Below are 57671 nucleotides of genomic sequence, written 5' to 3'. Positions count from 1 at the left end.
TCGCGTTAGGTCCTCCGTTACCGGTTACCCTCATTTCTTTTGAAGCGATTAAAAGCGAAAACCAGGCGCTGCTGGACTGGACAACTACCATGGAAAGCAATTCAGCCTATTTCGATATACAGAAAAGTGGGGATGCGCATGCCTGGCAAACAATAGGACGTGTACTGGCGTCCGTTAACAGTGAGCAGCTCAGGTCGTACACTTTTAACGATAACCATGCATTGGATGAGGATTCGCCCGGGGCTGTAAACCTGTACCGCCTCAAAATGGTGGATAGCGACGGCAGTTTTGCTTATAGCAGGATTGTAAGTCTGTCATTGGGTAATGCCCGACGCTCCGTTCTTTACCCTAATCCGGTTTTCTACAAACTATTCTGCAATCCGGCAGATGTGCCGAAAATTGAGTCTGTGACGATAATCAATAGCGTGGGGCAGGTGATGTTGCGGTCTTTTGGAAATTTCAAGGAAGGGATTTCTGTGGATCACCTTAATCCCGGGGCTTACATCGGGCAAATCCGGAACAAGGCCGGTAGCGTGCAGTATCAAAAGATAATTGTAACGCGGTGACTTAAATAATTGGTTGAAGTTTTTAATTTTTAAACTTAACTGATATGAGACCTCCTCTAAAATCCCTATCAAAAATCGTTTTCCTTTACGCCATTTTTCAGACCAGCATGCTGAATGTCTTCGCTCAGAATTGGAACCAGATTAGCAAGGTTACAGCAAAGAACAATGGAGGTTCGTCGGACAGGAGTGCCGAGGACAGCTACGCATATTCAGTAGCGATATCCGGCAGTTATGCTATTGTTGGCGGTATCCGCGAAGATTCGGATGCAAACGGGTTAAATAATCTTTCGGATGCCGGTGCGGCCTATATCCTGTTTAATGATGGGGGTAGTTGGGTTCAGATCAAAAAGATTACGGCCCCTGTCCGGGGCTTCGGAGATGCATTTGGTTTATCCGTAGCCATCGACGGAGACTATGCTGTCGTGGCGGCTTTTCTTGAAGATGAAGACGCTGCCGAGAGCAATTCGGTTCAGGATGCGGGCTCCACTTATATATTTAAAAAAGATCAGGGCGGAACCGATAACTGGGGAATGGTAAAAAAGATAACAGCCCCCGCCCGGAATGTGGCCGACCAGTTTGGGTCTTCGGTATCCGTAAGCGGTGAATACATTATCGTGGGCGCTTTCAATGAAGACGAAGACGCGGATGAGCTCAATTCTTTAAATGACGCGGGTTCTGCGTACATATTTGGAAAGGATCAGGGAGGTACAGAGAACTGGGGACTTGTCAAAAAAATAGTCGCCGGGACCCGCGCGGCTGACGACTGGTTTGGGTATTCGGTATCCATCCACGGTGATTACGCTGTTGTAGGTGCTTACCGGGAAGATGAGGACATGCTTGAAGCGAACACGTTAAGTGCGGCGGGCGCCGCTTATGTTTTCGGGAAGGATCAGGGTGGGGCTGATAATTGGGGACTGGTAAAAAAGCTCACCGCTGCTGTACGAGCTGCCAACGATAATTTTGGCAGTTCGGTGTCCGTCAATGGTGATTATCTTATCGTTGGAGCTCCTTCGGAAAGTGAGGACGCATCGGAGGCCAATTCACTCAGCCTGGCGGGTGCCGCTTATATTTTCAAAAAAGACCAGGGAGGAACCGGCAATTGGGGGCAATTTAAAAAGATCGTTCCGGCCATTCGTGCCGCGGACGACTATTTCGGGTTTTCAGTATCTATTAGCGATTCATATGCAATCGTTGGCGCCCAGGGAGAAAGCGAGGATGCGTCGGAAGCCAATACCTTGAACCGTGCCGGAGGTGCCTATGTATTTCGAAAAGATCAGGGCGGATCGGACAACTGGGGGCAAGAGCAGAAAATCGTTGCAGCCGCACGCGCTGTGAGCGACGATTTTGGTATTTCCGTAGCCACTGACGGTGCGTTCGCGATAGTAGGCGCCTGGCAAGAGGACGAAGACGCGCTCGATGCCAACACGCTATCGAATACGGGATCCGCCTATATTTTTCACACAAACGGTCCGCTGCCCGTCACACTTGCTGACTTCCAAGCCGTCGAAAACGAAAATCAGGCGCTACTAAGCTGGACAACCACCATGGAAACCAACTCAGCCTATTTCGATATTCAAAAAAGTGGGGATGCGCATGCCTGGCAAACGATAGGACGTGTACTGGCGTCCGTTAACAGTGAGCAGCTCAGGTCGTATTCTTTTGTAGATAGCCATCCCTTTGACGGAGATTCGCCCGGAGCCGTAAACCTGTATCGACTTAAAATGGCGGATATCGACGGCAGTTTTTCTTACAGCAGGATTGTTAGCCTGTCATTGGGTAATGCCCGGCGCGCTGTTCTTTACCCTAATCCGGTTTCGTACAAACTATTCTGCAATCCCGCAGATGTGCCGAAAATTGAATCCGTCACGATGATGAATAGCGCGGGACAGATCGTGTCGCAGTCGTCTGAAAATTTGAAAGCGGGTATTTCCGTAGATCGCCTTACGCCCGGGATTTACGTGGGGCAAATCAGGCACAAGGCAGGAACGGTTCAATACCAGAAGATCGTGGTAGTGCGATAACCCGCTATCCGATGATTTTCGCCCGGTGTGCCAAACCCCAGTAATGCAATTCTTCCAGCACCTTTTCGAGCGAGGCTCCATGCTCGGTGATGGAATATTCGACGGTCGGCGGGAAAGTATCGAAAACCCGCCGATTGATCAGCTGGTTCATTATGGTTTTCGGCGTACTTCCCGCGTGGGTAGCGTGGGGGAGGCAGGAGGGGCCTGCCTCCTTTTGCTAATTTTGCTTCCGAAGGAACATTGATTTTCTGCCGATCGGACATTGTTTTCTTTTTTCTAACCTGCTCGTTATCAACTTGTAGTTGCTATCGAAGCAAATGTCCCTTCAAATCAAAACCGGATAAGTCAATGAAAAAACACTACACTATCATCGGGGGCGCGGCAGTAATGGCCGTTCTTGCGATCCTTCTGGTTCTGGCCTCCACAACCCGCAACCGCGAGAAACAAGTGCCTTCCATTGGGTCTGCTATAACGAAGCCGTCATTAACGAATAGTCCGACGACCGGCACGTTAACCAGGATTCAAAACGAAATCGCCAAACGGGAGTACCACATTACCTACGATTCGGCTCATCATGCACTGCAGAGTCCCAACCGAGAGAATAATCTTCGGGCTTATTATCGCCCCGGAAAACTGACCGTTCAGAACCGCATTGATTCGACCGGCCAGGATTTCCGGATGGAACTGGTTAATGAAGGAGTTTATGCCGATGGCATTTTGTTAGTCGAAGCCGAACCTGATGCCGTCACAAACAACAGCGATGATACGCTCAGGATTATACACAGTGGCTTCGCAGAAGAATTCATTAATAACGAGGCAGGTATCCGGCAAAACTTCATCGTTACCCAAGCCCCCGCACATACGGAGCGGTTGTCTGTGCGCCTGTCGGTTCATGGTTTGCATGTACGGCAGCAGGACGACAGCGAATTAGTATTTTATTCCAACAACGGAGGCAAGAAAATCGAGCACCTCACATACAGCGACCTAAAATGCTGGGATGCAGATGGCAAGCCACTTACCGCCGACTTAACAATTTCGGGACAACAAATTGAACTCAACGTCGACGTAGCGAATGCAGCCTATCCCGTAACCATCGACCCGATCATCGCCAACGGCAACCCGGCCAACGCCGACAAAACACTGGAAATCAACCAAAGCTATGCCTGGCTGGGCTTTTCGGTATCTACTGCAGGTGACGTAAATGGTGACGGTTACAGCGATGTCCTGATAGGTGCGCCTAAATACGACAACGGGCAGGCCGACGAGGGAGCGGCTTTCCTCTACCCGGGTACGGCCAGCGGCATCAGCCTGGCGGCGACGGTGCTGGAATGCAATCAGGCCAATTCGCAAATGGGTTACTCGGTGAGCAAGGCCGGGGATATTAACAAAGATGGCTTTTCGGATATTATGGTGGGAGTACCCTATTATGATGTATCCGCGTCGAATGAAGGTGTCGTCATGATTTACAAAGGTTCCGCGGGTGGGTTGGTCACCAACAGCCCTGTTATATTCAAACTCGACCAGGCCGAAGCTAATTTGGGCATTTCCGTTGCTATGGCCGGGGATGTTAACGGCGATGGCTACTCCGATATGCTCGCAGGCGCCCACCAGTTTGATAATGACCAGGCCAATGAAGGTGTTGGTGTAGTCATTCTTGGCGCGCCCAGTGGATTAGGATTGGTGCTCTTTTTGGAATGTAACCAACCAGGCGCTATGATGGGCTTTGCGGTGGCTGGCGCGGGTGATGTGGACGGCGACGGGTTCAGCGACGTGATGGCCGGAGCGCGGCTTTACAGCAACGGGCAAGCGCTGGAAGGCGCTGCATTTGTTTTCAAAGGCTCGCCAGCTTACGGGGTAGTAACAGCTAACCCGACAATCATTGAAAGCAACCAGATCGATGCCCGCCTCGGGCACGCCCTTTCATCGGCAGGTGATGTAAATGGCGACGGTTTCTCGGACATCGCCCTCGGCGCATATCAATATGACAAAGGCAGCAGTAACGAAGGTGCCGTCATGATCCACTATGGTTCTGTCAATGGCATTAATACTGTTCCTTCGCTCACATTGGAAAGCGACCAGACCGAAGCGCAATTCGGTATCTCCGTCGCTTGCGCGGGCGATGTAAATGCGGACGGCTATGCAGACTTGATCGTCGGAGCGCGGTATTTCGACAAAGGGCAGAACAACGAAGGGGCGGCATTCATCTATGAGGGATCGAAAGATGGTTTAAGCGCGACGCCTGTTTCAACGCTGGAAAGCAATCAGGGTGACGCGTGGCTCGGCAGCGCGGTGGCACCAGCCGGTGATGTGAATGGGGATGGGTTTAGTGACGTGCTGGTGGGGAGCTATGCATTTGATCACGGGCAGAAGGATGAGGGGAGTGTGTTTGTTTGGATGGGAGAAGCGTCCGATGTAACCGGGGGATCTCCTACTATAATAAAATACGATACTACGATGCCCGCTTATGGGTATTCAATTTCGTCAGCGGGAGACGTTAACGGCGACGGATTTGATGACATTATTGTAGGAGCACACTCCTATGATAATGGGCAAAATAACGAAGGCGCTGCATTCATTTATTACGGTGGCCCGACGGGTTTAGATTTAAACTCCTTCAAAATAATGGAAAGTAACATTCCCGGGGCAAACTTTGGCATTTCCGTATCCAGCGCTGGCGACGTAAACGGAGACGGATATGCGGACGTCGCTATCGGAGCAACTGGATTCAGCAATGGAGAAACCTTTGAAGGTGGTGTTTTTATTTATCACGGTTCCACTTCAGGACTTACAAACAACCCGACCAAAATACTGGAAAGTAACGTAATAAACGGGTACATGGGATTTACTGTTACCAACGCAGGAGACGTCAATGGCGATGGATACGGAGACATTGCTGTCGGATCCCCCAAATATAGCGATGGGCAGCTAGACGAAGGAAAATTCTATTTGTTTTATGGCTCATTGAACGGACTCAATAATCAGTACTTCACGAGTCATGAAAGCAATCAAACTGACACGCATTTGGGCAGTTCTATTGCGTCAATCGGGGACTTGAATAGTGACGGTTACGATGACATCATCGTAGGAGCAATTTCGTTTGGTGACGATGACAGAGGCGCAGCCACAATATTCTTTGGCGCTTCATCAGGGTTAAACATCAATGCGCCACAAGCGATAACCGGAAAGAACGCACAAGAGGGTTTTGGTTCAGATGTTTCAACTGGGGGTGACATCAATGGTGATGGGTATCAAGATATAGTTGTAGGAGCCCCAGGCTACGACAATGGGGATGGCGCAGTTTATCTGTTTTACGGATCTAGTACCGGCATCAACGTCTCCCAAGCCGTTGTTTTGAAAGGCAATCAATTCAACACCGCCGCAAATATGGGACAATCTGTCGCCTCCGCTGGAGATGTCAACGGTGATGGCTATTCAGACATAGTTGTTGGCGTTCCTTGGTATATTGATCCTATTGCAGCAAGTATGACCGGAGAAACACTAGTTTTTTTGGGAAATGCAAACGGTACAAATTTGCCTTCTCTAACGATCCCAAGCGACAAATCTGACAGTTACGATTTCCTGGGATGGTCTGTATCTGGCGCGGGCGATGTGAACGGTGATGGCTACTCCGACATAATAACTTCAGCACCCAACTTCGATCCAGCTCAAAACGATAAGGACGCTGTGTTTTTGTACTATGGAAACCCGTTGGGTGGTACCCGCAACAACCTCCGCCTCTACAACACCGAGCTCACCACCCCCATCAACCACGCCCAATTCCCGCAAAATAATTTCGGCGCAGGCCTGTTCTCTAAATCCTTCACCGGCCGAAACAAAGGCAAGCTAGTCTGGGAAACCCGGCCAACAGGGCAGGGCTTTTCCAAAGGCAGTAACAACCGCATCACCAACAGCACGCAATCAACGGGCTCGCAAAATGCCTATTCCAACCTGGGGACGGCTGGTTTGGAACTGAAAAATGTGATTGACAAGCAAGGGCCGGGCACGAAGGTGCGGGTGCGGGTTAAGTATGATCCTGTTTTGGCATTGACCGGACAGTCGTACGGGCCATGGCGGTATTTGCCGGCTTACCTGATGGGCAATAGCACGGCACCCGTGCCGGAAGAAGTGGCGAATGATTTGTCCGGGACGATCCAAAAGAAACCGATGCATTTGGATGAGGGGGAGGCATTGGAACTTGCCACGATTTATCCTAATCCCGTTTCCAACCGGTTAAATATCGACTTCAAAGACAAGGGGCAGGTGCAGAATTTAAAAATCCTCACAGCAGCCGGGTCGGTAGTGTATCAATCGAACGGGTTCCAGTCATTTGTAGATGTGACCCAATTCGCCGAAGGTGCTTACTTTCTGATCATCACAAAAGCGGATGGTTCTTTAATTTCTCGTAAGATATTGATAATTAGGTAGTTGTATTGATTTAAAGGCGGTGTGCCAGACTCGTAAACAGGGTTTAGAGATAAGGCAAAAGGCGTTCGCGGGTAGCTCGTGAACGCCTCTTTATTTGCTAACCAATAATCTTCGCCCGGTGTGCCAAACCCCAGTAATGCAATTCTTCCAGCACCTTTTCGAGCGAGGCTCCATGCTCGGTGATGGAATATTCGACGGTCGGCGGGAAAGTATCGAAAACCCGCCGATTGATCAGCTGGTTCATTTCCAATGCTTTCAGTTCTTTGGATAAAACCTTGTCGGTAATGCCGCTGACTTCGGCGGAGAGCTGTTTAAATCGCCTGGGCCCGGATGACAGTGCGAAGAGTATCAGCAATTTCCATCGCCCTTCCAGCGCTTCGAGCGCGTCGCGGATCGATAAGGCAGTTTTGGGGCAGCCGTTTCCTGTCAGCATTTTCAAATATTGGATAAATGTCGGTTTCTCTGTTACTACCCGATTGGATAGTACTGTCCGATCGGGAAAGTACTATCGAACGGATAGCGAAGGTAAATACTTTTGCTTCCTCACAAAATATCATTTTTATGGCAATCAGGAAATTTTCGAGGTGGCTGCATACCGCATTGTGGCTGACGCAGGTACTGTTATCGGTTACGCTCGTTTGGGCTGCGTGGATGAAACTGTTTCAACCTGCAGAAGCACTTTCAGCCACGTGGCCGTGGACGGGGCAGGTACCGCCGCTGCTGGTGAAGCTGACAGGCATTGCCGATTTGCTGGCAGGCATCGGCCTGATACTACCCGCGTGGACTAACATCCGGCCTGGGTTAACCTTTTTCGCGGCAGCGGGCGTGGTCTTGCTCATGGTTTGTGCCATGGTATTTCACCTTTCGAGGGGCGAATCGCCGGTGTTCAACATTGTTTTCGGCGCACTTGCCGCGTGGATAGCGTGGGGGAGGCGGGAGGGGGCCGCCTCCCTTTGTTGATTAGTTAACCGACAACGAAAGCGGCCCGAATTCTTCAAAATGGATATTCGATTGCTCGATGCCGCGGTCGATCAGGTAGCGGTAATGCTGGCGGATGAACGGGCCGGGGCCGCAGATGTAGTATTTGGCGTCGGGACGCAGCGCCTCTGCGGGAAGCTGATCGAGGGATACCCAGCCGAGGTATTCGTTCGCGGCCAGCTTTTCGGCGGAATCGTAGAAGAAATGTTTTTCGACGTTGGCCACGGCTTCGGAAATGGCATGCAAGTCGGCCTTGAAGGCATGAACCTGTTCGTTGCGGCACCCATGTACCCACGTGATGGGCGCGGTCGCGTCGGTGCGTACGAGGGTTTCGAGCATGGAGATTAATGGGGTCTGGCCCACGCCCCCGCTGATAAATACCTGTGGTGTTCCGTCCTCGGCCTGCAACGTGAAATTGCCGGATGGCGCTGAGAGGTCGACGATGTCGCCGGGTTCGACGAAATCGTGCAGGCGGTTGCTGATCATGCCGTCGGGGTGCCGGCTTCCGGCTTCACGTTTCACGGAAATGCGGTAGTACTCGCCATTCGGCGCGCTCGAAAGGCTGTATTGCCGCGGCTGTTGCAGGTTGATTTCGGGCAGGAACAAGCGAATGCTGATGTACTGACCCGGTTTGAAATCTGCCACCGCGCCGCCATCGACGGGGTGGAGGTAAAAGGAAGTGATCTCATCCGACTCCTTTACTTTTTTGCGCACCACAAATGGCCGCCAGCCCGACCAGCCGCCCGGCAGGCTCACTTTTTCGTCGTACAGCTTTTGCTCGTGGCCGCTCATTAATGCCGCCAGTTGATTGTAGGCGACCGTCCAGGCGTCGAGCAGCTCGGGCGTCGCCGCCTCGCCGAGTACTTCGGCAATGGAGGCGATGAGGTGCCGGCCCACGATCGCGTAATGCTCCGGACGTATGTGCAGGCTCGCATGCTTGTGCCCGATCGTGTCGACGACCGGTAGCAGCACCGACGGATCTTCGATATGCTCCGCATAGGCCAATACGGCCATGGCGAGGGCGGTTTGCTGGCGTTTGTTTTGCTGGTTACCCATGTTGAAAAGGTGCTTCAACTCCGGGTTATGCGTGAACATCCGGTTGTAAAAGTGGGTCGTAAGCAGCACGCCGTGTTCTTTCAGGATGGGTACTGTGGCTTTTACGAGTTCTTTTTGTAGTGGGGACATGAATTTGAAGTTTAAAATAAAGGACATTTTTGTCCTTTATTTGGGTAAAAAAATATTACTTGTTCAGGGTAAGCTGCCCGGTGAGGAGCCCTTCGTTGAACTTGCCGATGGAAGTGTTTTGCAGCATGACCACAATCTGGCTCCTGATGTTCTTGAAATCGTTGTGCAGCGGGCACGGATTGGCCTCCGAGCAATAGCTGAGGCCCATTCCGCAGCCGGTGAAAATGCTGTCGCCTTCAATGGCTTGTACAATGTCGGCCAGGGGACGCTGCAAACCTCCGGAATCCACATAAAACCCCCCATTGGGACCTTTCGAGGACAGGATAAGCCCGTCTTTACTCAGCTTTTGCAGGATTTTGGCCAGGAATGGTTCAGGTGAGTTGATATGCACGGCGATTTCGCGGATGCCGACCTTCTGGCCTTCCTCCGACTTTTGAGCAATGTAAAACACCGCCCGCATCGCATACTCGCATGTTTTTGAGAATATTCCCATGGGTTGATTCAGGCATTTCGCCGCTTACCTGGTGCAAAGATAATAGGTGATTGTAAATAAAAGAGTTTTTTATCTTTTATTATTTGTGCGTTTTTTTTACAACTGGAAATTTTACTATTTGATAATGGATATTCCCTAATCAATCAGCTATATTCATACTCCATATTCTCAACGTTAATCATTACTACTCATGAAAACAGCTCTATGCAAGTTTTTGCAGGTTTGCCTGCTCATTTCCCTCGCTTTTTCCGCGCTGAAAGCCCAAACATGCTCCTTTACAGATCTGCGCCTGAACTCCCAAGCGGCGGTTAACTCATTCAGCTCTTCCTGTAAGACGATTAGTGGAGATATTACTGTTTCAGGGACGGACATTACAGATCTCAGCCCTTTGCAGAATATCGAAACAATGAATGGGAAGCTGACCATCCAAAACAATCCGGCTCTTTCCAGCCTCAACGGACTGAGGAACCTGGCTACGGCGCAGCATCTGCTGATATACTATAATGACCTGCTGACCGATCTGACCGGGTTGGAGAAATTGAAGTCGATCTGGGGGACGACTCACATCCGGTACAATAAGGGGCTGGTCAATCTGAAAGGCTTGGATAGCCTGGTCAATGCCAATACATTTTACATTACCAACAACGACTCACTGAAAAGTTTGTCTGGATTGGGCAGCCTGGAAACGGTAAGCGATATTTTGGCGATAGGTTCGAACAAGAGCCTGGCGAGCCTGAATGGACTTACGAAACTAAACGCTGTTAGCCGGATTAATATCGGGGAAAACGATGCATTGACGGATCTCTCGGGATTGGAGAAACTGACGTCAGTCAGCTACCAGATGCATGTCACTTATAACAAAAACCTGACGAGCCTGAATGGCCTGACGAGCCTCAATTATCTAAGTGAGGCGTACATAGGTAACAACGACCGTTTGCCCGACTTATCCGGATTGGAAAACGTGAGGTCTGTTTACTGGCTTGTGATAGGCAGTAACAACAGTCTTACCAGCCTCACGGGATTGCACAACCTCCTTTCGGCAACCAATTTTATCATTCGCGGCAATGCGTTGCTGACCGATTTGTCGGGATTAGATGGCCTTACCAACGTCGGCTGGTTGCAGATCAGCGATAACCCGGCATTGACAAGCCTTTCGGGCCTGGGCACGGGTACGAATGCCGGACGGACGAGCGCCAACGAAAGGGTGGCCGCCCTTACATTAGGCGGGTTGGTGATCAGGGGTAATGCTCTATTGACCAGCTGCTCCATTGCCGCCGTGTGTGATTTTGTGAATACCAACACGGCCACCATTAGTGGAAATGGTGCCGGCTGCGATAGCCAGGCTGCGGTTCAGGTGGGCTGTTCCGCACTGCCGGTGACGCTTTCCCGTTTTACGGCTGATGCGGAGGCTGGAACTGCTATTTTGCGATGGACCACGACCGAGGAACGCGATGCCGCTGTTTTTGAAGTGGAGCATAGCCTCGATGCCCGGGCCTGGTACAAAGCTGGGGAGCAGGACGCGACCGGTGAAAGTAACGCCGTGGTGCATTATCAATGGGTACATCCGACTCCCGCGAATGGGCAGAATTATTATCGCCTTAAAATGAAAGACCTGGATGGTTCCTATTCTTACAGCCAGATTGCGAGTCTCAGATTTGATGGCAAAGCTCCCGCGTCTGTCTATCCAAATCCGGTTTCAGATGTGCTGATTATTGAAAATAGCAAAGAAATTGTCTTGTTCAGGATTATCAATACGGAAGGCAGGAAGGTGTATGAGGCTGCCAGGGTACCCGATGCCGTTCCGGTGAAAGGCTTGGCTGCGGGTAGTTACCAGGTTCAGATTACGAGGAAGAATGGATTGGTGCAAAAACAGCGCATTGCTATTTTGTGATTTAAATAATTGATTGTGAATTGCTTTCTCCGGCTGCGTTAACGGCCGGAGATTTTTTTTAAAATTTTTCCCAATTCCTGTCCAGATCTGAAAACCCGGTTGTCATTAGGTTTTTTAACTCAAAAAAATCTCAAAAAATGGAAACCAGACTTAATTTCTTCGAAAAAGGACAAAATGCAGCGAAACCACTTTTTAACCTGAATGGCTATATCAAAAAATCAACGCTCGGCCGCCAGTTGGTGGAGCTGATCGACTTTCGCGTATCTCAGATCAATGGCTGCGCGTATTGCCTGGATATGCATTCCAAAGAGCTGCGGGCGATGGGCGAAACCGAGCAACGCCTGTACGGCATGAGCGCATGGCGGGAAGCACCCTACTATACCGACCGCGAGCGCGCTGCGTTTACATGGGCCGAAGCTGTGAATGCCCTGCACGTAACCGACGAAGTGTACAGCGTAGTTGCATCGCAATTTACCGAAGAGGAAATTGTGGACCTGACGATGGTGGTTTCGGCGATCAGAAGCTGGAACAGCATCAACATCGCATTCCCCGCGGGAATCGGAACTTACCGTGTCGGCCAGTTCGGTTGATTTTGCCCAAAACTGATTAGCTTTCGCATTCAGACACATCAGACACTTTAAAAAACATTACCGCATTATGGATGAATTCTTGTTGGTATTCCGGGCCGATTTCACGAATAAGGAAAATCAGCCGTCTCCAGAGCAGTTGCAGGCGCATTTCGAGAAGTGGCATGCGTGGTACGATAAAATGAATGCTGAAGGCCGCATCGTCGTCCGCAGGCGGTGGGACAGGGAAGGCCTGGTGGTGAATGCTCAGAAGACGGTGCTTAATGGCCCGTATGCCGAAATCAAGGAGACGATCGGCGGGGCCGTGATCATCCGCGCGACGGATTATGACGAGGCGGCCGAGCTCGCGAAAACGGTACCGATCCTGGAATTTGGTGGGAATGTGGAAATCCGGAAGGCGCTCTGATTGCAGTTTGCGGATCCTTTTTGATATTTGCGAGGTCCGGCTTTCCCGCCGGACCTTACTTTCATGGAGGAAAAAGAGCTGCTGCCACACCTTTTCAGGACCGAATACCGCAAGCTGGTTGCCGTGCTGTGCTACCTTTTCGGGATAGAGCACGTCGAGATTGCAGAGGACATTGCGAGCGACACATTTCTGGCCGCTGCCGAAACCTGGGCCATCAAGGGCGTTCCTGAAAACCCGGCCGCGTGGCTGTACACCGTGGCCAAAAACCGGACGAAAAATCATTTGAAACGCAATTCGCTGTTTGAACAAAAAGTGGCGGCGGAGATTCGCCATGCATCGGACGAAGAGGCGGAAATAGAGATCGATATGTCGCCCAGGAATATCACGGACAGCCAGCTGGCAATGATTTTCGCGGTTTGCAACCCGTTGATCCCGGCCGATTCGCAGGTAGCGCTCGCGCTGAACCTGCTTTGCGGCTTTGGCGTGCAGGAGATCGCGGATGCGTTTTTGCTCAATAAGGAAGTTGTCTACAAGCGCATCCAGCGTGCGAAGGAGAAGCTGAAAGAAGGGAATATCAGCATCGCACAGCCCAACGTGACCGAGATCGGTGCGCGGCTGGAAACCGTATTGACGACCATTTATCTGCTCTATTCCGAAGGCTACTATTCCATTTCCCAGAATACCACATTACGCAAGGAACTTTGCGCGGAGGCGATGCGGCTCAATTTCCTTTTAATGGAAAACGAACTCACCGACCGCCCCGAGGTGAGTGCATTATTGTCGCTGATGTGCTTCCATTCGTCGCGTTTCGAAGCCCGTACGAACCAGAATGGCGAAATGGTATTGTATGAAGACCAGGACGAATCGCTCTGGAACCGGGAGCTGATCGAGCGAGGGACCTATTACCTCAGTCGGGCTTCCACCGGTGAAAAACTCAGCCGCTATCACCTCGAAGCCGGCATTGCATATTGGCATACCTACAAGGAAGATTCGCCGGAAAAGTGGGAGGGTATTCTTGATTTGTACGATCATTTACTGGCCATTGAATATTCGCCCGTTGCCGCGTTGAACCGCATTTATGCCCTCGCCAAAGTGCACGGAAAGGAAGCCGCGATCGCCGAAGCGCTGCATTTGAACCTCACCGGCAACCATTTCTATTATTCGCTGCTCGGGAATCTATACACCGGCATCGACACTGCGCAGGCTGCGGCGCATTATGAAACGGCGATCAAGCTCGCGCATTCGGAATCCGACAAGGCAATCCTGTTCAGGAATATCGCACGTTTGCAGGATAATGTGGGTTGATATCCTATATTAGGCCAATCTAATCTTGCAGACATGTCAAAGCTATTTTCACCTGTTACTATTAAAAGTGTCCAGTTTAAAAACCGGATTGTCGTTTCACCCATGTGCCAGTACTCGTCCGTCGATGGTTTCGCCACCGACTGGCACCTCGTCCACCTGGGCAGTCGCGCTGTGGGTGGAGCGGGGCTGATCATCACAGAAGCGACCGGCGTGTCGCCCGAGGGCCGGATTTCGTCCGAGGATCTGGGTATCTGGAAGGACGAGCATATCGAAAAACTTTCGCAAATCACCGCATTCATCAGCGCGCAGGGATGCGTGCCGGGTGTGCAGCTAGCGCACGCGGGCAGGAAGGCCAGCACGGCAGTTCCCTGGAAAGGTCGCGCCGAAGTGCCTCAAAGCCAGGGAGGATGGCAGACAGTAGCGCCATCGGCTGTTCCATTTTCCGGTACCTACCCAAAACCTGTTGCGTTAGACCTGGCCGGCATCGATAAAGTTGTTTCCGATTTTACCGCAGCGGCCAAACGCGCATTGCAGGCTGGTTTCAAAGTAATCGAAATCCACGCGGCGCACGGTTACCTGGTGCACCAGTTCCTGTCGCCGCTCAGTAACCACCGCACCGACGAATATGGCGGGAGTTTTGAGAACCGCATTCGCCTGCTGCTGCGCATTATCGAGGGTATCCAAACAGTATGGCCAGCAGATCTTCCGCTATTCACCCGCATTTCTGCTACGGACTGGGCCGAAGGCGGTTGGAATGCCGATGAATCGGTGCAACTCGCACATATTCTCAAAGAAAAAGGGATAGACCTGATCGACGTGTCGACCGGTGGATTGGCGGCGCATCAACAAATTCCGGTCGGTCCGGCTTACCAATTGCCATTCGCCTCGCGCATTAAACGCGAAACCGGAATTTTGACGGGTACAGTGGGCATGATCACCAATTCGATCCAGGCGGAGACCATTCTCGTGAATGGCGACGCGGATATGGTGATCATGGCACGGGAGATTTTGCGGAATCCCTACTTCCCGCTGGAAGCGGCGCGGGATTTGAAAGAAAGCATTGCGTGGCCGGTGCAATATGAGCGCGGGAAATGGTGAAAGGTACCTTTGCCGCATTGATCATTTTCCGGCCACTGCCTCACGCGTAAGCCAGCTTGCTCAGGATCGGCGAATTATCGATGATGGGCCTCATCCGAAGATCGGACGCAATTTCGATGTAGGACATTACACGAATATCTTCGTGACCCGGATAAAATTCCCGAAAATCGCTGATCAGCGTCTCTTCGGAGAAAAGTCTTTTTGCTTCGAAACTGTACGAGTTGGTTAAAATTACCCCATCTTTTTTCGCAGACATGGTAAGCATATATTTGGGCATAAGGCTGTTGTTATGAGTGGTTTATCTGAAAATACGTTCTGGTAACCAGCAAAAGGTCTTCCTTTGCTGGTTACTATGCAAAAACCTTGCCGCGTGAATGGCTTTTGTGGATAGGGGGATCGGAGCGAGCAAATTATTCAGGCAAGATCGGAGCTTTGTAAATAGTACTCCCAAACTTGTGTTTTCAGCTATTCTTAGCATAGTGCTTGGTCTGATGCTAATTTGGGAAACATTCTCAGATTGACGGGCCGGGAAGAAGCGGATCATCAGAATTTAGAATCAAAAATGAAAGACCTGAAAAACGAAAAAATACTAGCCGCGAAAGAGGCGGTCAAATACCTTTCCACTGGCCAGATCGTGGGCCTCGGCTCCGGCAGCTCGGCTTATATTGCCATTGCCGAAATCGGGGAATTGGTGAAAAATGGGCTGGATATCAAAGGTGTACCCACTTCCGAAAAGACGCGTGAACTGGCCGAGTCGTTGAATATTCCTTTGCTGAAAATCGAAGACGTGGATTCGATCGATATTACGATCGATGGCGCCGATGAGTTTACTGCCGATTTGCAGCTGATCAAGGGCGGCGGCAGTTTTTTACTGAAAGAGAAGGTAGTCGCTTCGCTCTCGAAGCAGGAAATTATTATCACGGATTCTACCAAAAAAGTCGAGTTCCTGGGCAAGTTTACAGTGCCTGTTGAAGTGATTCCTTACGCGCAGAACTATGTGTTGGCTCAGATTAAGAAGTTAAACGGGACAGGTAAAATCCGGGAGGTGGATGGCAAGCCATTGATTACCGAGCAGGGTAATGTGCTGATCGACGGGGATTTCGGGCTGATACAAGATCCGGCTGGACTGGCTGACCAGCTAACCCGCATTGTCGGCGTCGTGGAGCATGGATTGTTTATCAATATCGCTACACGCGTGATCATGGGTGTGGGTGATAGTACCGAATCATTTACGAAGCTCTGAAAGACATTTAGTGTAAAATACAAAAGCCGTCGGATCGAGTCCAACGGCTTTTTGTGCTTAACTACACTTAACAAAGACGCTAACCATAGTGTATGTAGGTCTGATTGGAATGCTTATTTCCAGCCGCCGCCCAGACTGCGGTAGAGGTCTACGCGCGCTACGAGCGACTGGCTGCGGATAAATGCGAGGTTGAGCTCGGCCTGCAATGCATTGCCTTGCGCCGTGATCACTTCCAGGTAGTTGGCCATATCGCTCTGGTAAAGGAGCTGCGCATTCGAAATGGCCTGAGTAAGGATGTTCACCTGATTGCTGGCGATGGCTTCCTGTTCTTTCAACTTCTGGGTCTGAACCAGTGAGTTGGAAACTTCACCCACCGCATTCAAAACCGACTGGCGGAATTCGAGTACCGATTGTTCCCGTTCGATTTTGGCTACTTCCAGGTTGGTTTTCAACTGGCGTCTGGCGAAAATGGGCCGGGCAATGGTACCTGCCGCGATGCCGAACAACGAACCCGGAATGTTGAACCAGTTGCTCGATTTGAACGATTCGATACCCCCGCTTGCGGAAATAATGAGCGATGGGTACATGCTCGCCTGGGCTACACCTAGTTGGGCGTTCGCTATGAGCACCGACATTTCGGCTGCGCGCACATCCGGGCGACGACTTACCAATGCTGCCGGAACGCCGGTGGCGAGGCTGTCGTTCGCTTTGAAATCCGCGAGTTTTACCTTGCGATCGATCGCATTGGGCATTTGGCCGGTCAGGACTTGCAATGCATTTTCCTGAATGGTAATGTCCTGTTCGAGTTGTGGAATAAGCAACGCAATGGCCTCGCGCTGCGCTTCCGATTGCTGTACCGAGAGCGACGTTACTTCGCCGGCGTCTTTCAGCAGGGTGGTCAATTTTAAGGTATTGTTGCTCAGTTCGAGGTTGTGTTTGGCTACTTCGAGCTGTTTGTCGAGCATAAGCAGGTTGAAGAACCCTCTTGCAATGTCGGCTACCAGGCGCGTTTGTACGGCTTTGGTCGCTTCATAGGTTTGCAGGTACTGGCCCATAGTTGCCTGCTGCTGGCGACGGATCTTGCCCCAGATATCGGCTTCCCATGACAGGTCTACCGCTGCAATGTAGTTTTCGATGTGTTTCGCACCGAGGAAGCTGCTCGCGCTGATCCCGTTCAAACTATTGCTCGAAGGGCGGTTGTACGTGCCTGCAATGCGCAGGTCCAGGCGGGGGAGTTGCAGCATTTTGGCCTGTTTCACCTGCTGCTGCGCAATGTCGATGCGTTTCAGCGCGATTTGCAGGTCATAATTATAGGTAATGCCGCGCTCGATAAGCCGTTGCAGCGTCGTATCGGGGAAGAATTCCTTCCAGCCCATATCCGCAATGGTAGCGGTGTCGCCGAAAGGCACGCTGCGGTATTCGGTGGGCAGTGCCAGTTCCGGGCGCTGGTAATCCTTGCTCACCTTGCAAGAGGCAAGCAGGGTTACCAACGTAATCAGAACGGGTATTTGCGTTAATCTGAATGTATTTTTCATGATGTTAATCTTAAATAAAATAGTCATCGCTTGTTGGGGCCGAAGCAGGCGCCACTATGGGAGTTCTGCTTCAACCAGTTCCGGCTTAGCCGGTTTTTTGACGACTTTTTCCTGCAAATACTGGAAGATCACGTACAATACCGGGATTACGAACACCCCGAAGATTACGCCCGTGAGCATTCCGCCTACCGCACCGGTACCGATCGAACGGTTCCCTAATGCTGAACCACCGGTAGCGCGCATCAGCGGCAAGAGACCGACGATGAATGCGAACGAGGTCATCAGGATCGGGCGCAGACGCAGGCGTGAAGCTTCCAATGCCGATTCGACAATGCTCATGCCGGCCTCGCGTCGCTGCACGGCGTATTCGATGATCAGGATCGCGTTTTTGGCGAGCAAGCCCACGAGCATGATCAAACCGACCTGCACGTAGATATTGTTTTCAATGCCCATCCAGTTGATGAATACCATCGACCCGAATACGCCCAGCGGAATCGTAAGGATCACGGCCAGCGGCAGGATGTAGCTTTCGTACTGTGCGGCGAGCAGGAAGTACACGAACACGAGGCTCAATACGAAGATCAGGATGATCTGCGAGCCGGAGTTAATTTCCTCACGCGTCATACCGGTCCATTCGGTTTTGTAGTTGTTCGGCAGCACCTTTTCAGCGGTTTCCTGCACGGCGCGGATGGCGTCACCGGTACTGTAACCCGGTTTCGGAGTTCCGTTGATCATCACCGCATTGTACAGGTTGTTGCGGGTTACGGTTTCTGGTCCGAATACGCGTTTCAGCCTTACGAGCTGGTTGGCCGGTACCATTTCGCCTTCGGTGTTTTTAACATAAATACCATCCAGCGATTGCGGATCTTTACGGTAGGTCGGATCAGCCTGCGCCATCACGCGGTAGTATTTTCCAAACCGGTTGAAATCCGACACGAAGCTCGAACCATAATAGATTTGCAGCGTTTGCAGCAATTCGTTGACCGGTACATTCAATTGTTTCGCTTTGGCATTATCTACTTCTAACTGGAATTGCGGGTTACCGGTTGCGAACGTGGTGAACGCATAGGCGATCTCCGGACGCTGCATCAATGCGCCGATGAATGCATTGGTTGTATTGCTGAGCTTTTCCAGGGAACCGTTTCCACGGTCTTGGAGCATAAATTCGAAACCACTGACGTTACCGAAACCATCCACGGTAGGGAAGGTGAAGAAGAACGCATTCGCGTCGTTCACCGACCGTACCTGCTGCGACATCATACCCACGATCTGGTTGAAATCCTGCACCTCGCCGCGTTGTTCCTTCGGTTTCATGCGGATAAATCCTACACCGTAAGGCGACGCGTTGGAGTTCGAAATGATGTTCATACCCTCCACAATGTAGCGCTGATCGGCGATAGGCGACTTTTTCACGATGCTGTCCACCTGCGCCATCGCTTTCGACGTACGGTCGAGCGAGCTGCCCGGAGGCGTGTTGAGCGCGTACAGGAGGAAGCCCTGGTCTTCGGTAGGAATAAAACCGGTAGGCGTGGTTTTGGTCAGCCAGAAGGTCGTTCCCGAGATCACGATCAGCCCGATGATGGTTACCCATTTCTGGCGAATCAGGAATTGAAGGCTTTTTACATAACGGCCGGTCATCGATTCAAAACCTGCATTGAATGCGGCAAAGAAGCGTGCACTGAAACCTTTCCGTTTGCCGCCATGGCCTTCTTCGGCATGCGGATTTTTCAGGAAAAGCGCGGTTAGCGCAGGGCTGAGCGTCAACGCGTTCAGCGCGGAAATCAAAATGGCTATGGCTAATGTAAATGCAAACTGTCGGTAGAATACCCCTGCCGGGCCCTGCATGAAACCGACCGGCACGAACACCGCGGCCATCACGAGGGTGATCGAAATGATCGCGCCCGAAATCTCGTTCATTGATTCGATTGTAGCCGGTTTGGCAGCCAGGTTCGTTCGCTCCATCTTCGAGTGCACCGCCTCGACGACCACAATGGCGTCATCCACCACGATACCGATCGCGAGTACCAATGCAAAGAGCGTCAGGAAGTTGATCGTGAAGCCGAAAAGCTGCATGAAGAAGAACGTACCGATGATCGCCACCGGAACAGCGATGGCCGGGATCAAGGTCGAGCGGAAGTCCTGCAAGAAGATGAACACGACGATAAACACGAGGATGAATGCCTCGAAAAGTGTTGAACGTACCTGGTTGATCGACTCGTCGAGGAAGTCCTTCGAGTTGTACATGATGGTCGTTTTCAGGCCTTTTGGCAATGTTTTGGAAAAATCTTCGACCAGTTTCTCCGCCTGGATCAGAATGTCGTTCGCATTGGTACCGGCAGTCTGGAACACAGCCACACCGGACGATGCATTGCCATTCAGTTTACCATTCGAAGAGTAGGTATAAGAACCGAATTCAACCCGCGCTACGTCTTTGAGGCGGATCACCGAGCCATCGCTGTTGGCTTTGATGATAATGTCCTCATATTCTTTGTTTTGCGTGAGTTTTCCTTTGTATTTCAAAACATATTCAAAAACCTCTTTACTCGCTTCACCCAAACGACCCGGGGCCGCTTCAAGGCTTTGCTCACGAATGGCACCTGTTACTTCCTGAGGCGATAATCCATAAGCTGCGAGGCGGTCCGGTTTAAGCCAGATACGCATTGAATAATCGCGCGTACCGAATGGCTGCGCCTGACCGACCCCCGGTATACGTTGCAGCTGAGGTACCAGGTTAATTTTAATATAGTTCAAAAGGAACGTCTCGTCGTAAGTGCTGTCCTCGCTCGAAAGCGCCACGAACATGATGATCGAGTTTTGTTGCTTTTGCGTAGAGATACCGGCTTGAACAACCTCTTGCGGAATCTGGCTTACCGCTTTGGAAACGCGGTTTTGCACGTTTACGGCCGCGATATCCGGGTCGGTGCCCTGTTTGAAATACACGTTGAGCGCCATGGTACCATCGTTGTTGGACGACGACGTCATGTAAGTCATGTTCTCAACCCCGTTCACGGCTTCTTCGATGGGTGTCGCCACTGCGCGGGCAACTACTTCTGCGTTCGCTCCCGGATATACGGCGGTCACCTGGACCGTCGGCGGCGCGATGTCGGGGAATTTCGTTATCGGCAGCGTAGTGAGCGATATGATCCCCAGGAGCAATATCAGGATGGATATTACCGTCGAAAGGACGGGCCTTTCTATAAATTTCTGAAACATATTATTGGAATTTGTCCCCGTTCACGGGGCTCATGATCGAGTGTTTTGGCAAAGCGGGAGCGGTCCACCGCATTTGGTAATGCGATGGTGCTCTGCTCATTGGTGTGGAATTCGTGAACCTTTTACACCCGGCTGGTCAGATCGGATTGGCGTGCAGCAGACTGTCCATCGACATTTTCTGCGGTGCAATGGCCATTCCGTCGCGCAACCTGTCAAGTCCTGAGTATACGATCTTCTCTCCGGGTTTCAAGCCTTTCGAAATCAGGTAGTAGCGTCCGCTGCGATCGGCGACCGTCACAGGGCGGCCTTCCACCTTGTTGCTGTCGAGTACGGTGTAAACCAGCACTTTGTCCTGCAATTCGAAAGTGGCTTCCTGCGGTATCAGCACCGATTTCGCCAGCTGGCGCGGAATGCGGATCCTGCCCGTATTACCCGAGCGAAGCAAGCCGTTGCCATTCGGGAACGTGGCACGGAAGTTGATCGCGCCCATGGTTTTATCGAATTGTCCTTCAACGACTTCCACTTTTCCTTTTTGAGGATAAATGCTGTTGTCGGCCAATACGAGTTCAACCGCCGGTATATGCTTGATCTTCTGCTCGATGGTGTTTCCTTCAAATTCCTGCTTGAAATCCAGGAAGTCGAGCTCGCTCATGGAGAAGTACACGTGGATGTCTTTCGTTTCCGAGAGGACTGTCAAAGCCTCCACGTTGTTCTTGCCCACGAGGCTACCGGTTTTGAAAGGGATAATCCCGATATAACCATCGGCCGGGGCCGTTACCGAAGTATAACCTACGTTGATTTTCGCTGCGTCGACAGCTGCCTGTGCTTGTGCAACATTGGCCTTTGCCGCGTCGTATGCCGCTTTCGCGGTTTTCAGCTGAACATCGGAAACTACTTTGTTGGCTACCAGCGGCGTGAGCTTTTCAACGTTGATCGATGCGCTTTCCAACGCAGCCTTCGCCGATTGCAGACTGGCTTTCGCTGTGTTGAGCTGCTCGGTATATGGGCGGGCGTCGATGTGGAAGAGGACTTGTCCCTTGCGTACGTACGCGCCTTCGTCTACGGAGATGCGGTCGAGGTAGCCATCCACTTGCGGGCGGATCTCGATATCACGGCTGCCCTGGATGGAGGCGGTAAATTCACGGTGCGCGGTTACTTCGTGATCGCTAACGGTGATAACCGGCAACGCCTGAGCGGGCGGTGCCGAAGCGGGTGCATTGGCGGTGGATGAACCACAGCTATATATGGCTGCGGACCCCGCGGCTAGTAGCAGGAATGCGGCTAGCCCTTTTGCTTTTTTTAGTTGAACGGTTTTCATGGATGTGGACTTTTTGCGGTGATAATCAGTTGTTTGTGAATAGGTAGTGAAGTTATTAATACTAACGGTGTTAACCAAAAAGGAAAAAAAATTACAGGTTTTTGATGAAGGCGTTAACAGTGTCGTCCATTACTTTTTTGTTCATTTGAGAGTCGTCGATATCCGAGCAGCGCATCATTACGATCGAAATCAGGCCGTGCAGTACTGACCAGAACGCATAAATTTTGAAGCAAGTTTCCTCATCTGAAGATTTATTATCTTTTACGATTCCCTCAATCGCCTCGGCAATGTGTTCGCGAAAGCTGTTGAATTCCGGCTTCGCTTTGCCCGGGCTTGAACAAGGCATCCCCAAACCGTACATGAGCTGATAGTATTCGGGATTTTTGAAAGCAAAGTTCCAGTAAGTTTCGGCGTGGGCCCTTAGCCGCTCTTCCGGATCCGCATATTTGCGCTTGTCTTTTTCCAGTAATCTATCGAGTAACCGGAAACCGTCCATAGAAAGTTCAAAGAGGATCGCTTCTTTATTTTCGAAGTGATCATAGATTACCGGTACGCTGTATTCGATGGCATCGGCTATCTTCCTGATTGACAGGGATTGCCAGCCTTCTTCTTTGACCAATTGCATGGCTACCGCCAGGATATTGGTCCGCATATTTTCTTTTTGCCGTATTTTTCGTTCGAGGATTCCCATGGTAATACCAAATTTACCTAACGATGTTAGCAAAGGTAAGGCGGCTTTCCCAGAATATCAACCGCCACCCGCTTACCTGCAGGTAACCTCTGCTTTCGGATATTTTGTTGACCAAAACCGTGCCCGGAGCGCGCACTTGCTCCAAAATGTCAGCGAGTTACAGCCTGGGCGACGGGCATTTCGGCGGGGCCGAACAACCGTTCTTCCATCTTGCGGTCGTGTCCGTATACATCCTTGCGGAACTGCAAATTGCCGTGCTGATCCACCCAGGAGGTGAAATAGCCTATAAAAACGGGTACCTCGTTCTTGCCGCGGAGGCGTACATATTTCTCTTTTCCGGCATTCATTGCCTCGGTAATTTTCTCGTTCGTCCAGGTGCTGTCGCGGCGCAGGAGCCATTCCGCCATTTTCTTAGGTTCGGCAAGCCGGATGCATCCATGGCTGAACGCCCGCTGACTTTCCTTGAAGAGACTTTTGCTGGGGGTATCGTGGAAATAAATGCTGTAACTGTTCGGGAACAGGAATTTTACGAGTCCCAGCGAGTTGGATTTGCCCGGTTTCTGCCTCACCGAGCCACCATTCCACTCCATATTGTGTCGTGCCAGATAATTCGGATTCTTTTTGATTCCGGGCAAAACTTCCTTTTTCAGAATACTCGTCGGGACATTCCAGTAAGGGCTGAAAACGATCTGATTTAATGTACCTGAAAAAATGACAGTACTATTGGCTTCGGAACCCACTACTACCACCATATCGAATGACAATTTGCCATCTTCGTAAGCATGCAGGGTAAATTCGGGAATGTTTACGAGAATGTAATCGGTAGGAGGTGCGGCCGGCATCCAGCGAATGCGTTCCATATTGATCAGCATCTGACGGATGCGGCTCGTTACAGGAACATTCAGCTCCTTAAAGAATGCGGGACCGGTAACACCCGTCTGTTTTTGGCCCACGCGCTGTTGGAAATGCCTAACAGCGTTAGTCAGCGTGGAGTCAAATGCCGGCGTGCTGTCGGGTTCGGGAAGGTCACCGAGCAAGTGCAGGCGGTTTTTCAGGGCTACGAGGAGCGTATCGCGGTCGCCTTCTCGGAATTTCTTCGTGGTAGCGACTGTATCCGGCTCTCCGTTTTTAGTAAGTGTGTAATATTGCAAAACTTTCTGTTTCAGTAGATTGTAATGTCTGTTGACAGGTTCGTAAGATGCCACATTCTGCCCTTTGTTTTTCAAAAGTGAATCCAGGAAAACCTCGGGATTCAACTTCCGGCGGGGGATAAACCAGTTGAGTTCCTGGGTGTTGATTTTGTGGTCGCCGGAGTAGGCGAGGTCGGTATAGCGGAAAAACTGCTCGGTCAATGCAAGCTCTGCGTCCACCACCAGCGCATTGTTGGGGCTGATCTTTTTCAGCTGCGAAAGTGAGTCGATGGTTTTGTCCAGCGAAGGATTGTATAGCGTGCTGTCGCCCGAATAATGAATGTAATCGTTCCGCAAGCTTTGGAAAATCGGGACAAATTCGGCCACCCCGTCGGGGAAAAACCAGGCATACTGGTAGTTCCGATGGTTGTAGAAGCTGCGCAGCTTGGCATTCAGGCTATCGCCGAGGGAGTGCTTGGTAATGTAGGAAGCCAGCGCAGTGGTGTCGATAAAGAGCTCGGTAAAAGAGTTTTCGACCGTAATGGTGGTATCGCGGACGGCGATCTCGGTTTTCTTTTCGGATGTCTGGCGGCAGGCGGCCCCGGCAACGGCCAGGGCAATGAATAATGCGATTTTCTTCATATACATAACAAGGTCGCGGATCGCACCAATATACCGCCTTTGCCGTTAGAAATCCCATTCCTACCGAAGGATTATAAAATTTGGCGACCTCCTTCTATACTTATTAGCTTCGGTCGAGAGATTTGGTTTTTTGTTGTTGATTTCTACCCGGACGCCAAGGTGCTGATACTTGGCTCCGGGTTTTTTATTGGCTATTGCCAGAAGGGGTCTTGCATCCAGTTTGACGGGAATCCCATTGCCCTGATGTCGACATGATCATATTTGAATAGCAAGGATTTGAGCCTTGGTACAAAGCTTGATTTCGGACTCACAGTTTGAAGAAGGTACCGGATCATTACCAACGAAAAGTAAGTGCGATCACTTTTGATATTTCTAACCTGGACATATGCTTGCTTGGGCGATTGTGGTAGTTGCGGTTTAATGCTAAGCGCGCGGTTCCAAAGTCAGGAATGATGTGCGCAGATGTTTCGAAGATACACCATACAATGCAGCCAATTTTCAAAGACAGTTTCGGCAAGTCCAAAATGATTGGCAATTTCCCGCTTATTTTTTCCAGCTTTCAAATGCGAGAAGAGTTTAGATAGGGTACCAAATGACATGATTTCGATTGCCATCCATGCGGGAGGAAGTTTGTTGTGATAATTCATTCGAAACGCGCGAATGAATTCCTCATCGCTCCGTAAAAACTCTTCCGATACTTTTGGTTCTATGAGGTCCAGGAATTTTTGAGGGTGCTTGTAGATATTAGGGTCTAAATAGCCAAACGCACCGGCGTTTTCGGAAAGGACATGAATGATTCTGGCCCGGACGGCAATTTCTATTTTTTCAAGCTCGGAAATGATTACGGCTCTGAGCTCGCGGTCAAAACAATAGAGCCTGAAAGCATCTTCAAATCTGGCGCCGGACTTAAACAAATGTGTTTTCTTATCAGCGAGAAGCGGATACCAGTATCCACTTAAACGATAGTAGCTTATATTTTTGAGCAGATGGAGCGCCTTGCCGGAATCTTTTATGATAAGTCCCCTGGTAATGAGTTGTTGAATCTGTTGGCAAAAACTAAGGGCCGGTTTTGAATAGTGTGTTCTTAGCATATGCCTATAAATGCAAAAAGTTCACCCTAAGCGCCCTGTTCTGATGGGAAGGGGGGTGAACATGTTAATTCAAATTTACGGAAATTTTTCTGCCAAGTCGCTACTTATGAGACCCAAATGTGCAAACGGCCGAGCCTGGTTACCAAGCAACCTTCATCCCAACACGCCCATCCGCAGCGCCGCTTTTGTCAGCCCCACCACATTCTTTACCTGCAACTTCTGAAAAAGGTTACGTCGGTGTGTTTCGACGGTTTTAATGCTGATGAACAATTTCGAGGCAATGCGGGAGGTGGAGTACTCGCGGGCGACGAGGGCCAGGATTTCCTTTTCGCGGGTACTGAGGGCAGTTTGTGTCGGATGCTTGGTCATTAAATCTGCCACAGTTTCAAATGCATTGACGAGACGGCCGATAATATGCTGTCCGTAGAAAACCCGACCTTTTCGTATGGCCGTGACCGCTTCGTAAGATTCGTGAATGTCGGAAGTGACGTCGAGGCAGCCGTGGACTCCGGCGCATATGAGCTCCCGCACACGCGAAGTGGTCTGTGCAGTGCTGTAAATAAGGATTTTCAATTGCGGGTTTTTCTGATTGATGGTTGCAATTTTTGCAGGAAGGTTGTCGGAGCCATAATCAAAGATGACCAGGAGCGTGGCGTCGGGAGGTACGTCCGTAAGCTGGGCGGGGCAGCACGCCCGGCCGATAACTTCGAGCTGCATATGTTGGCAGAACCAGGCTGTGAGTGCTTCTCGTTCAAGCGGGTTGGGGTGTATGAGCAAGGCTTTGAGAACAGACGTGAACATGGCAAGTTTGGCTTTTTTCCAAACATAATGTGCTTCTCGCGTCGCTTTCAAAGCCTAATCGACGACCGGCGTTTTAAATCGATGAAGGCGGGCTGAATGTTGGAGTGAGCGGCGTCACGCTGCCCGGCGTCACGGCGAATGCGTCCTTGAATGCCTTGGTAAATTTACTCAGGTTATTGTAGCCAAGCAGATAACCTACTTCCGAAGCGTTCATTTTTTCGGTAAGCAGCAATTCGCGAGCCTTGTGCATCCGCACATTTTTGTAGAACTGATAATAGGTGTGCCCGAACAGCTGTTTGAAAAGGTTTTTGAACTTCGTTGGCGACATCAGTGCTCGTTGCGCCGCGGCGTGCAGGGGCGGGCAGGGTTGTTGGTATTCTTCCAGCAATGAGCGGCGGATCTCGTTCAGTTTCAGTACGTCCAACGGGTGTATAGGAGCCGCCTGAGCTTTCCGGGATCTTCGTTCCTCGACCTTTTGAAGTACATGATGACAAAGTTCCAGGCAGCGCGAATGAATGAGCAGGTTGTTCCCGCGCCTGTCGTGCATTTGCCTGTCCATTTCTTTCAACAGGTTCAACGAATAGCTATCGAGGCATTCGACATGGTAAACCGGCTTGTCGGCGTCGGCGAAAGAACGCAGTAACGGCTGCTGCGTTTCGGGCTGGCGTGAAATGAAATCATGGATCCTCTCGTAGGTCAGTACGATAAAAATAAGGTGGTACTGCACGCCAGGCTCGAAGGAGTAGGAGGCTGTGAGCTGGGGCGAGCTGAAATACAGGCCGTTTTCAGTTCCATAGCCGAGGTTGAACTGCTGCTCACCGGTGCGGGTTTCGAGGTACTGCTCGCTGAGGTTTGAAACAAGTACATAATACCCAGGATCATGCGTAATCTTTCGTTTGAATATCACCGGTTTGTGAAATTGAACGACTACCCGCCTCACGCGCAACCCCTGATCGATATTTACCCGGTAGAAGTCACCTTTACCGATTTCGTTGTCGAAGGTGAGGGAGTCGTCATCCAAAGTGGCATGTAGCTGCGGGCCGATCTGGGCAAACCATTGATCGTCATTCTTGTACGTGATCGTAAGCGGTTTTGAAGCAGGCATAACCCATGCAGGTCGGGGAGATTTGGGCCGACCGACGCATAAATATATGCAAAAGCAAAAAGCCCGGAGCACCTATCGGGTGTCCGGGCCTGAATTCCCTGGGAAGTGCGCTATTGCAGCTTACCCAGCAGCTCGTTGACCGCCGCCGTGAGGCCGGCTTCTGCTTTTGCGGTATTCTCGGGTAAAATGCCCTTCACGCCGCTCCGCCACACGAGCTTGTCGTTTTTAGTGTCGATGATGTCGAGGATCAGCGTGCCCTCCTGGTACTTTCCTACCTCAATCTCCTCGCTCTTCCAGGAGTAGCGTCGCTGGCCCATGTATCTTGGCAGGCCGTCCGTCCGGAAGTCGGTGGTGCGTGTCTGCGTTTTTTCCTGCAATTGCACCGACAAGTTCACCATCAGTTCGGGACGCTCGCTTTTTACGAGCCCTCTTTCCGCCATATCGCCCGTGATGATTTTAGTAGCCAGCTGCTTGCTTTCAGCGAAATGCGGCGCAAGCGTGTCGGCTCCCTCGGGGAAGGTATATTGAAGGTCGAAAGTCTGGTAATTCCGGACTGAGAAGCCGGTTTCCTTCGAAGTTTTCAGATGCTTGTAACCCGTGCTGCAAGCGGTAAAAAAGACTGCCATCGCAACTACGATTCCTATTAAGCTCTTTTTCATGATCCGAATCTGTTTTAAGTGATTGACTTGATAGCGGCCGGTTGATTTCAGTAACCGTCCAGCCGAGGTGTTTCTGTGTTTGGATGATGCAAAATTAGTTTCCCCGGTTGGAAGCAGGTTAGCCCGGAAAGACAGCGGAATATCCCGAAAGGACATTATCGTACAGTAGGGATTAGATTTTTATTATAATCGCATAACCCCGGTGTACAAGCGCCGGATTCACATTTACTTTGCCATCCTATTCTGAAACACCAATTCAACAAACTCATGACGCTCCTCAGTTTTGCACTTCGGATCAAGGAAGTCAGGGATTTACAAAATTCCTACGCTGCGACGCGTGATATCGACGTTCTCGCTCGCCTGAAAGATATGGAGAAAGAGCTGGACAGGTTGATTCACAGCATTATTACAACTCCACGTAACCCCTTCTAATGTCTTTTGCCGGTGGCGTGAACACATAACGCTTGACGTCGCCGGCGTTCCTTTGCCACACAATGGGTAATATCGGTTGGCGGGTCACTTTTAAAAAGTAACCAACCTGAACCGACCTATGAGCCATTCACGACGTGACTTTCTTGGCACTGCCTCCGCCCTCGCCGCAGGAGCCGGCCTTTCGGCCATTATACCTTCTTCTGTTTCTGCTTTCGCGCCGGTTTCGGCTGCCGACAAGATCCGCATCGGCGCCATTGGTATTAACGGAATGGGCTGGGCTGACTTGAATGCCATTCTTAAAAATCCGGGTACGGAATGCGTGGCACTCTGTGACGTAGACAAAAATGTGCTCGATAAGCGCGCCGCGGAATTGGCCAAGGGCGGAGCGAAAGTGAAAACTTATGGTGATTACCGGCAGCTGCTGGCTGATAAGGACGTCGACGCCGTGGTGATAGGCACGCCCGACCATTGGCATTGCCTCATGATGGTTGAAGCCTGCCAGGCGGGGAAGGATATTTATGTAGAAAAACCTATTGGCAACTCTATTGCCGAATGCCGCGCGATGGTAGCCGCTCAGCAGCGCTACAATCGCGTAGTGCAGGTGGGGCAGTGGCAGCGCAGCCAGAAGCACTTCCGCGACGCGATCGATTTTGTGCATTCCGGCAAGCTGGGGAAAATCAGGCTGGTGAAAGTGTGGGGCTACTTTGCGTGGGTGAACCCGATCAGTAAACTGCCGGACGGCACTCCGCCTGCGGGTGTGGACTATAAAAGCTGGCTCGGTCCGGCGCAGAACAGGCCCTTTAACCCCAATCGCTTCCACTTCAATTTCCGGTGGTTCTGGGATTACGCGGGCGGGTTGATGACCGACTGGGGTGTGCATTTGCTGGATTATGCATTGCTGGGAATGAAATCCGCCACGCCCAACAGCATTATGGCGGCCGGAGGCAAATTTGCCAACCAGGATTCCGGCGCCGAAACGCCCGATACCCTCACCACCGTATTCGAATTCGACGAGTTTAACATCCAGTGGGAGCATGCCATGGGTATTGATGGCGGTCCGTATGCGCGCGGGCACGGCATCGCCTTTATCGGTAACAACGGAACGCTGGTACTGAACCGCGATGGCTGGGAGGTGATTCCCGAAGGGAAGCGTATGGAAGCCGTGGCATTCCAAAAATCAGTAGATAACGGGCTCGATCTGCACGCGCAGAATTTCATTGAAGTAATCAAATCTAGAAAAATGATCGATCTGCACGCGCCTATTCAGGTGGGTTCGGACATCGCCGTGTTCTCGCAAATGGGTAACATCGCTTACCGCACGGGCAAGAAGATTTATTGGGATAAGGAAAAAGGGAAGTTTACGGATGATGATGCCAATAAGCTGATCGCCAAGGAATACCATAATGGCTATAAGCTCCCCTCTGTTTCATAAATTTTGCAGATAAATATGAAAAGGATCTGTATCTGGTTGAGTTTACTTCAAATCGCACTCACACACGCGGGTATTGCGCAGCAGGCACCTAAAGCAGGCAAATCCGCGGGTGCGAAGCGCTACCTGTACGTAGCGACGCCCGGTATCAGGGATTACCTCGGTTACGGCGGGCACGGGTTGCTGGTTTTTGATATGGACAACCATCACCGGTTCGTGAAAAGGATCGCTACCCGCGGTATGCACCCGAATGGCAAGCCTTCCAATGTGAAAGGTGTGGCGGTGAGCCTGCCGCTGAACAGCATTTTCGTGAGCACGATCGAAGGATTGCAACGGATCGATCTTACGACAGAAAAGATCGTTTGGGAAAAGGCATTTGAAGGCGGCTGCGACCGGATGGCAATCTCGCCCGACGGCCGCACGATGTACCTGCCGTCCCTCGAAAAAGGGTTCTGGAATGTGGTCAGTTGCGAAACGGGGGATATTATCAAAAAGATCACCGTGCATAAAAGGGCACATAATACGATTTACGGTGCTTCGGGAAATGCGGTGTACATGGGCGACATCGCGAGCCCTTGGCTGCATATCGCCGACCCGAAAACACATGAGCTCACCCGGAAGGTAGGCCCATTCGCCAATTACGTACGGCCATTCACCATCACCGCCGACGAATCGCGGGCTTACATTACGGTCGACAGTCTGCTGGGCTTTGAGGTAGGCGACATTCAAAAGGGTACCAAAATTGCGCATATCGAAGTAGAAGGGTGGGAGCGCGGCCCTGTGCGGCGGCATGGTAACCCCAGCCATGGCATTGGCCTCACGCCCGACGAGACGGAACTATGGCTCTGCGACGGGCACAATATGCGGATGCACGTTTTCAGTGCAAAACCGCCTTATCAGCAGCTCACCACGATCCCGGTACAGGATATGCCGGGCTGGGTGACATTCAGCATGGACGGCCGGTATGCATACCCGTCGAGCGGGGAGGTGATTGACGTCAAAACCCGTAAAATCATCACCACGTTGGAGGATGAGTTTCATAATAATGTGGCCAGCGAGAAAATGGTGGAAGTCCAGTTTGTGGGGAACAAGCCGGTACGCGCGGGCGACCAGTTCGGCGTTGGTCGTGCAGGAAAATGATTGGAAATAGGGCAGAGCGATGGCCGCAGCGCTGCTATTTTACAAAATGGTAATACCTCTCCCGGAACTTGCTTTCCGTTAAAGGTATTTCTAACTTATTCAGAGCGATCGCGTGGTATCCTGCGTTTGCCCGGCTTTATGAATGAGAGACAAAAACGGCTCAGGGAGCGACGGCTGATCAAGCTTTCGATCATTACCGGTTCGGCTTTTACGATCTGGGCCATTATCGTCGGTATAGCCGGTGATTCCAAATCCATTATTTTCGACGCCCTTTTTTCGATGGTCGGGATCAGCCTGTCGGGGGTGTCGCTGCTGGTGAACAACTTCGTCCGTAAGCCCGACGATGACGACCTGCCTTTCGGACGCGCGCAATTCGAGCCGTTTTCCATGACGCTGCAATCGGCGGTGATCATTTTCCTTTGTTTGTATTCGCTCGCGACGTCGGTAATGGACATCATCGGCGGCGGAAAGCTGGTCGAGCTCGACATTGCATTACCTTATCTGATAGCCTCCATTATCGGCTGTTTTTTGCTCTGGTTGTATTTCCGCCGGAAAGCGCTGCAAATCCGTTCGGAATATGTGCGCATCGAAGCCACCGAGTGGCAGCTCGATGCCCTGTTGAGTACCGGCGTACTCGTGGTGCTGTCGTTGGGGTATTTTCTGCGGGATACGTCCATGGCCTACCTGATTCCGTACCTCGATCCGGGGATGGTGATTGTCATTTCTATCCTTTTCCTGCGCATTCCGGTAAGGACGTTTTGGAAAAATATTAGGGAGTTGCTCCAATTCGCGCCCGACGACGAGGTGGAAGAGAAAATTCACCAGGAAGCCGAGGCGATCTCGAAGCATTACGGCTTCATCGATGAATATGTGCGCGTTGCCAAAACAGGCAGCAGCTACACCATTGAAATCGACTTTTTGCTGCCCGAAGAACTCGCGCATACGCAGGTGAAGGAGCTCGATGCGATGAGGCAGGAGCTGTACGAACGCATCCGGGGGGATTATAAAATGTGGCTTACCATTTCATTTACCACCGAACGTAAATGGATGATCTGATTGGGGCTATCGTGAGCTGCGCTGCAACTGCATTTGCTTGGGCGTAATGCCGAACTTCCTCTTAAATGCCTGAATGAAGTTGCTGCCGGTGGAATATCCCACGGCGTTGGCCACCTCATCGACCGTCATACCGCCGTCGAGCAGCATTTGGCGGGCGTACAACATCCGTTTCTCGTGGATCAGCCCGTATACCGTGGTATTGTATTTCAATTTGAAACCCTCGCGGATCTGGTGTTCGGTCAGACGCGAGTTTTGGGCAATGTTTTCCAGTGAATGGGCTGTCAGGAAATGGGTATTGAGGTAATCGAAAATTTCGGAGAGCTCTTGACTGGTACCCGAATGCAAACTGATAGCGTCCCGCTCCTGCCGGTACTGCTGCAATTGCAGGGCGAGTAATTCCAGGATTTTGCCGTTCAGGTACATTTCCGAAAGGTCGTCGGCCACGGGTGCATGCAATATGCGGTGCAATACCGAATGCATTTCGGCATTCACCGGTGCCGCTTTCCTGAAAAGCGCCAGCGGCCGCCCGTTTTCCAGCGCCTTTTCCAGCTGTTTTACCGGACTGCCGTTTTGTTGCAGGAATTGCAGCAAATGCTCCTTTTTCAGGATCAAAGCCAGGTATTCAAAGCCTTTCTGCCGGTTATAGAAGATGTCCGAATCGAAATTTTCGGAATAATAAATATTGTACTCGGCCGGCCGAAGCGGGTGTTCGCCGGGAATATCGCGGAAATGTGCGTTGGAATGGCCTGTGAGTTGGAAATGCAGGCTGATGTGCGGGTCGCTTTTCATACCGCGGATTTGCATATCCTGCAAAAAATCGGCCTGGAAACGGATAATGCCGAAATTACGGGAATAGGTATTCTTCACACGATGGTTCACGAAAGGTATCCGCGGCGCATCGTGCTCGAAGGTATCCACCGAAGACTGCGAAAGAAACTTCCTGCCCGCGATTTCCCTGTATGATTCATTATCAATGATATAAGCCATACACAAATTTCAATGTTTTTATCGGCTAACCCAATATTTTTCAAAATGCGGGACTGCTACCTTTGCCGGAAAACAGGTTTGAAACAATCATGAGTATTCTGGTAACAGGCAGTGCCGGGCATTTGGGCGAGGCGCTTATGCGTACCCTCAGGAGCCGGGGCATAGCAGCCACAGGCATTGATATTAAACATTCGGCATATACCGATCTGGTAGGCGATATTGCAGACAGGGATTTTGTGAGCACAGCGATGCGCGGCATCCGCACCGTCATGCACACTGCTACTTTGCACAAGCCGCATGTCGCGACACACAGCAAGCAGGATTTTGTGGATACCAATATCACTGGCACGCTCAACCTGCTCGAAGAGGCAGTGCTGCAAAATGTGTCGGCCTTTTTGTTTACCAGCACCACCAGCACGTTCGGTTCGGCGATGAACCCCGCGAAAGGAGCACCCGCGGCATGGATTACGGAAGAGGTTGTTCCGCAGCCTAAAAACATTTACAGCGTCACCAAGCTGGCCGCCGAAAGCCTCTGCGAATTGTTTCATCGCAAAAGCGGGCTGCCGGTGCTGATCCTGCGGACGTCGCGCTTCTTCCCCGAGGACGATGACAATGCCGAAACCCGCAAGTTGTACGACACGCCCAATGTACAGGCGCTGGAATTGCTCTACCGCCGCGTCGACATTGCCGATGCCGTTTCAGCGCATTTATTAGCCATGGAAAAAGCCGGAACGATTGGTTTCGGCAAATACATTATCTCGGCGACCACGCCGTTTACGCCTTCGCAATTGGCACAGTTACACACCGATGCAACAGCGGTGATCCGCACGCTTTATCCCGAATGCGAAATACTTTTTGCTGTGCAAGGCTGGAAGTTGTTTTCCGAGATCGACCGCGTGTATGTGAATGAGCGTGCGCGTCGCGACCTCGGGTGGGAGCCGGAATATGATTTTACCCACGTGCTCCGGAGTTTACGAAATGGCACTGATTTCCGGAGCGAGCTTGCGCGCGAAATCGGCAGCAAGGGGTACCACGAAGAGGAGTTTGAGGAAGGGCCGTTTCCAGTGGAGTCGTAAGGCGAAATTGTAGTTGTTGTGACATGCCTAGGGCATTTTGAAACACACGTTCCGGAACGCCTGGCTACCAATGTTACGTGCCTAATGACACTTTTAGGCGGAACGCTTAATCGCGTTAGCGATGAAACATTGGTAGCAGACAGTTCAAATTCATGAGGGGCAATGCCGTAGGCATGTAACAACAACACAAACCTTACATATTTAAAGCACCACGCCCTGAGGCCGTCAGAAACGCCTCTTTCAGCGCCTCTGCATACGTCGGGTGCGCGTAGGAAATCGTTGCCGATGCGAGATCCGTGATTTCATATTCCATGATCGTCACGGCCTGGGCAATCAGGTCGGCGGCACGGGCGCCGATGATGTGTACGCCCAGTACCTCGCCGTATTTCGGATCGGAAAGCACTTTGGCAAAACCGGACGTGTCGCCGGCTGCGCGTCCGCGACCACTAGCCGAGAACGGGAACTTGCCTTTATTATAAGGAATGCCCTGCTCTTTGAGCTGCTCTTCGGTTAGCCCCACGCTCGCCACTTCCGGCCAGCTGTACACGACACCCGGAATGCGGTCGTAATTGATGTGGTGCGGATGGCCGTGAATGCCTTCCACCGCGGCAATCGCTTCATCTTCGGCCTTATGGGCAAGCATCGGCCCTTTGATGACGTCGCCGATCGCATACACATTGGGTGCGGTCGTCTGGAAGGTCGCATTGGTTTCGATCCGGCCGCGGTCGTCCTTTTGGATGGAAGTGTTTTCAAGGCCCAAACCGTCGGTGTAAGGTTTCCGGCCGACCGCGACCATGCAATAATCGGTAGTGATTTCCTGCTGTTTCTGATCTGCGCCGGTGTATTTGACTGTCACCTGCTTCCCGTCGCTCACGGCCGAATCGACACGCTGGCTGAGGAGGATGTCGATCCCCGACTTGGTGAGGATCTTTTTCAGTTCGGTCGTCAGTTCCTTGTCCATCGTCGGCACAAGGTTGGCCGCATATTCGATGATCGTCACTTTGGTGCCGAGCCGTGCATATACCGACGCCATTTCCACACCAATTACCCCGCCGCCGATCACCGACATGGTGGCCGGTATTTCATTCAGCGACAGCGCCTCGGTGGAAGAGATGATGCGTTTTTTGTCGATCGCCGCATTCGGCAGTGAAATAGGCTTCGAACCCGTGGCGATGATCGTGTATTTGCTTTGGTACTCCTGCTCCGAACCGTCAGCCGCTTTCACGGTAATGCGGTCGTTGGAGAGGAACCGTGCGGTACCATAAATCACGGCGATCTTGTTTTTCTTCATGAGAAAATTGATGCCCGATACATTTTGCGATACCACTTCGCTTTTGCGTCCGAAGAACTGCTTCACATCCACCGAAAGCCCCTTGATTTGAATACCAAAATTTGCGAAGCGCGTTTCGGCATCATGGTAATGCTCGGAGCTGTCGAGCAATGCCTTGGCGGGAATGCAGCCCACATTGGTGCAGGTGCCGCCGAGGGCGTTGTACTTTTCGATAATGGCTGTTTTGTAGCCTAATTGGGATGCCCGGATGGCCGCGGTGTACCCGCCCGGCCCGGAGCCGATGACGATCAGATCATAGTCCTGGTTGATCATGGGAAAATTATACTTGGCAGTAATGAGTGATGATGTTTCAATTACTGCCCAATGTAATGCAACCGCCGGTGAATTTCAATGGGGGAGCGGAAGAATGGCGGTCGGCGGTCGGCGGTCATTCAGCTCACTGCCGTACAAATCTCAACCAGAAACCCGTTCAGGTCGCGGACATAGGATACAACCTGCCCCTAGGGTTTGGTTTTGGGTTCCGATACCAGCGTCGCGCCGGCATTCAGTGCCTTTTGAAATGCTTCCTCCACATTTTCGACTGTAAATCCAATCTCGAATGCAAATGGCTTCGCAGCGGGATCGCTTTCCGTGAAGCCTTCGGGGACGTTGGTTTTGGCTAGGTCGGTTTGCGCAAATGACAGGGTAGTGTTGCCTGTGATCAACTCGCTGTAATCGCCGTCGGGCGTGATAAATTTCCTTTGAAAGCCAAATGCATTCTCGTAGAATTCGATGGTTGCGGCTACGTCGCGGACGTACAGGATGGTGTATGCGAAATTTGCCATTGTTAGCTGAGTTTTAGAGATGAGCGATCGGCTGATGTCCGAGCACGTTGCCCGACTGGTCAACAGATATAAAAGGATTGTTTGAAATTTCCCAGATATTCCCTTCCGGGTCGGCAAACAGGAAATAACAGCCCCCAAAATCCGGTTCGGTAATGGGCTGGACGATTTCCACACCTTTACCCGATAGTTCGCTATAAATGCTTTCCACCTCCGCCTGGGAATTGACCATCAAAGCCATGTTAAATGGGCGGAAGCCGCTTCCTTCCGGGTCCCGATTGTTGAATTTCGCGAGGTCTTCCCGTCCAAACATGCCTAGCAAAATGCCGTTCAATTTGAAAAAGGCGATATCCTGATTAGCCGCTTCAATTTCCCAGCCCAGGACATGGGTATAGAAATCGCGGAGCGCCGGAAGATCGTCGGCAGCGAGCATAAGTACACTGAGTCGTTGTTCCATGGGATGTTTGTTGAATGATGCAACAAAACTAATAGCCGTCCCGCGAAGGCTGTTTGGAAAAATGCGACAAAATCAGAGCAGTGAAGGAGTGACGCCCGCATACCTGCGGATTTCGTTGCTGAGGTGGGCGTGGTCGTAATAACCCGTTTCGAGTGCAATGTCGAGCAGGGATTGCTTTTTACCTGTTTTGATGAGCTGCAACGCGTGCCGGAAACGCATGATGTTGAGGAATTCCTTGGGGCTGAGGCCGATATGCTGTTTGAATGTCCGCTGCAATTGGCGGATCGTCAAGCAACTATTCGCCGCCAGTGTAGCGACGTCGATCCGGCCGTTTTTTGATTCAATTTCCGTGATGACCGACATCATTCTGCGGTCCCCGTTTTGTAGCCTGCGGAGGAAGAACTGATCCAGGTAAGGTTTAGGCTCCGATTCCGCAGCGCGGAGGTCCGGAGCGAGCATTGGGTCAAACTCGACTGTTTGATCGGTGAAAATGTGCATGGATTCATATTGATAAAATGCAGCAAATCCGGCAGGCCGAAAACGTACACCGATGAGCAGCGACCGGGCCGACACGGCAGTTTCAATGGCGTGGGACATTGTCCCCACCAGGTAACTTTTTTCGTTTTTCATGAAGAAACCATCCGCATCCGGAAGCTCGTCGTCGCCGAGGTTCATGATAATATCGACGCAGCCATCCGGCAGGATCGTTTGGGTAGCTACGGGCGAGTCATCGCCTGTTACTTTCCAGTAGGCGTCGATGTAGGGCGCGAGCGCCGGATGAGGATGGTATTCCGTGTAGGCCATATTAATTATTACTAGCCGCTATGACGGGCAGCACAAATTGCCACGCCGGATTCGCTGGCTCCTGGTGCTCTTTTTTGACAATTTCGTCGAATTTTTTCAAAATATCCGGATGCTTCGCTGCGAGGTCGGTGGTTTCGCTACGGTCGGTTTGGAGGTTGAAAAGCTGCCACGGACTGCCGGGATTTTTGCGCAGGTCGGTTTTAACACCCTTCCAATCACCCATGCGGATGGCGATCTGGCCGCCTTTTTCGGGGTATTCGAAATAGAGGTATGGATGCTTTTGCTGCTTGTTGGTTTGTCCTAATAGCTCGGGCAAAAAGGAAATGCCGTCGGAAGGAGGGGCGGGTTGGCCTGTCAGGTCCGCTAATGTGGCTAAAAGATCAAACTGGGCGGAGATGTGGTCGGTTACCCGGCCCGGCTTGATCTTTCCGGGCCAGCGGGCGATGAACGGTTCGCGGATACCGCCTTCGTAGACGTCCATTTTGAGGCCGCGCAGCCCGGCCACGCTGTTAAAAAACTGCGGGTTCACACCGCCATTGAAAGTGGTGCCATTGTCGCTGCTGAACATCACAATCGTATTCCCGTCCAGACCCAGTGCTTTTAGTTTATCCAAAATAATGCCTACCTGATCGTCCAGAAAAGTGACCATGGCCGCATAGGTCGAAAGCGGATATTTGGTGGATGCATAGCCTTTTTCGCCATAATAAGGCTTCTCGTCGAACTGCCCGATGTATTTCTTGACATACTCGTCGGGTGCTTGCAGTGATACGTGCGGGATCGTGTAAGGCATGTACAGGAAAAACGGCCCGCCTTTGCTCCGGTCGATAAATGCCAGCGCCTTTTCGGTCATTTTTATCGGTGCATATTCCTTGCCTTTGAAAGTATCGAAGTCGGCGTCGGTGGCTGTGGCCGGGTCCAGTTTGCGGTGGACGTCCTGCCAGGGCTGCGCCAGGGTGTCCCAGCGGTCGTTCTCCCACAAATGCGACGGGTAGAGGTTATGCGCCTGTTTCTGGTCGAGGTAGCCGTAGTAGTAATCGAACCCTTGCCGGCTCGGAGTGCCTTCGGTATTGTTCATGCCCATGCCCCATTTGCCGGTGAGGGCAGTCGCATAGCCTTTTTGTTTCAGGAGTTCGGCCACGGTGAGTTCAGAGGCGGGTAACGGCATTTGTCCGCGCTCCTCGTCGTCGCGGAATGTGCCGAGCTCGAAATTTCCGCGGATTGCCGAATGCCCCGCGTGCTTGCCCGTCATGAGCATGGCACGCGCGGGCGCACACACGGGCGTACCTGTGTAGTGCTGGGTGAAGCGGATGCCCTCTTTGGCCAACCGGTCGAGGTTGGGCGTTTTGATCTTTTGCTGGCCGTAGCAGCCGAGTTCGCCGTAACCGAGGTCGTCGGCGTAGATGTAAATGATGTTGGGAAGGGCGTTTTGCGCCGGTTTGGCTTTTTGGGCCATTGCCGCGCAGGTAACGGAAAATGTCAGTAAGAAAAGGTTCAGAAGTTTCATTCAGATGTGGTTTGGATTTAGACGGGCGGGAATTTAACCAAAATTTAACCACAGGGGCCGGGAGTGATTCGAAAATATACCTTGCTATATTTGTCGCCGTATTTAATGCTAAACCCATATGTCTGAAAAAGCCAATCCCGGAAAGCCCAAGCAACCGGGCATATTCAGCTTACTGGCTCCATACAAGGGGTTGATCGTCATGCTTCTCCTGTTTGCATTGCTGAGCAACGGGGTCAACCTGTGGCTCCCCAAGCTGGTAGCCGACGGGATGGACGATTACACCCGTCAGCAGTTCGATCTCGACGCCATCCTGATCGAGTTCACCGGCGCGGTGATCTTTATTTTTGTTTTTGCATACCTGCAAAGCATTATCCAGACGTACGCCTCCGAAAAAGTAGCCCGTGACCTGCGGACGAAGCTGGCGGACAAAATTTCGAAACAAAGTCACGCATTTATCGAAGAAACGACCGCGGCGAAGCTGCTTACCAATCTTACTGCGGATATCGATTCGATCAAAATGTTTGTGTCACAGGCTATTGTGGCGATCGTCTCGTCGATATTTCTCATTATCGGTGCGAGTGTGCTGTTGCTGAGTATTAACTGGAAACTGGCGTTGACGGTGCTGGCTATTATCCCGATTATCGGGGGGATGTTTGCCATTACTTTAAAGAAAGTCCGCACGTTGTTTGTACAGAGCCGGGAGGTAATCGACTGGCTCAACAAGATCATCAACGAAAGCATCCTCGGTTCCGCGCTGATCCGGGTTGTGAACTCCCAGCAGCTTGAATACGCCAAATTCCTGGAAGCAAATACCAAAGCGAAAGGTTTCGGGCTGGCGATTCTGAGCCTTTTTGCCGGGCTTATTCCGGTGGTTCAGTTTACCGCTAACCTTTCCATGCTCACGATCCTGGTCCTCGGCGGGCATTTTGTGATCGAGGGGGATATGACATTGGGAAGTTTCGCGGCCTTCAACAGCTACCTGGGCATCCTGATTTTTCCAATCCTCGTCATTGGCTTCATGAGCAATGTGATTGCGCAGGCTACCGCTTCCTACGAACGGATCTCGACTGTTCTGAATGTAGCCGATCCGGTGGAAGGAGGGACTTCCACGGAAGCGCTGCGGGGGGATATCGTATTGGAACACGTAACGGTCCGCTACGGCGAAAAGCCGGCTTTGAAGGACGTGAGCTTTTCCGTGAATGCAGGTTCGCGCATTGCGGTGATCGGGCCCACGGCGGCCGGCAAAACGCAGCTCCTGTATTTATTGACCGGCCTCATCAAGCCGCAGGAGGGCAGTATTACCTTCGATGGGCGTCCGACCGACTATTACGACAGCGAATCGTTTCACCGCCAGGTGGGTTTTGTTTTTCAGGATAGTATCATTTTTAATATGAGCATCCGTGAAAACATTGCGTTCAGCACAACCGTCACGAACGAATCTTTGCAAAAAGCGATTGACACCGCCGAACTGAGCGCCTTTATCGAAACCCTGCCCGACGGCCTTGATACCATCGTTTCCGAACGCGGCGCGAGCCTCTCCGGCGGGCAAAAGCAGCGCATTATGCTGGCACGGGCACTGGCGATGAATCCCAAAGTGCTCCTGCTCGACGATTTCACCGCGCGGGTCGACAATACCACCGAAAAGAAGATCCTGGCGAATGTGGAGCGGCATTATCCGGGCATCACATTGATATCCGTAACGCAGAAAATCGCGGCCATTGAGCATTACGACCAGATTGTGGTGCTGATGGAGGGTGAGCTCATCGGCAGCGGGACACATGAAGAGCTGATGCTGACAAGCCCGGAATATGTGCAGATTTTCAATTCGCAACAAAGTACCAGCAACTATGAACTACGATCTTAACAAAATTTCGGAGGAGCAGCAGAAAACCTCCACGTTGAAGGCGCTCAGAAAGTTGCTGAAACTGATCGCACACGAGCGGGGCAACCTGGCTTTGGCGTTGGGTGCTATTACATTGAATACGGCTGTGAACCTCTTCGGACCCTACCTCATCGGTCATGCCATCGACCAGTACGTGGTCACGAAGCAGTTTCACGGATTGTTGGTTTTCGGCGCTATTTTGCTGGTGATGTATTTGCTCGGGCTCGCCACTGCCTACACCCAGACCAAACTGATGGGCGGCGTCGGGCAGCGGTTGCTATTTACGCTCCGAAATGCCATTTTCAACAAGTTGCAGCAGCTTCCGGTCGCGTTTTTCAACCAGAACAAGGCAGGTGACCTGATTTCCCGCGTCAATAACGATACCGATAAGCTGAACCAGTTCTTTTCGCAATCACTCATGCAGTTTGTGGGGAGCATTTTTACGATGCTTGGTGCCGGGATTTTTTTGTTAGTTATTAATGTCAAACTGGGCTCGGCGGCGCTGGCACCTGCGGTGCTGATCCTGATTTTTACCGTCGTACTTTCGCCGTGGGTGAAGGCTACCAATGCCAAAAACCTCAAAAGTACCGGTGCGCTCAGCGCCGAGATCCAGGAAAGCCTGAACAATTTCAAAGTGGTGATCGCATTCAACCGGCGCGACTATTTCAGGCAGCGTTTCCAGTTGGCGAACCTTGAAAACTACCGCACGGCTATCCGTGCGGGCCTGGCGAATAACATCTTTTTGCCCACCTATTCTTTCTTTTCCAATATTGCCCAACTGGTTGTGCTTACGTACGGCATACACCTGATCAGCATTGGGGAGTTCAGTGTGGGGTTACTGGTGAGTTACCTGGCCTATGCGGTCAATTTTTACAACCCGCTGCGGCAACTGGCGGCATTGTGGACGAGTTTCCAGGTGGCGATGGCCGGCTGGGACCGCATTTCGCAGATACTGGCATTGGAAACCGACCTTGTCCCGGTGGCTGAAAAGCCCCGCGAGGCCGATGGTGCATTGCTGGAATTCCGCGATGTGCGTTTCGGATACGATAGCCGTGAGATCCTCCATCAGGTCAATTTCAAACTCGAACGCGGCAAGACGTACGCGCTGATCGGCCCGACCGGCGGGGGGAAAACCACCACGGCCTCGCTCATTGCGCGCCTGTACGACCCGCGCGAGGGAACGGTGTTGCTCGATGGCCGCGATATCCGCACCTATTCTCCCGAGGAAAGGAGCCGGAAAATCGGTTTCATTTTGCAGGAACCGTTCCTGTTCTCCGGTACCATCCGTGAGAATATCCTTTACGGCAACGACCAGTTGAAGGATTATTCCAACGAGAAACTGGAACAGGTGATCCGCAGCGCCAATCTGGGAGAAATACTTGCATTGTTCGAAGATGGATTGGAAACGAAGGTTTCGGCAACCGCCGACAGCACGAGCTTGGGTCAGAAGCAGCTCATCGCATTCATGCGCGCTGTGTTGCGCAGCCCCGAGCTCCTGATCCTCGACGAAGCTACTGCCAACATCGACACCGTCACCGAAAAACTCCTGGGCGACATCCTGAAACAGCTCCCCGAATCGACCACGCAAGTGATCATCGCGCACCGCCTCAACACCATCGAAAACGCCGATGAAATCTTCTTCGTCAACTCCGGTGAAGTCAACCGCGCCGGCTCGCTGGACGACGCGATGGCGATGTTGCTGAAGGGGAATCGGGCTAGTTAGTATTTTTTATTTTATTGATTTGATGAATGAGAGGCATCAGGTCAAAATACATGGTTCTAAAACCATCTGGCGGCGGTAAGTGTTCATCTGGATTTGTATACCTGAATCCCAGTTTTGCGTAAAATCCTGACGCATCGTATGGCTTTTCCGGCATGTCGGCATCGAACAATGCGTCGACGGTCAGGAAGCGGATTCCGAGCCTTGGAACCAATTCTGATATAACATATTTCATTGCCCAGTCCATTAACCTCCTACCACACCGAAAACCAGCCCCTACCTCCGTTTGAGCTGGATTGAATTCAACGACGTCGTGTTTAGAAAAATCTATCCCTGCGAACTTGGGATAGGACATTATTTCCGTGTGTTTAATTTTTCGTTTTTGACCTGTTCACTAATCCTGTGAATAGTAGCCCAAGCCTGTTCATTAGCGAGATAACCGCCTGTTTTAATAGCTTTCGAAAGTGCTTCTGCCTCGCGTCCTACGACCGGTTTGGAGACGGTATCGCCTGAATGTTTCATTATGTGCAGTATTTAAATGAATGAATTTCAGTGAGCGATGGTCTGTCGGGATCGTACAGCAACACCGCGTTGGAACGTGAGTTTTAGCAAAAATACAAATTACTCTGAGAGTTAGGTAAATATCTATTAGGCTTGGTGGGTAGCTGCTACCCGCATACCTTCCAACAACACCCACATCGCCTCCCTGCAAATCTTCTCGGCGTCGATGATGGACAAGAAGCTTTCGTGGGAGGAGAAGGTGAGATCCATTTTGCCTGAAAATGTGCTTACGACCAGGGTGTTAGGGTTGCGCCACGGGAAGCCTACGGATGGGCTGTGGAGGGCTCGGACGCGGAAGTTGTTGTAACTAGCCGGGATATCCAGCACACCCATATTGGAAATCGTAATGTCGTGACTGCCTTTGGTGGAACGCATATGCCTGAGCAAAGCATCGGTGGAGCCATGGAAATACTCGGTAATGAACATCATTTCCGCTGCATTGACCTGGTCGGTCTTTTCGACAAGCGCCTGCTTCATCCTGCGGGCTTCGGCCCAGAAATCATCCGGTTCGCCCTGCTTGCTGAGCGAAAGTTCCACAATGGGTGCGAACGCAAACAGATGGTCACGGCCAATGGCAGGCAGGTAGCGCCGTATGTCCACCGGGCTAATGACTTTGTTCCATGATGCTTTTCCCTTCACCGACCGGTGCGCGAGCAACGAAGCCGTGCATAAGGCGGCCTGGATGGTGGTTTTTTCGGCCTTACACTTTCTTACGAGTGCTGCGGTTGTCTCTTTGTCGAGTGTGTTTGTAAGGAGGTAGTAATTCCCCGTGCGCGGTGCCGGTTTGGGGTTCAGGATGGTGAAAAGTCCTTTTGCCAATGCCGAGAAAAGCTTCCCTTTCCAATGGATCATCCGGCTGTCGCGGATCGATATCGGAACGAGGGAATGAACCGATTGAAAACCTTCATAGGCTTCGAGTTCCATGTCCGGGTTGTCGAGCAGGAGGAGGAGCTCACGCATGAGCGTGACAAAACCCGAGCCGTCGCAGACGCAATGCGGGCATACGAGCAGCAGGTCCGATACCGTTTCCGATTGCAGCCAAACCAGTCGTGCTGCGGGTCCTTTCGTCAGGTCAAACTGTTTTTCCCATTCCAAAAGACTTATTTCTTCCCATTGGATGTCGGATGTCCGCTCAATGATGTGAATAGGAATCGGAGAAATATCCGGATTGGTCACAAATGAAGGGACATTTGTCCCGTTTTTTCTAACATTCGTGCGTAACAAAGGGTGCCGGTTTTGAATTTTCGCCAGCGCGGCTGCTACCTGCTGTTCGGAAAAATGTCCTTCAATCGTTGCCGCAAAAACACAATTAACAGGTGCGAGCCCATCGGCATACATGATGCGCTCTCCGACAATCATTTGTCTGTTCATTTCAAGTCCAGGATAGTGAGGGGTTTAGTTTCGGGTAAATGCTTTTTAAGCAGTTTCATCGCCGTGCCGATGATGAACTCGGCATCCTGGCGGGCAATATATTTTTCTTCGGAGTGAAATGCGAAATCCATGCGGCCGCGGAATGTCGATACCGACACTTTCGAGGGATTGCCCATCGGAAACCTTGAAAGCGGGCAATGCACTTCGGCGACCGCGAGTTGTCCGTAAGTTTCGTTCAGCGGTATGCGGCCTATATTGGCGAATGCGAAGTCGTGCCCGCCTTTTCCGGCTTTCGCATACTTGATGGAGCGCGGATAAAGCGGCACGAGGTACTCGCTGAACAGGAGTAATCGGGCCGCGTCGGTTTGTTCGAGCTGCCTATGCAGGCTCGCTTTCAATGCGTTAGCCTGTTCCCGGAATCCGTTCTTGTCCCCGGGCGTTTTGAGGCCTACCATCGAGGGGAACGGGAACAAGTGGTCTTTCTCTATTTCAGGTAAAAACCGGCGCATATCCACGGACGCGAACATCCGCCCGCTCGTGCGCACATTGCTCGCACGCTCGAAAGCACGCATGAATGCTAGGATCAGCGCGGTGTTGAGGTGAATGCCTTTTTCCCTGCAAACCGAAAGTAAAGTAGTTGTTTCCTCCTCGCTGAGCTTCCAGCGGATGGTATAGAAACGGTCTTTTACTACTTCTTTCATGCCTGAAACCGCTAATAGGAAGAGCCGTGTAATGCCCGCGATGGTCTTGCCTGCGAGCCGGTTGAGGATATTCCGTCTGACGGCCGCCGGTACCAAAGCTTCGGGTGAAAACGCCGGGTAGGGGCGTAGTTCGGTGGTTGGATCGCCGAGGCATTCGAGCAGCTCGCGCATGATCGTCATGGCGGAAGTGGCGTCGCCTATGCAATGGTGGCAGACCACCAGCAGCTCCGAAACCTCGTTGGAACGCACCCAGGCAATCCGGGCCAGGGGGAGATTGGCCTGGTTAAAGGGCGTGTCCCATTCCGTTTCTGCCTCGTCGATCCAGGTTTCTTCCGAAAGCCTGTCGACGATCCGCAGCGGAATCGGCAATATTGAGCCGGATGTCACATACCAGGGAATGCCTTTGGCATCGGTTTCCATGGTCACATTCAGGAAAGGGTGTTTTTGCCGGATTTTCTGCAATGCGCCGACCAATGCAGCTACTTCGATCTCTCCCGTGATTTTGACCGGGAATACGACATTCACAGGCGTATCCGCGCCTGCATACATGGAAGCTTCCAGAAAGCCCAACCTTCTTTTCATAGGCGCACGGAACCGGGTATGGCTACGGTTTCAAAAAGGATTTGCATGGCTTTTTCCCGGATTTGCATGGCGGTATCCCGCGGCATGAACGCCTCGTTTGAAACGAATGAGAAATCCATCCGGCCATTGAATGTGGTGGTGATGATGGTGTTGGGGTTCGCAAAGGGACCAATTACGGTTGGACTGTAAATGGTATCGATTGTGAAGTTCCGGTATTGTGCGGGAATGTCGAGCTTGCCCATGTTGGAAAACATGAAGTCGTTGCCCACTTTGGCATAGGTCAGGAACCGGCGCAGCTTATGCACCGAGCCGTGTGACGCCTCCATGATCATGGTAAATTCATAAGGGTTCAGTTTCGTCATCTGTTTGGAAACATGGGTTTGGAGCGCTTTGGCTTTTTCCCAGAAACCGGTTCCAATGGATTGTTGAAGACTGATATTCAAAGCTAATCCGTACGAAAACAGCATGTCGCGCTTCACCTCGGGCATATAGCGGCGGATATCCACCGGGCAGGTCGCTTTGCCGTGCGATGCTGCACCGTTTACCGCTTTGAATGCTTCCATCAATGCCAGCCCGATGGCCGTGTTGACGGTTACCCCTTCCTTTTTACAATGGGCAAATAGGGCTTTCGATTGCTCTACACCCAATTTCCAGTTGATCAGATAGTCGCTGGATCTGGAAGCGGGTTTTCTTTTGGTTGATATAAATACAGAACCTAATGAAAGCCCCAGACTTACTAGCGCAGCGGAAAGCTTTGCTTTGAATCGGTTGCGGCTATTGTCGAGTATCTCAGCCGGTACCAACTCCCGAATGCTTCTAAACGCGGGTGCTTTGCCGATATCTGCCTGCGGGTCGTCGAGCAATGTGAGCAGGTCGGAGAGCAATGCCACGCCCGAACCGCCGTCGCACATGCAATGGTGAAAAGCCATGATGAGATCCGACACTTCGGCTGAGCGTACCCAGGTAATGCGGAGGAGCGGGCCGTTGGAAATATCGAACGAAGTCCCCAGTTCATACACTGTTTCGCGGTTCCAGTTGTCATCGCTTGTACGTTCTACAATTCTGAGCGGAATTTGCGCCGGGGATGGCGGCGTGTGGAAATAGGGGCGACCGTGTGCGTCTATGCTAATGGCGGTGCGTAGCATGGCGTACTTTTCCTGCAAGCGGGCGAGTGCATGTACAAGCCCCGCATGGTCGATCTCGCCATTGATTTTCAATGCGTAAACACCGTGAAACGGCTCAGTACCATCTCCGAAAAGCACCCTTTCGAGGAAAAGCAGGTTTCGTTTCATCGGCTAGGCGGTTTCGGTGATGCGGTTGGCGATCGCAAAATCTTCCAGCAATGAAACGGCTTTGGCATTGCCGCCCGCCGCGTTGAACGTGTCGCGGATATGCTGTGCGGCGGTCCGGTACTGCGGGTTTTCAAGCAGCTCCCGCATGGCGTTTTTTACATCGGCCACACGCAGCCTTTTGTATCTTACCTTGATCCCGCAGCCTGCATTTTCAATCAATGCGGCGGTGTGGAAATGGTCGTAGGCGATTGGGGTAATGAGCATCGGCAGGCCGTTCATGAACGTGTCGTTCACCGTATTGAACCCGCCGTGGCAGATCACCGCATCCATTTTGGGAATGATATCCGCCTGAGGCACAAAGCCCTGTACGATAAAGTTTTCGGGCCATTCTTCAATCACCGACGGGTCGGTGGCAGCTACGATCGTAATCGGTTCGTTGCCGAATGCTTCGATCAGTTTCAGGAAAAACTCCTTGCGGATATCGACCAGCAAAGTACCCAGCGATACGAATACTTTCGGCGTAGTGGCTTTTTCGAGCCTTTCCCAGTCGAACGGCGTATCATTAGGCCGGCCTTTAACCGGGCCTACAAACTTCATATGTGCATCCGGTTCCGGGAAACCCGCAAATTCCTTGGAGGTGAACACAATGTTCATTTCATGGGAATGGATTACAAACTCGTCGGTATAAATGCCGAGCTCGCGTTGCAGCCCTTTAATCAGGTTCTGCTGCCATTCGAAAATTTTTGGAGCCGAGTTGGCCGTATCGCCCATGACATCCGGCGGGACCGGGGTGGTTGTCACACAGGGAATACCTTTGAGATGGGCTACCAATGCGCCGGCGAAGGTAATGCAGTCGTTCACGATCACATCCGGCTGGAAATCGTCGGCCACGCGCGATACACCCGGGACCATGATGCGCGCGAAAGGAATATAGGTTTCTTCCAAAGCGAGCTTCATCACTTCGGGGCCGGAGAGCGAAGGACCGTCGTCCTGGCGTTTCAGGATGCGCGCGATCTCCTCCTGGTACGGTGCAAGTTCGGCTTCGGGAAGGATGTATTGCCCGCCTTCGGGAATGTGCTTGTCGGCAAGGGGGATGAGGCCCGTCCATGCCACGTCATGGCCATTGGCGATGAGGCTTGCCCCCACGCTGAGTGTGGGACTGATATGTCCGAAAAAAGGAGGTACTACAAAGAGGAATCTAGCCATTATGCAAGACTTTTACGGGTATCTGATCCAGCCATTGCGCCGCGGTTTGGGTGCCGCCAGCCTGCTCGAAAGAGCCCTGGATGCGCCGCGCCGCGAGCCGGTAACCCGGATCGTTTAATATATCGTTGACCGCATTTTTGAGGTGCGGTGCTTTAAAGCGGTTGAAATTGAGCCTTACCCCACACCCGTTCGCGACCACGCGGCCCGCTACGTGTGACTGGTCGTACGCAATAGGGATCACCACCAGCGGTAACCCGTTAGATAATGCTTCCGACACGGTATTATGGCCTGCGTGGCACACTACGCCATCGAGATGGGGCAGGAGTTCGAGCTGGGGCACGCGTTGTTGTACCAAAAAATTGGAAGGCCAGGAGTCGAACAGCGTTTCGTCCGAAACCACCACCACAAATAGCTCCCCGCCGCCAAATGCCTCGATCACCTTGGAAAAGAAATCCTTTTTGAACTGGTGGTCGAACGTGGTACCGATGGAGATCAGGATTTTTGGAACGGTTTGCGCCTTCAATTTTTCCCAATCAAATGGAATGTCGGCAATGCGGTTGCTGATCACCGGGCCAGGAAAGCGGTAATAATCCGGCAGTTCCATTTCTCCAAAAAACGCCCTCGAAGTGAAGACCAGCGTCAGCAGCTCCGAGGTCGCCAGTGATTTATCACCTTCGATACCGAGCTCCTGTTGCAGGCCGATGATCTGTTTTACTTCCCATTCATGGATTTTGGGCAAGTCCTCCATCATTTTCACGGCGGCCGGAGCGGTTACCGACGTCGCGTACGGAATGTCGAGCAAATGTGCGGCCATACCGCCGGCAAAAACCTGGTGGTCGTTGATCACCGCATCGGGCTGCCAGTTTTGCAGGAGCTGCATAATGCCATCGAACATGTAGCGGTTGAGCGGCACGAGTACTTCTTCATACAGAAATTTGATGCTCTCGATGCCGTACACATTCTTTTTGGTAATGATATCGAGGTATTCGGCATTGGCCTGCTTCTCGGAATCGTCCTGGTCGTAGCGGATCACAAGTAACTGGCCGCCAACGGGCAGTTTCTCTTGTAACTGCTCGTCGAGGCTGATCCACGCGACCTCATGGCCCAGTGCCAGAAGCTCCGCGCCAACGCTGAGCGTCGGGTTGATGTGGCCGGTTAGCGGCGGGACGATGAATGCGAATTTAGGCATATTGCGGTATCGTATCGGTCTATTGAGTGGTTAGGCGTCGGAGCGTCGTGCGTTATCGTATCAATCTTTTTGGGTAATCTGGTACCAAAACGGCTAGCCGGGTTAGCGCCGGAGCGTTATTGCTTTTCAGTACCGTCCCCGGACTAAAGTCCGGGGTCATGGATTACGTTATCACATATTTATTGTCGTATCCATTTCCGTTGGCTTCAGCCGACGGGCGACGGGTTATCGTGTCCATTTCCGTTGGCTTCAGCCGACGGGCGACGGGTTATCGTGTCTATTTCCGTTGGCTTCAGCCGACGGGCAGCGGGGATGGTTCGAAAAACCTCTCGAGTTCTTTTCCTATCACCTCCGGTTGCTGCACGGGTACGTTGTGATCGCCCGGGGCGAGCACGAGCGTTGCATTACTTATTCTCGAAGCCAGCGTGCGGCCGGATGGTACGCAGTTGGACTCTTCCCCATAAATCAATAGCGTCTCATGCTCGATCGCTGCTACCGCAGGGTCATTGAAAAAGGCTTTTTCACCCTCCATATCCGACCGGATGGACGTTTCATTGAACAGAAATTCGTACATCCGGTGGTTCTTTTCCAACTGCCTTTTACCGGCCAGCAAACGGGTTGTGTCGGCAAAGTTTTCGATGTAATGGATCAGAAACTCTTTGCTATAAGTATCGATGATCGTGAGTGTTTCCTGTTCGCTCGGGTCGGGGCCTTCGATGATGGCCAGCTTGCCTACGCGCTCCGGGAAGCGCGTCGCCATTTTCAATGCTACCAGTCCGCCGTAACTGTAACCTGCCAGATGCGCCTTTTCAATGCCGAGTGCGTCCATCAGGTCGCGCAGGTCGTTGGTCATCGACGTGAGGTCGTAGCCGGTTTGTACTTTTTCGCTCATGCCATGGCCTTTCATATCGAACAGTACCACGCGGAAATGCTTCGCGAGCATGGGGGCGATATTGAAATAATACACAGCGAGGTTACTGAACATCCCGTGTACCATGATGAGCGTTTCCGCACCTTCGGGGTTCAGTTCCTGTACATGCAGGCGCACATTCGGCAGGCTGATTACTGGCATTCCTGAATGTAGTTGATGATGTTTTCGAGTTTCAGCTGGATGATTTCGTCCAAATCCATGTTCGACAGCCAGCCGGTGAAATCGATGTTCGATCCGAAATGGTTTTTGACTTTTTCCGAGAATGCCACGATCTCGATGCTATCCATTTCAAGGTCTTTGGTAAATGAGCTGGCGGGTGTAATATCCATTTCCTCCACAAACTCCTCGCCGATCACCTCGGTGATGAATTGGTTCAGAGTTTCAAAAATCTCCTCTTTGCTCAGCTTGTTCTCCTGTATCAGTTGGTCCATCCGATGATGTAATTAAAATGTTTGATAGTATTGATCCATGTGTCCTGAATGCGCAGTGCATCCTCGATAATCTCCTCAATCTGGTAAGCCCGGGGATTCCCCATCAGCCCTTTTCCCAGCATTTTGCCGAATGCCTCCTTCGCCACCCAGCAGCGCGTCATCCATTCGTCCTGGTCGCGGCCTTCGAGTAATGCCAGTTCGGCCGCGGTGAACACGATTTCCGTAAAACCCGCGCTCCGAGGCTGTATTTCTTCAATATCGATCCCTACCGGACCTTTCTCGCTGGCGATGGCCACGGCTTCGAGGTTCTTATGCGCCAGTGAAATGTGGATGCCGCCGGTCATCGGGCCGTCGAGGAAGGGCTTGCCCACCTCGTCCGAGCGTATTTCAAACTCGATCGGGAAGTAAGCCTCCTTACGTGCGCGCAGCAGGAGCATGCGCGTGGCGTCTTTGGCTGCCACCCGGCTGATCATCCATTCCTTCTTTTTGTTAGGCATCAGGCCCCGCTGGTGCCGTTTTTCGGGTTGGTTGAAATATCTTTTTAAAATGAAATCCCATGAAACAACGCGCTGGTAGGCATTGCGGAAGAGAAACACCCCGGGCGCCACTTCGTCGGACAGTACGTTCTGCAACGGCGCCATCGACACGTTCCAGAGTTTGTCGTCGATTTCCAGACGGCGGTTCTGCCAGCCGCGGATGATTGACCATACCTTTCCATCGCGTTTGAGGATGAAATCGGCCGTAGCAGTTTCGTCGGTGAGCTCGGTCAGGCGGCAGGTACATTCGAAAATGCCTGCCTGATCTTCCATTTCACCATAAAATTCCACTTCATTGATTTTCACCGGGAATGCAATGCGGTCTTTGGTCAGGGTGAGTTGCAGCCAGAGGCCAAAAAGCTGGCCCGCATTATCCAGCAGCGATCCCTTGCCCGCATCGCCGGAAATAAGGCCGGTAATGCCGTTTTGAGCGACGCTTTTCACTTCGCGGATTCCCTGGTAAGCAGGACCGTGGAACATATTTTCGCGGTAAATCTGCTCCGGCGTAATGCTGATGCCGAGCGATTCGCCAATGTCGTAGCCATCCGTTTCGGGCATGCCTTTTGCGCCCGAAAGCAGCACTTCTGCATTGGCAAATTTATCCAGGTCGAGGTAAACGCGGTCAGGGCTTTTCCATTCGCCGGCAACCGTTTCGCGGAACGGTTCCACCACATTCATCCATTGGAATACCTTGATACCCATGATTTTTTGCACACGCAGCTCTGGCGCCTGCTCGCGGGCGATGTCGCCGAAAACCTCGAAGATCATTGTCATCGGGATTACCGGGTCCATGTCCTCTACGCAATGCCAGCTGGGCTTTTGTTTGAGGAGCGAATGATCGATCAGCCAGGGGCTGTTTTGCAGGGAGATATCGAGCTGTTTTTTAAAAGGTAACCGTTGGGCAGGCTGCCTGAAAACCTGGGACTGGATTGCTGATCGTGCTGCGGGCTGAGCGGTATTTCCAACAGCAGGCATTGCGACCGGCCCGTTGCGGAACAGCCCCGCCAGTTCGGCCTGTACGAGGGCAATTTCGTCCATATTTGCCGAAAGCGCCTTCATCACCGGATGGGCCACGTCGTCCAGCGCGAGCTCCTTTTTCGGCTGGGTAAATGTGATTTTCTTCAAAGAATCCAGCTCAGTCACAAATGGCGAGCCGAGTTGGAGTTTCATTGGCTTGCGCTGCGGGGTTTGCTGCGCTTCAATGCCTATGAATGCGAGGTCGATCGCTTTTCCTTCTACAAACAATGCTGCCATCACGCGCTGCAATTGCTGCAAGCCGCCGCGGATCGGTACATTCGAGGCGATGGCGCTGTATGGCTGGCCTTTCAGTGTATCGTCCACAAACCCCACAAGCCCGCCGGAGCCTACCTGCACAAACATGCGCACGTCTTGCGCGTACAACTTGCCGATCAGCTCGCGGAAACGCACGGGTTTTACCAGGTGCTCTATGCTCAGCGAGCGGATCTCGTCGAACGATTCGGGGTAAATGTCCAGCGTGGTAGCCGACCAGAGCGGAATAGCCGTCGACTGGAATTCCATGGTTTCGAGGCCGTCCAGGATCCGGTCCAGCTTATCCTTCACAAAGGGTGAGTGGAAGCCGGACTGGAACGGTAGCTGTTGATGGAAGATTTGATGCGCGCGCAAAATGGCCGAAAAATCTTCGACCGCCTCGATGGTACCGCAGAGGATCACCTGCTGCGGGCAGTTGTCGATGGACAAATAAATGTCCCGCTTGCCTTCCAGCCACGGTTTCAGCTGATCGTACCCACAGCCTACCGCCAGGAATTTGGTGTTTTTTACTTCAAATAGCTCGGGGTTTAACCGGGTAAGCAGCTGCAACACCGACGCCTCGGACGCCAGTCCGGAAGAGCGCCCCGCGAGCCATTCACCCAGGCTGTGGCCCGCATTCATATCGGGTTGTATCCCCAGTTTTTTGATGGCCGAATCGAGTATCCTGCTCTTTTCGAGCAGTTTCATGGCCGTATTGAAAACCGACTGTTCGTCGCCGGTTTCGGTCGCTTCGAAGCGCGGAAGGTTAAAATACGCCGCCACGGTGTCGATTTCTCCCCCCGCCAGCCCGTCAAGGCCGGGGAAGAGGAAGGCGGTTTTGCCGCCGTTCGCTAGCAGGGGTTCGTGGGTATACCAAATATCCTGCTTGTTCCGCCAGGTATTGTTTTTGGTTACAATTTTAATGGCCTTGGCGATGCGCTCCGGCGTGGGTTCGAAAACGGCCACGCGGTAATTGCCGGAGCCGGTTTCTTTTTCGCCAATTTCCAATGCCGCGATTAACGCCTCGTGTGTGGGGCGTGCAAGAAGCAAAACTTCGTCGCGAGCCGGGACATTTGCCTTGTTATCAGTGACGTTAGTAGCGTTGTTTTTTGGACTTTTGTCCCAGCCTTCCAGGACAACGTGCGCATTGACTCCACCAAACCCGAATGCATTCACGCCCGCATACCGCGGCAAACCCGACTGTTGCCAGTCCGTAAGCCGTTTCACAGGCTCAAAACGCGTTTCACTCAATGCTTCCACCGGCTCCTCGCAATGCAGGGTAGGGGGCAGCTGGCCGTGGTACAATGCAAGGACAGTTTTGATAACCCCCGCAATACCCGCCGCAGGCATCGCGTGCCCGATCATCGACTTCACAGAGCCGATACCGGCTTTGGTACCGACATTTCCGAACACCGTTGCCAGTGTTTCCAGTTCGGTTTTATCGCCGAGCGGCGTGCCGGTGCCGTGTGCTTCGAGGTAGCCGATCTGATCGGTGCTGATGCCGGCCATATCCCACGCCTGGCGAATGGCCTTCACCTGCCCATGTACGGTGGGGCTCATCACGCTAGCGCCCGCGCCGTCGCTCGACACACCTACGCCCTGTACAACAGCATAAATGCGGTCGCCGTTGGCAATCGCGTCGGAAAGTCGTTTTAATACCAAAAAACCACAGCCTTCGCCGATGAGAAGCCCGTCGGCACGTTGGTCGAAGGGTCTGATCTGCTGGTTTTTGGACAATGCGCCCAACTGGTGGAATATGCTCCAAAATGGCGCATTCTGGCTGGCATGCACGCCGCCAGCGATCATCATATCGGCCCGGCCGGAGTTGAGCTCCTGCACGGCGTGGTCGATCGCGAGCAGTGAGCTCGCACAGGCTGCATCCAAAGTATAAGCGGTACCGCCCAAATCCAGGCGGTTTGCTACGAGCGAAGCCGTGAGATTCGGGATCAGTCCCATCGCGGTATCGGCCGAAAAACGTCCTTTTTTCTGCTGGAACTCGCTTTTAATCTTTTCTAAATCTTCACTTTTGAGATCGGGCAGAATGCTTTGCAGCACTTCTACGATCTGTTGCCCCGTACGCACGATCTCGATCGCACGCGTTGCGCCCGGACCCGTGTAATTGCCTTTCCCGATGATAATACCCGTTTTGGCAAAATTGGCGCCGTTGCTGCGGCTGCCGCAGCCGTCGCTGAATGCGCGGGCATCCACCAACGCTTTGTGGGCGAGGCTTAATGTAAGCAGCTGTTCGGGCTCGGTACCTTCCACAGCCAGCGGCAATATGCCGAACTGGATCGGGTCGAACTCGGCGTAACTGTCTATAAATCCGCCGCGACGGCAATAAAACCGGTCCACGGAGTGTGCGCTTACCTGTTCATTTTCCTGAAAGAACAGGCTGCCCATCCGACTCTCGGGTACGGTTTCGATCGCGTCCACACCGGTGCGGATATTTTCCCAGAAAGCGTTCAGATCGCCCGCCCCCGGGAAAATACCCGACATACCGATGATGGCTATATCTGCATTTCTTTTCATGATGTTGTCCAATGCGTCGCGCTCCTATTCGGCCATGATCAGTACCTGGCTTTCGGTACCGTATTTCAGTTCATTGACAAATGTTTCCATGCCGTCGCCGAGCGGGATCAGCGGGATGCCTCGGCGTTCGTATTCCCTTTCGAGCGAAGGCGATACCATGCCGGTACCCTTCCACGGACCCCAGTTAATGGCCGTTACCTTGCCTTTGATCTTCTTGCGCAGTTCCCAGGCATATTTGTCGAGTACGCTGTTGGCTGCCGCATAGTCGGTTTGCCCGCGGCTCCCGTATACCGACGCTACGCTCGAAAACAGGGTCACGAATTGCACATCATCCTTCAAATGCTCGGCCAGCACTCGCAATGGCGTTACCTTGGTGGACATTACCCGCTCGAACGATTCCGGTGTTTTCTGATGAAACAGCTTGTCTTCGAGCAAGCCGGCACCGTGAATTACCCCGTCGATCCGGCCATATTGGTCGTATAGTTCTTCCACCATCGCGATCAGCGCCTTTTCATCGCGTAAATCCATCGAATGGTAGGTGACCGTCGAACCATTGGCTTCTAGTGCCGAAATGGTGCCCAGAATTTGGTTCGCTTTATGGACTTCTTCCGTCTTCTTCTCGATTTCCGCCGGGGTTTTCAGCTGCCCGGAAGCGATGAGACGTTTGCGGATTTCCTCTTTGTTTTTCAACCCGGCTAATGACTGGTCGGCGCGGGAGCGCGGATCGGCGGAGCGGCCTACGAGTACGTAGTTGCAGGGGTAATCTTTTGAAAACCGCACGATAAGCTCCGCGGTAATGCCTTGCGCGCCACCCAGCGCCAGTATCACCGATTTTTTATCCAAATGAATATCCGGATCAGCGCCGGTCTGGATTTTCGAGCGGATCATTTCCATGATCTGCCGTTTATCGCCTTCGTAAATCACCTCGCAAGGCTCGTCGGTGTGCAGGATTTCCTTTAAAGTGATCTCCGCAATCTGATCCGCCGAAAGCTGCGAGGTAAAGCTTACGAGCCGGCATTTGGTCTCTTCATATTCCTTGTCCAGACTCTTCAAAAGCCCCGCGTAGCCCTGGAAATGGCGCAGGAGCTTCACGTCGGTATCCTTGTCGAATGCGCTTTGTGTATCCGAGATGGTATAAATCCATTTCACTTTGCTGAAATCCAGCTTCTTGATCAGCGAGAACGACTCAATAATGGTCGGTTTCAGGCGGGAAGTGAAAATGTTGAGGATAATCAAACCATCGAAGCCTTGGAGCGAATCGCTGGGTGAAATAATGCTTACTTCGGCGCCAGTCTGCTCAAAAAGGGCTTTTACGGATGTCGCGACCTCGCCCGCGTCGTCGGTGACCGCGAAACGTTTGCCTTTCAACACCGCAGGGTTCAACGCCGGGATCGCCGATGGCGTCAGTTCGAAGCGGAGACGGGATAGTTTTTCATTCAATACAACTTTGGGAGCCGGTACGACATTCAGGCTTTCTGCTTTTTGGATAGAATCCTGCGCGACCCCCAGTGCCTCCGACAGCCAGTCGATCAACCCGTTGAGGGTCTTAATGGACGCCAGTTTTTCAACGAGCTCCTCGCCGCGTTCCTGATAGATTTGGATCAGTCCGTCGATATTGTTTTTCAACTCTCCGATGATCTCCATCCGCTTGATCGAGTCGATACTCAGGTCGGCTTCGAGGTCCATATCCATGCCGAGCATTTCCTGCGGGTAGCCGGTTTTGGCACTCACAGCTTCCAGCAGCACCGATTTAATGCGGCTTTCCGACCATTCTTCAATCACGCCGTCCTGGGTGATTGACAGTTTGCTTAATGGAACATCGGCCGCCGTTTGAGGGACCGGTGCCGTTGCGGCTTGCTGGTGTTCGGTAATCCAGTTGACCAGCAAATTCAATGTCTTGATAGCCGCGAGCTGTTCGATGACTGTCTCTTCGCTTTGCTGGCCTGCTTCGAAGCCGCCCAACTGCTTACGCAACTCGCCGATGATCTCCATGCGCTTGATGGAATCAATGCTCAGATCGGCTTCGAGGTCCATATCCATGCCGAGCATTTCCTGCGGATAGCCCGTTTTATCACTAATTACCTGCATCAC

The 57671-nt window shown here is 52.0% G+C and carries 47 protein-coding genes (2 of these 47 cut by a window edge); 17 read left to right on the top strand and 30 right to left on the bottom strand.

Features of this window, described 5'->3' with window-relative positions; genetic code table 11:
• Window positions 1-566, top strand: the final stretch of a protein-coding gene (locus CLV60_RS16825) for a T9SS type A sorting domain-containing protein (protein WP_170118792.1). It extends 1414 nt beyond the left edge of the window; only the last 566 of its 1980 coding nucleotides appear in the window; its start codon lies off the left edge, out of view; its stop codon occupies window positions 564-566.
• A gap of 44 nt (window positions 567-610) precedes the next feature.
• A complete protein-coding gene (locus CLV60_RS16820; protein ID WP_106596519.1) occupies window positions 611-2587 on the top strand; it encodes a T9SS type A sorting domain-containing protein in 1977 nt (658 codons plus the stop codon).
• Between the two features lie 4 nt (window positions 2588-2591).
• Here the strand turns inward: CLV60_RS16820 and CLV60_RS16815 are convergent, their stop codons facing one another.
• Window positions 2592-2738, bottom strand: coding sequence for a winged helix-turn-helix transcriptional regulator (locus CLV60_RS16815; protein ID WP_229211005.1), 147 nt, complete (start codon window positions 2736-2738; stop codon window positions 2592-2594).
• Between the two features lie 197 nt (window positions 2739-2935).
• Here CLV60_RS16815 and CLV60_RS16810 point away from each other — a divergent pair, with 197 nt between their 5' ends.
• Complete coding sequence (locus CLV60_RS16810) at window positions 2936-7012, top strand: FG-GAP-like repeat-containing protein (RefSeq protein ID WP_229211004.1); 4077 nt, start codon at window positions 2936-2938, stop codon at window positions 7010-7012.
• Between the two features lie 97 nt (window positions 7013-7109).
• On the opposite strand, the gene CLV60_RS16805 is transcribed toward CLV60_RS16810, so the two are convergent.
• Window positions 7110-7445 (bottom strand): winged helix-turn-helix transcriptional regulator, encoded by a 336-nt coding sequence (locus CLV60_RS16805; RefSeq protein ID WP_106596517.1) that lies wholly within the window; start codon window positions 7443-7445, stop codon window positions 7110-7112.
• Window positions 7446-7573: 128 nt separating this feature from the next.
• On the opposite strand from CLV60_RS16805, the gene CLV60_RS16800 reads away from it, so the two are divergent.
• The gene (locus CLV60_RS16800) at window positions 7574-7972 is read left to right on the top strand and encodes a DoxX family protein (protein ID WP_106596567.1); all 399 of its coding nucleotides are present in this window, start codon (window positions 7574-7576) and stop codon (window positions 7970-7972) included.
• Here CLV60_RS16800 and hmpA read toward each other — a convergent pair whose 3' ends face one another.
• Entirely contained in the window at window positions 7973-9175 is a 1203-nt protein-coding gene (hmpA, locus tag CLV60_RS16795) for an NO-inducible flavohemoprotein (RefSeq protein WP_106596516.1), read from the bottom strand.
• 55 nt (window positions 9176-9230) lie between these two features.
• Window positions 9231-9668 (bottom strand): RrF2 family transcriptional regulator, encoded by a 438-nt coding sequence (locus CLV60_RS16790; RefSeq protein ID WP_106596515.1) that lies wholly within the window; start codon window positions 9666-9668, stop codon window positions 9231-9233.
• Between the two features lie 190 nt (window positions 9669-9858).
• Here CLV60_RS16790 and CLV60_RS16785 point away from each other — a divergent pair, with 190 nt between their 5' ends.
• The 5 genes from CLV60_RS16785 to namA all read left to right on the top strand — a co-directional run bounded on the left by CLV60_RS16785 (window position 9859) and on the right by namA (window position 14955).
• Window positions 9859-11559 carry a T9SS type A sorting domain-containing protein gene (locus CLV60_RS16785; RefSeq protein ID WP_106596514.1) on the top strand — a complete coding sequence of 567 codons (1701 nt, stop codon included), beginning with the start codon at window positions 9859-9861 and terminating at the stop codon, window positions 11557-11559.
• 137 nt (window positions 11560-11696) lie between these two features.
• Entirely contained in the window at window positions 11697-12149 is a 453-nt protein-coding gene (locus CLV60_RS16780; RefSeq protein ID WP_106596513.1) for a carboxymuconolactone decarboxylase family protein, read from the top strand.
• 67 nt (window positions 12150-12216) lie between these two features.
• A complete protein-coding gene (locus CLV60_RS16775; protein ID WP_106596512.1) occupies window positions 12217-12552 on the top strand; it encodes a YciI family protein in 336 nt (111 codons plus the stop codon).
• 63 nt (window positions 12553-12615) lie between these two features.
• Window positions 12616-13857: an RNA polymerase sigma factor gene (locus CLV60_RS16770; protein WP_106596566.1), complete on the top strand. Its 1242-nt coding sequence runs from the start codon at window positions 12616-12618 to the stop codon at window positions 13855-13857.
• 33 nt (window positions 13858-13890) lie between these two features.
• Window positions 13891-14955: an NADPH dehydrogenase NamA gene (namA, locus tag CLV60_RS16765; protein ID WP_106596511.1), complete on the top strand. Its 1065-nt coding sequence runs from the start codon at window positions 13891-13893 to the stop codon at window positions 14953-14955.
• A gap of 40 nt (window positions 14956-14995) precedes the next feature.
• Here the strand turns inward: namA and CLV60_RS16760 are convergent, their stop codons facing one another.
• Window positions 14996-15211 (bottom strand): hypothetical protein, encoded by a 216-nt coding sequence (locus CLV60_RS16760; protein WP_146151562.1) that lies wholly within the window; start codon window positions 15209-15211, stop codon window positions 14996-14998.
• Window positions 15212-15517: 306 nt separating this feature from the next.
• On the opposite strand from CLV60_RS16760, the gene rpiA reads away from it, so the two are divergent.
• Window positions 15518-16198, top strand: a complete 681-nt coding sequence (gene rpiA, locus CLV60_RS16755; RefSeq protein WP_106596509.1) for a ribose-5-phosphate isomerase RpiA — start codon at window positions 15518-15520, stop codon at window positions 16196-16198.
• A 113-nt stretch (window positions 16199-16311) separates the two neighbouring features.
• Here the strand turns inward: rpiA and CLV60_RS16750 are convergent, their stop codons facing one another.
• The 9 genes from CLV60_RS16750 to CLV60_RS16710 all read right to left on the bottom strand — a co-directional run bounded on the left by CLV60_RS16750 (window position 16312) and on the right by CLV60_RS16710 (window position 28383).
• On the bottom strand, window positions 16312-17733 hold the full coding sequence (locus CLV60_RS16750) for an efflux transporter outer membrane subunit (protein ID WP_106596508.1): 1422 nt from the start codon (window positions 17731-17733) through the stop codon (window positions 16312-16314).
• Window positions 17734-17787: 54 nt separating this feature from the next.
• Complete coding sequence (locus CLV60_RS16745; RefSeq protein ID WP_106596507.1) at window positions 17788-20946, bottom strand: efflux RND transporter permease subunit; 3159 nt, start codon at window positions 20944-20946, stop codon at window positions 17788-17790.
• A 136-nt stretch (window positions 20947-21082) separates the two neighbouring features.
• Window positions 21083-22264 (bottom strand): efflux RND transporter periplasmic adaptor subunit, encoded by a 1182-nt coding sequence (locus tag CLV60_RS16740; protein WP_106596506.1) that lies wholly within the window; start codon window positions 22262-22264, stop codon window positions 21083-21085.
• Between the two features lie 91 nt (window positions 22265-22355).
• Complete coding sequence (locus CLV60_RS16735; protein ID WP_106596505.1) at window positions 22356-22955, bottom strand: TetR/AcrR family transcriptional regulator; 600 nt, start codon at window positions 22953-22955, stop codon at window positions 22356-22358.
• Between the two features lie 149 nt (window positions 22956-23104).
• A complete protein-coding gene (locus CLV60_RS16730) occupies window positions 23105-24727 on the bottom strand; it encodes a L,D-transpeptidase family protein (RefSeq protein ID WP_106596565.1) in 1623 nt (540 codons plus the stop codon).
• A 443-nt stretch (window positions 24728-25170) separates the two neighbouring features.
• On the bottom strand, window positions 25171-25818 hold the full coding sequence (locus tag CLV60_RS16725; protein ID WP_211302246.1) for an Abi family protein: 648 nt from the start codon (window positions 25816-25818) through the stop codon (window positions 25171-25173).
• A 153-nt stretch (window positions 25819-25971) separates the two neighbouring features.
• Complete coding sequence (locus CLV60_RS34705) at window positions 25972-26619, bottom strand: response regulator transcription factor (RefSeq protein ID WP_229211003.1); 648 nt, start codon at window positions 26617-26619, stop codon at window positions 25972-25974.
• 73 nt (window positions 26620-26692) lie between these two features.
• Window positions 26693-27724: a helix-turn-helix domain-containing protein gene (locus CLV60_RS16715; protein ID WP_106596503.1), complete on the bottom strand. Its 1032-nt coding sequence runs from the start codon at window positions 27722-27724 to the stop codon at window positions 26693-26695.
• Window positions 27725-27834: 110 nt separating this feature from the next.
• Window positions 27835-28383: a DUF4136 domain-containing protein gene (locus CLV60_RS16710; RefSeq protein WP_170118791.1), complete on the bottom strand. Its 549-nt coding sequence runs from the start codon at window positions 28381-28383 to the stop codon at window positions 27835-27837.
• 267 nt (window positions 28384-28650) lie between these two features.
• Here CLV60_RS16710 and CLV60_RS34260 point away from each other — a divergent pair, with 267 nt between their 5' ends.
• The 4 genes from CLV60_RS34260 to CLV60_RS16695 all read left to right on the top strand — a co-directional run bounded on the left by CLV60_RS34260 (window position 28651) and on the right by CLV60_RS16695 (window position 32440).
• Complete coding sequence (locus CLV60_RS34260; protein ID WP_170118790.1) at window positions 28651-28815, top strand: hypothetical protein; 165 nt, start codon at window positions 28651-28653, stop codon at window positions 28813-28815.
• Window positions 28816-28933: 118 nt separating this feature from the next.
• Entirely contained in the window at window positions 28934-30247 is a 1314-nt protein-coding gene (locus tag CLV60_RS16705; protein WP_106596501.1) for a Gfo/Idh/MocA family protein, read from the top strand.
• 15 nt (window positions 30248-30262) lie between these two features.
• Window positions 30263-31384: a YncE family protein gene (locus CLV60_RS16700; protein WP_106596500.1), complete on the top strand. Its 1122-nt coding sequence runs from the start codon at window positions 30263-30265 to the stop codon at window positions 31382-31384.
• A gap of 138 nt (window positions 31385-31522) precedes the next feature.
• Window positions 31523-32440, top strand: a complete 918-nt coding sequence (locus tag CLV60_RS16695; RefSeq protein WP_106596564.1) for a cation diffusion facilitator family transporter — start codon at window positions 31523-31525, stop codon at window positions 32438-32440.
• 6 nt (window positions 32441-32446) lie between these two features.
• Here the strand turns inward: CLV60_RS16695 and CLV60_RS16690 are convergent, their stop codons facing one another.
• Window positions 32447-33427, bottom strand: a complete 981-nt coding sequence (locus CLV60_RS16690; protein WP_106596499.1) for a helix-turn-helix transcriptional regulator — start codon at window positions 33425-33427, stop codon at window positions 32447-32449.
• Window positions 33428-33516: 89 nt separating this feature from the next.
• Here CLV60_RS16690 and CLV60_RS16685 point away from each other — a divergent pair, with 89 nt between their 5' ends.
• Window positions 33517-34503, top strand: coding sequence for an NAD-dependent epimerase/dehydratase family protein (locus tag CLV60_RS16685; RefSeq protein ID WP_106596563.1), 987 nt, complete (start codon window positions 33517-33519; stop codon window positions 34501-34503).
• 193 nt (window positions 34504-34696) lie between these two features.
• Here CLV60_RS16685 and lpdA read toward each other — a convergent pair whose 3' ends face one another.
• The 5 genes from lpdA to CLV60_RS16660 form a co-directional block, all read right to left on the bottom strand.
• Window positions 34697-36106: a dihydrolipoyl dehydrogenase gene (lpdA, locus tag CLV60_RS16680; RefSeq protein WP_106596498.1), complete on the bottom strand. Its 1410-nt coding sequence runs from the start codon at window positions 36104-36106 to the stop codon at window positions 34697-34699.
• A 188-nt stretch (window positions 36107-36294) separates the two neighbouring features.
• Window positions 36295-36618: a VOC family protein gene (locus CLV60_RS16675; protein WP_211302245.1), complete on the bottom strand. Its 324-nt coding sequence runs from the start codon at window positions 36616-36618 to the stop codon at window positions 36295-36297.
• Window positions 36619-36631: 13 nt separating this feature from the next.
• Complete coding sequence (locus CLV60_RS16670) at window positions 36632-37072, bottom strand: VOC family protein (protein WP_106596497.1); 441 nt, start codon at window positions 37070-37072, stop codon at window positions 36632-36634.
• 72 nt (window positions 37073-37144) lie between these two features.
• A complete protein-coding gene (locus tag CLV60_RS16665; protein ID WP_106596496.1) occupies window positions 37145-37876 on the bottom strand; it encodes a helix-turn-helix domain-containing protein in 732 nt (243 codons plus the stop codon).
• A gap of 1 nt (window position 37877) precedes the next feature.
• Window positions 37878-39380 carry an arylsulfatase gene (locus tag CLV60_RS16660; protein ID WP_106596495.1) on the bottom strand — a complete coding sequence of 501 codons (1503 nt, stop codon included), beginning with the start codon at window positions 39378-39380 and terminating at the stop codon, window positions 37878-37880.
• A gap of 118 nt (window positions 39381-39498) precedes the next feature.
• Here CLV60_RS16660 and CLV60_RS16655 point away from each other — a divergent pair, with 118 nt between their 5' ends.
• Window positions 39499-41244, top strand: coding sequence for an ABC transporter ATP-binding protein (locus CLV60_RS16655; protein ID WP_106596494.1), 1746 nt, complete (start codon window positions 39499-39501; stop codon window positions 41242-41244).
• Window positions 41228-42985 carry an ABC transporter ATP-binding protein gene (locus tag CLV60_RS16650; RefSeq protein ID WP_106596493.1) on the top strand — a complete coding sequence of 586 codons (1758 nt, stop codon included), beginning with the start codon at window positions 41228-41230 and terminating at the stop codon, window positions 42983-42985. Before CLV60_RS16655 ends, CLV60_RS16650 begins: the two co-directional genes overlap by 17 nt.
• On the opposite strand, the gene CLV60_RS16645 is transcribed toward CLV60_RS16650, so the two are convergent.
• The 10 genes from CLV60_RS16645 to CLV60_RS16600 form a co-directional block, all read right to left on the bottom strand.
• Window positions 42978-43337: a GNAT family N-acetyltransferase gene (locus CLV60_RS16645; RefSeq protein WP_106596492.1), complete on the bottom strand. Its 360-nt coding sequence runs from the start codon at window positions 43335-43337 to the stop codon at window positions 42978-42980. The two genes, CLV60_RS16650 and CLV60_RS16645, sit on opposite strands and share 8 nt — an antisense overlap.
• Before the next feature lie 293 nt (window positions 43338-43630).
• Window positions 43631-44914 (bottom strand): condensation domain-containing protein, encoded by a 1284-nt coding sequence (locus CLV60_RS16640; RefSeq protein ID WP_106596491.1) that lies wholly within the window; start codon window positions 44912-44914, stop codon window positions 43631-43633.
• On the bottom strand, window positions 44911-46197 hold the full coding sequence (locus CLV60_RS16635) for a condensation domain-containing protein (RefSeq protein WP_106596490.1): 1287 nt from the start codon (window positions 46195-46197) through the stop codon (window positions 44911-44913). The genes CLV60_RS16640 and CLV60_RS16635 overlap by 4 nt, the downstream gene beginning before the upstream one ends.
• On the bottom strand, window positions 46194-47489 hold the full coding sequence (locus CLV60_RS16630) for a condensation domain-containing protein (protein WP_106596489.1): 1296 nt from the start codon (window positions 47487-47489) through the stop codon (window positions 46194-46196). Before CLV60_RS16630 ends, CLV60_RS16635 begins: the two co-directional genes overlap by 4 nt.
• Before the next feature lie 3 nt (window positions 47490-47492).
• Entirely contained in the window at window positions 47493-48695 is a 1203-nt protein-coding gene (locus tag CLV60_RS16625; RefSeq protein WP_106596488.1) for a glycosyltransferase, read from the bottom strand.
• Window positions 48688-49884 carry a glycosyltransferase gene (locus CLV60_RS16620; protein WP_106596487.1) on the bottom strand — a complete coding sequence of 399 codons (1197 nt, stop codon included), beginning with the start codon at window positions 49882-49884 and terminating at the stop codon, window positions 48688-48690. Before CLV60_RS16620 ends, CLV60_RS16625 begins: the two co-directional genes overlap by 8 nt.
• A gap of 292 nt (window positions 49885-50176) precedes the next feature.
• A complete protein-coding gene (locus CLV60_RS16615) occupies window positions 50177-50956 on the bottom strand; it encodes an alpha/beta fold hydrolase (protein ID WP_106596486.1) in 780 nt (259 codons plus the stop codon).
• The gene (locus CLV60_RS16610; RefSeq protein WP_106596485.1) at window positions 50947-51246 is read right to left on the bottom strand and encodes an acyl carrier protein; all 300 of its coding nucleotides are present in this window, start codon (window positions 51244-51246) and stop codon (window positions 50947-50949) included. The genes CLV60_RS16615 and CLV60_RS16610 overlap by 10 nt, the downstream gene beginning before the upstream one ends.
• Window positions 51234-55580 (bottom strand): type I polyketide synthase, encoded by a 4347-nt coding sequence (locus CLV60_RS16605; protein WP_106596484.1) that lies wholly within the window; start codon window positions 55578-55580, stop codon window positions 51234-51236. The genes CLV60_RS16610 and CLV60_RS16605 overlap by 13 nt, the downstream gene beginning before the upstream one ends.
• 24 nt (window positions 55581-55604) lie before the next feature.
• A protein-coding gene (locus CLV60_RS16600) for a type I polyketide synthase (protein ID WP_106596483.1) crosses the window boundary here: on the bottom strand, window positions 55605-57671 show its end. It continues 5073 nt past the right edge of the window; the window shows 2067 of its 7140 coding nt (coding positions 5074-7140); its start codon lies beyond the right edge, outside the window; its stop codon occupies window positions 55605-55607.

It is taken from the genome of Dyadobacter jiangsuensis (assembly GCF_003014695.1).
GTDB classification, from domain to species: Bacteria; Bacteroidota; Bacteroidia; order Cytophagales; family Spirosomataceae; genus Dyadobacter; species Dyadobacter jiangsuensis.
Note: the sequence above shows the minus strand (reverse complement) of the source record. Positions and strands in the feature narration are given on the sequence as shown.

Bases quoted from the DNA above. Each gene is read 5' to 3' on its own strand.
- CLV60_RS16820 (WP_106596519.1), top strand. From the start codon at position 611: ATGAGACCTCCTCTAAAATCCCTATCAAAAATCGTTTTCCTTTACGCC.
- CLV60_RS16815 (WP_229211005.1), bottom strand. From the start codon at position 2,738: ATGAACCAGCTGATCAATCGGCGGGTTTTCGATACTTTCCCGCCGACC.
- CLV60_RS16810 (WP_229211004.1), top strand. From the start codon at position 2,936: ATGAAAAAACACTACACTATCATCGGGGGCGCGGCAGTAATGGCCGTT.
- CLV60_RS16805 (WP_106596517.1), bottom strand. From the start codon at position 7,445: ATGCTGACAGGAAACGGCTGCCCCAAAACTGCCTTATCGATCCGCGAC.
- CLV60_RS16800 (WP_106596567.1), top strand. From the start codon at position 7,574: ATGGCAATCAGGAAATTTTCGAGGTGGCTGCATACCGCATTGTGGCTG.
- hmpA (WP_106596516.1), bottom strand. From the start codon at position 9,175: ATGTCCCCACTACAAAAAGAACTCGTAAAAGCCACAGTACCCATCCTG.
- CLV60_RS16790 (WP_106596515.1), bottom strand. From the start codon at position 9,668: ATGGGAATATTCTCAAAAACATGCGAGTATGCGATGCGGGCGGTGTTT.
- CLV60_RS16785 (WP_106596514.1), top strand. From the start codon at position 9,859: ATGAAAACAGCTCTATGCAAGTTTTTGCAGGTTTGCCTGCTCATTTCC.
- CLV60_RS16780 (WP_106596513.1), top strand. From the start codon at position 11,697: ATGGAAACCAGACTTAATTTCTTCGAAAAAGGACAAAATGCAGCGAAA.
- CLV60_RS16775 (WP_106596512.1), top strand. From the start codon at position 12,217: ATGGATGAATTCTTGTTGGTATTCCGGGCCGATTTCACGAATAAGGAA.
- CLV60_RS16770 (WP_106596566.1), top strand. From the start codon at position 12,616: ATGGAGGAAAAAGAGCTGCTGCCACACCTTTTCAGGACCGAATACCGC.
- namA (WP_106596511.1), top strand. From the start codon at position 13,891: ATGTCAAAGCTATTTTCACCTGTTACTATTAAAAGTGTCCAGTTTAAA.
- CLV60_RS16760 (WP_146151562.1), bottom strand. From the start codon at position 15,211: ATGTCTGCGAAAAAAGATGGGGTAATTTTAACCAACTCGTACAGTTTC.
- rpiA (WP_106596509.1), top strand. From the start codon at position 15,518: ATGAAAGACCTGAAAAACGAAAAAATACTAGCCGCGAAAGAGGCGGTC.
- CLV60_RS16750 (WP_106596508.1), bottom strand. From the start codon at position 17,733: ATGAAAAATACATTCAGATTAACGCAAATACCCGTTCTGATTACGTTG.
- CLV60_RS16745 (WP_106596507.1), bottom strand. From the start codon at position 20,946: ATGTTTCAGAAATTTATAGAAAGGCCCGTCCTTTCGACGGTAATATCC.
- CLV60_RS16740 (WP_106596506.1), bottom strand. From the start codon at position 22,264: ATGAAAACCGTTCAACTAAAAAAAGCAAAAGGGCTAGCCGCATTCCTG.
- CLV60_RS16735 (WP_106596505.1), bottom strand. From the start codon at position 22,955: ATGGGAATCCTCGAACGAAAAATACGGCAAAAAGAAAATATGCGGACC.
- CLV60_RS16730 (WP_106596565.1), bottom strand. From the start codon at position 24,727: ATGAAGAAAATCGCATTATTCATTGCCCTGGCCGTTGCCGGGGCCGCC.
- CLV60_RS16725 (WP_211302246.1), bottom strand. From the start codon at position 25,818: ATGCTAAGAACACACTATTCAAAACCGGCCCTTAGTTTTTGCCAACAG.
- CLV60_RS34705 (WP_229211003.1), bottom strand. From the start codon at position 26,619: ATGTTCACGTCTGTTCTCAAAGCCTTGCTCATACACCCCAACCCGCTT.
- CLV60_RS16715 (WP_106596503.1), bottom strand. From the start codon at position 27,724: ATGCCTGCTTCAAAACCGCTTACGATCACGTACAAGAATGACGATCAA.
- CLV60_RS16710 (WP_170118791.1), bottom strand. From the start codon at position 28,383: ATGAAAAAGAGCTTAATAGGAATCGTAGTTGCGATGGCAGTCTTTTTT.
- CLV60_RS34260 (WP_170118790.1), top strand. From the start codon at position 28,651: ATGACGCTCCTCAGTTTTGCACTTCGGATCAAGGAAGTCAGGGATTTA.
- CLV60_RS16705 (WP_106596501.1), top strand. From the start codon at position 28,934: ATGAGCCATTCACGACGTGACTTTCTTGGCACTGCCTCCGCCCTCGCC.
- CLV60_RS16700 (WP_106596500.1), top strand. From the start codon at position 30,263: ATGAAAAGGATCTGTATCTGGTTGAGTTTACTTCAAATCGCACTCACA.
- CLV60_RS16695 (WP_106596564.1), top strand. From the start codon at position 31,523: ATGAATGAGAGACAAAAACGGCTCAGGGAGCGACGGCTGATCAAGCTT.
- CLV60_RS16690 (WP_106596499.1), bottom strand. From the start codon at position 33,427: ATGGCTTATATCATTGATAATGAATCATACAGGGAAATCGCGGGCAGG.
- CLV60_RS16685 (WP_106596563.1), top strand. From the start codon at position 33,517: ATGAGTATTCTGGTAACAGGCAGTGCCGGGCATTTGGGCGAGGCGCTT.
- lpdA (WP_106596498.1), bottom strand. From the start codon at position 36,106: ATGATCAACCAGGACTATGATCTGATCGTCATCGGCTCCGGGCCGGGC.
- CLV60_RS16675 (WP_211302245.1), bottom strand. From the start codon at position 36,618: ATGGCAAATTTCGCATACACCATCCTGTACGTCCGCGACGTAGCCGCA.
- CLV60_RS16670 (WP_106596497.1), bottom strand. From the start codon at position 37,072: ATGGAACAACGACTCAGTGTACTTATGCTCGCTGCCGACGATCTTCCG.
- CLV60_RS16665 (WP_106596496.1), bottom strand. From the start codon at position 37,876: ATGGCCTACACGGAATACCATCCTCATCCGGCGCTCGCGCCCTACATC.
- CLV60_RS16660 (WP_106596495.1), bottom strand. From the start codon at position 39,380: ATGAAACTTCTGAACCTTTTCTTACTGACATTTTCCGTTACCTGCGCG.
- CLV60_RS16655 (WP_106596494.1), top strand. From the start codon at position 39,499: ATGTCTGAAAAAGCCAATCCCGGAAAGCCCAAGCAACCGGGCATATTC.
- CLV60_RS16650 (WP_106596493.1), top strand. From the start codon at position 41,228: ATGAACTACGATCTTAACAAAATTTCGGAGGAGCAGCAGAAAACCTCC.
- CLV60_RS16645 (WP_106596492.1), bottom strand. From the start codon at position 43,337: ATGTCCTATCCCAAGTTCGCAGGGATAGATTTTTCTAAACACGACGTC.
- CLV60_RS16640 (WP_106596491.1), bottom strand. From the start codon at position 44,914: ATGAACAGACAAATGATTGTCGGAGAGCGCATCATGTATGCCGATGGG.
- CLV60_RS16635 (WP_106596490.1), bottom strand. From the start codon at position 46,197: ATGAAAAGAAGGTTGGGCTTTCTGGAAGCTTCCATGTATGCAGGCGCG.
- CLV60_RS16630 (WP_106596489.1), bottom strand. From the start codon at position 47,489: ATGAAACGAAACCTGCTTTTCCTCGAAAGGGTGCTTTTCGGAGATGGT.
- CLV60_RS16625 (WP_106596488.1), bottom strand. From the start codon at position 48,695: ATGGCTAGATTCCTCTTTGTAGTACCTCCTTTTTTCGGACATATCAGT.
- CLV60_RS16620 (WP_106596487.1), bottom strand. From the start codon at position 49,884: ATGCCTAAATTCGCATTCATCGTCCCGCCGCTAACCGGCCACATCAAC.
- CLV60_RS16615 (WP_106596486.1), bottom strand. From the start codon at position 50,956: ATGCCAGTAATCAGCCTGCCGAATGTGCGCCTGCATGTACAGGAACTG.
- CLV60_RS16610 (WP_106596485.1), bottom strand. From the start codon at position 51,246: ATGGACCAACTGATACAGGAGAACAAGCTGAGCAAAGAGGAGATTTTT.
- CLV60_RS16605 (WP_106596484.1), bottom strand. From the start codon at position 55,580: ATGAAAAGAAATGCAGATATAGCCATCATCGGTATGTCGGGTATTTTC.